This is a genomic window from Corallococcus sp. AS-1-6 (assembly GCF_020037015.1).
GTDB lineage: Bacteria > Myxococcota > Myxococcia > Myxococcales > Myxococcaceae > Corallococcus.
Genome location: NZ_JAIQDE010000031.1, coordinates 1 through 57,067 on the forward strand (window position 1 = coordinate 1; position 57,067 = coordinate 57,067).

Annotated in this window: 50 protein-coding genes (1 of these 50 cut by a window edge); 7 read left to right on the top strand and 43 right to left on the bottom strand. The window is 70.9% G+C overall.

Annotation, left to right across the window (positions count from 1 at the left end):
* Positions 1-637 precede the first annotated feature (637 nt).
* Together gmk and K8612_RS32270 are read right to left on the bottom strand one after the other, a co-directional pair.
* A complete protein-coding gene (gmk, locus tag K8612_RS32265; RefSeq protein ID WP_223743877.1) occupies positions 638-1,261 on the bottom strand; it encodes a guanylate kinase in 624 nt (207 codons plus the stop codon).
* Positions 1,258-2,136, bottom strand: coding sequence for a YicC/YloC family endoribonuclease (locus tag K8612_RS32270; protein ID WP_223765054.1), 879 nt, complete (start codon positions 2,134-2,136; stop codon positions 1,258-1,260). Before K8612_RS32270 ends, gmk begins: the two co-directional genes overlap by 4 nt.
* Before the next feature lie 82 nt (positions 2,137-2,218).
* On the opposite strand from K8612_RS32270, the gene K8612_RS32275 reads away from it, so the two are divergent.
* A complete protein-coding gene (locus K8612_RS32275) occupies positions 2,219-3,328 on the top strand; it encodes a glycosyltransferase family 9 protein (RefSeq protein ID WP_223765055.1) in 1,110 nt (369 codons plus the stop codon).
* Here the strand turns inward: K8612_RS32275 and K8612_RS32280 are convergent.
* The 10 genes from K8612_RS32280 to K8612_RS32325 all read right to left on the bottom strand — a co-directional run bounded on the left by K8612_RS32280 (position 3,318) and on the right by K8612_RS32325 (position 14,371).
* Positions 3,318-3,494 (bottom strand): Trm112 family protein, encoded by a 177-nt coding sequence (locus K8612_RS32280; protein ID WP_223765056.1) that lies wholly within the window; start codon positions 3,492-3,494, stop codon positions 3,318-3,320. The two genes, K8612_RS32275 and K8612_RS32280, sit on opposite strands and share 11 nt — an antisense overlap.
* Before the next feature lie 3 nt (positions 3,495-3,497).
* The gene (locus K8612_RS32285) at positions 3,498-3,986 is read right to left on the bottom strand and encodes an adenylyltransferase/cytidyltransferase family protein (RefSeq protein ID WP_223743873.1); all 489 of its coding nucleotides are present in this window, start codon (positions 3,984-3,986) and stop codon (positions 3,498-3,500) included.
* Positions 3,983-4,996 (bottom strand): bifunctional heptose 7-phosphate kinase/heptose 1-phosphate adenyltransferase, encoded by a 1,014-nt coding sequence (locus tag K8612_RS32290; protein ID WP_223743872.1) that lies wholly within the window; start codon positions 4,994-4,996, stop codon positions 3,983-3,985. The genes K8612_RS32285 and K8612_RS32290 overlap by 4 nt, the downstream gene beginning before the upstream one ends.
* A 31-nt stretch (positions 4,997-5,027) precedes the next feature.
* Positions 5,028-6,110: a tetraacyldisaccharide 4'-kinase gene (gene lpxK, locus K8612_RS32295; RefSeq protein ID WP_223765057.1), complete on the bottom strand. Its 1,083-nt coding sequence runs from the start codon at positions 6,108-6,110 to the stop codon at positions 5,028-5,030.
* Positions 6,107-7,138, bottom strand: coding sequence for a glycosyltransferase (locus K8612_RS32300; protein ID WP_223765058.1), 1,032 nt, complete (start codon positions 7,136-7,138; stop codon positions 6,107-6,109). The genes lpxK and K8612_RS32300 overlap by 4 nt, the downstream gene beginning before the upstream one ends.
* On the bottom strand, positions 7,138-8,139 hold the full coding sequence (locus K8612_RS32305; RefSeq protein ID WP_223765059.1) for a glycosyltransferase family 4 protein: 1,002 nt from the start codon (positions 8,137-8,139) through the stop codon (positions 7,138-7,140). Before K8612_RS32305 ends, K8612_RS32300 begins: the two co-directional genes overlap by 1 nt.
* Positions 8,136-9,404, bottom strand: coding sequence for a 3-deoxy-D-manno-octulosonic acid transferase (locus tag K8612_RS32310; RefSeq protein WP_223765060.1), 1,269 nt, complete (start codon positions 9,402-9,404; stop codon positions 8,136-8,138). The genes K8612_RS32305 and K8612_RS32310 overlap by 4 nt, the downstream gene beginning before the upstream one ends.
* Before the next feature lie 20 nt (positions 9,405-9,424).
* Positions 9,425-10,600, bottom strand: coding sequence for a PHP domain-containing protein (locus K8612_RS32315; protein WP_223765061.1), 1,176 nt, complete (start codon positions 10,598-10,600; stop codon positions 9,425-9,427).
* Positions 10,601-10,697: 97 nt separating this feature from the next.
* The gene (locus K8612_RS32320; RefSeq protein ID WP_223765062.1) at positions 10,698-12,482 is read right to left on the bottom strand and encodes an ABC transporter ATP-binding protein; all 1,785 of its coding nucleotides are present in this window, start codon (positions 12,480-12,482) and stop codon (positions 10,698-10,700) included.
* A 2-nt stretch (positions 12,483-12,484) separates the two neighbouring features.
* Complete coding sequence (locus K8612_RS32325) at positions 12,485-14,371, bottom strand: DUF4388 domain-containing protein (protein WP_223743865.1); 1,887 nt, start codon at positions 14,369-14,371, stop codon at positions 12,485-12,487.
* Positions 14,372-14,434: 63 nt separating this feature from the next.
* Here K8612_RS32325 and lpxB point away from each other — a divergent pair, with 63 nt between their 5' ends.
* The 3 genes from lpxB (at position 14,435) to K8612_RS32340 (ending at position 17,014) form a co-directional block, all read left to right on the top strand.
* Positions 14,435-15,595 carry a lipid-A-disaccharide synthase gene (gene lpxB / locus K8612_RS32330; RefSeq protein WP_223765063.1) on the top strand — a complete coding sequence of 387 codons (1,161 nt, stop codon included), beginning with the start codon at positions 14,435-14,437 and terminating at the stop codon, positions 15,593-15,595.
* 72 nt (positions 15,596-15,667) lie between these two features.
* Positions 15,668-16,372, top strand: a complete 705-nt coding sequence (locus K8612_RS32335) for a polyprenol monophosphomannose synthase (protein ID WP_223765064.1) — start codon at positions 15,668-15,670, stop codon at positions 16,370-16,372.
* Between the two features lie 12 nt (positions 16,373-16,384).
* Positions 16,385-17,014: a MarC family protein gene (locus K8612_RS32340; protein ID WP_223765115.1), complete on the top strand. Its 630-nt coding sequence runs from the start codon at positions 16,385-16,387 to the stop codon at positions 17,012-17,014.
* Here the strand turns inward: K8612_RS32340 and K8612_RS32345 are convergent.
* The 20 genes from K8612_RS32345 to K8612_RS32440 form a co-directional block, all read right to left on the bottom strand.
* Entirely contained in the window at positions 17,007-17,477 is a 471-nt protein-coding gene (locus K8612_RS32345; RefSeq protein WP_223765065.1) for a hypothetical protein, read from the bottom strand. The genes K8612_RS32340 and K8612_RS32345 overlap by 8 nt on opposite strands.
* Before the next feature lie 8 nt (positions 17,478-17,485).
* Complete coding sequence (locus tag K8612_RS32350; RefSeq protein WP_223765066.1) at positions 17,486-18,511, bottom strand: OmpA family protein; 1,026 nt, start codon at positions 18,509-18,511, stop codon at positions 17,486-17,488.
* A gap of 74 nt (positions 18,512-18,585) precedes the next feature.
* Complete coding sequence (locus K8612_RS32355) at positions 18,586-19,389, bottom strand: UDP-2,3-diacylglucosamine diphosphatase LpxI domain-containing protein (RefSeq protein ID WP_223743860.1); 804 nt, start codon at positions 19,387-19,389, stop codon at positions 18,586-18,588.
* A gap of 30 nt (positions 19,390-19,419) precedes the next feature.
* Complete coding sequence (gene lpxA / locus K8612_RS32360; protein ID WP_223743859.1) at positions 19,420-20,196, bottom strand: acyl-ACP--UDP-N-acetylglucosamine O-acyltransferase; 777 nt, start codon at positions 20,194-20,196, stop codon at positions 19,420-19,422.
* A 34-nt stretch (positions 20,197-20,230) separates the two neighbouring features.
* Positions 20,231-20,701, bottom strand: coding sequence for a 3-hydroxyacyl-ACP dehydratase FabZ (gene fabZ, locus K8612_RS32365; RefSeq protein ID WP_206797923.1), 471 nt, complete (start codon positions 20,699-20,701; stop codon positions 20,231-20,233).
* Entirely contained in the window at positions 20,698-21,762 is a 1,065-nt protein-coding gene (gene lpxD, locus K8612_RS32370; RefSeq protein WP_223765067.1) for a UDP-3-O-(3-hydroxymyristoyl)glucosamine N-acyltransferase, read from the bottom strand. Before lpxD ends, fabZ begins: the two co-directional genes overlap by 4 nt.
* Positions 21,763-21,777: 15 nt before the next feature.
* Positions 21,778-22,344 carry an OmpH family outer membrane protein gene (locus K8612_RS32375; protein ID WP_120619223.1) on the bottom strand — a complete coding sequence of 189 codons (567 nt, stop codon included), beginning with the start codon at positions 22,342-22,344 and terminating at the stop codon, positions 21,778-21,780.
* A gap of 119 nt (positions 22,345-22,463) precedes the next feature.
* Positions 22,464-24,935, bottom strand: a complete 2,472-nt coding sequence (gene bamA / locus K8612_RS32380) for an outer membrane protein assembly factor BamA (RefSeq protein WP_223743857.1) — start codon at positions 24,933-24,935, stop codon at positions 22,464-22,466.
* A gap of 76 nt (positions 24,936-25,011) precedes the next feature.
* Entirely contained in the window at positions 25,012-25,686 is a 675-nt protein-coding gene (locus K8612_RS32385) for an ABC transporter ATP-binding protein (protein ID WP_223765068.1), read from the bottom strand.
* A 2-nt stretch (positions 25,687-25,688) separates the two neighbouring features.
* Positions 25,689-28,049, bottom strand: coding sequence for an ABC transporter permease (locus tag K8612_RS32390; RefSeq protein ID WP_223743855.1), 2,361 nt, complete (start codon positions 28,047-28,049; stop codon positions 25,689-25,691).
* Between the two features lie 12 nt (positions 28,050-28,061).
* Positions 28,062-29,621 carry a lysine--tRNA ligase gene (gene lysS, locus K8612_RS32395; protein WP_223765069.1) on the bottom strand — a complete coding sequence of 520 codons (1,560 nt, stop codon included), beginning with the start codon at positions 29,619-29,621 and terminating at the stop codon, positions 28,062-28,064.
* Positions 29,622-29,710: 89 nt separating this feature from the next.
* On the bottom strand, positions 29,711-30,091 hold the full coding sequence (locus tag K8612_RS32400) for an anti-sigma factor (protein ID WP_014395488.1): 381 nt from the start codon (positions 30,089-30,091) through the stop codon (positions 29,711-29,713).
* The gene (locus K8612_RS32405; protein WP_223743881.1) at positions 30,088-30,720 is read right to left on the bottom strand and encodes a sigma-70 family RNA polymerase sigma factor; all 633 of its coding nucleotides are present in this window, start codon (positions 30,718-30,720) and stop codon (positions 30,088-30,090) included. The genes K8612_RS32400 and K8612_RS32405 overlap by 4 nt, the downstream gene beginning before the upstream one ends.
* Positions 30,721-30,888: 168 nt before the next feature.
* A protein-coding gene (gene prfB, locus K8612_RS32410; RefSeq protein ID WP_223765070.1) for a peptide chain release factor 2 occupies positions 30,889-32,011 on the bottom strand; the annotation gives its coding sequence in 2 pieces (ribosomal slippage) (positions 30,889-31,941 and positions 31,943-32,011; 1,122 coding nt in all).
* A 50-nt stretch (positions 32,012-32,061) separates the two neighbouring features.
* Entirely contained in the window at positions 32,062-33,384 is a 1,323-nt protein-coding gene (locus tag K8612_RS32415; RefSeq protein WP_223765071.1) for a DUF4105 domain-containing protein, read from the bottom strand.
* Positions 33,385-33,435: 51 nt separating this feature from the next.
* The gene (gene ybeY / locus K8612_RS32420) at positions 33,436-34,317 is read right to left on the bottom strand and encodes an rRNA maturation RNase YbeY (protein WP_223765072.1); all 882 of its coding nucleotides are present in this window, start codon (positions 34,315-34,317) and stop codon (positions 33,436-33,438) included.
* Positions 34,314-36,827, bottom strand: coding sequence for an HD family phosphohydrolase (locus K8612_RS32425; protein ID WP_223765073.1), 2,514 nt, complete (start codon positions 36,825-36,827; stop codon positions 34,314-34,316). The genes ybeY and K8612_RS32425 overlap by 4 nt, the downstream gene beginning before the upstream one ends.
* Positions 36,828-37,041: 214 nt before the next feature.
* Positions 37,042-38,112: a PhoH family protein gene (locus tag K8612_RS32430; RefSeq protein WP_223765074.1), complete on the bottom strand. Its 1,071-nt coding sequence runs from the start codon at positions 38,110-38,112 to the stop codon at positions 37,042-37,044.
* Positions 38,113-38,208: 96 nt separating this feature from the next.
* On the bottom strand, positions 38,209-39,327 hold the full coding sequence (locus K8612_RS32435; protein ID WP_223765075.1) for a DUF4388 domain-containing protein: 1,119 nt from the start codon (positions 39,325-39,327) through the stop codon (positions 38,209-38,211).
* Between the two features lie 3 nt (positions 39,328-39,330).
* Entirely contained in the window at positions 39,331-41,484 is a 2,154-nt protein-coding gene (locus tag K8612_RS32440; protein ID WP_223765076.1) for a tetratricopeptide repeat protein, read from the bottom strand.
* 106 nt (positions 41,485-41,590) lie between these two features.
* Between K8612_RS32440 and mazG the strand changes: the two genes are divergently transcribed.
* Both mazG and rpsT read left to right on the top strand, forming a co-directional pair.
* Positions 41,591-42,778 carry a nucleoside triphosphate pyrophosphohydrolase gene (mazG, locus tag K8612_RS32445; RefSeq protein ID WP_223765077.1) on the top strand — a complete coding sequence of 396 codons (1,188 nt, stop codon included), beginning with the start codon at positions 41,591-41,593 and terminating at the stop codon, positions 42,776-42,778.
* A gap of 172 nt (positions 42,779-42,950) precedes the next feature.
* Positions 42,951-43,217 (top strand): 30S ribosomal protein S20, encoded by a 267-nt coding sequence (gene rpsT, locus K8612_RS32450; protein WP_223765078.1) that lies wholly within the window; start codon positions 42,951-42,953, stop codon positions 43,215-43,217.
* Positions 43,218-43,263: 46 nt separating this feature from the next.
* Here rpsT and lptE read toward each other — a convergent pair whose 3' ends face one another.
* The 3 genes from lptE to leuS form a co-directional block, all read right to left on the bottom strand.
* On the bottom strand, positions 43,264-43,785 hold the full coding sequence (gene lptE, locus K8612_RS32455) for an LPS assembly lipoprotein LptE (protein WP_223743844.1): 522 nt from the start codon (positions 43,783-43,785) through the stop codon (positions 43,264-43,266).
* Positions 43,786-43,848: 63 nt separating this feature from the next.
* Positions 43,849-44,439, bottom strand: coding sequence for a hypothetical protein (locus K8612_RS32460; protein WP_223765079.1), 591 nt, complete (start codon positions 44,437-44,439; stop codon positions 43,849-43,851).
* Positions 44,440-44,457: 18 nt separating this feature from the next.
* Positions 44,458-46,959, bottom strand: coding sequence for a leucine--tRNA ligase (gene leuS, locus K8612_RS32465; RefSeq protein WP_223765080.1), 2,502 nt, complete (start codon positions 46,957-46,959; stop codon positions 44,458-44,460).
* 217 nt (positions 46,960-47,176) lie between these two features.
* On the opposite strand from leuS, the gene asnS reads away from it, so the two are divergent.
* On the top strand, positions 47,177-48,577 hold the full coding sequence (asnS, locus tag K8612_RS32470; protein ID WP_223743841.1) for an asparagine--tRNA ligase: 1,401 nt from the start codon (positions 47,177-47,179) through the stop codon (positions 48,575-48,577).
* 7 nt (positions 48,578-48,584) lie between these two features.
* Here asnS and K8612_RS32475 read toward each other — a convergent pair whose 3' ends face one another.
* From K8612_RS32475 to K8612_RS32510, 8 genes are all read right to left on the bottom strand, one after another.
* Positions 48,585-49,481 carry an NAD(P)-dependent oxidoreductase gene (locus tag K8612_RS32475; protein WP_373692154.1) on the bottom strand — a complete coding sequence of 299 codons (897 nt, stop codon included), beginning with the start codon at positions 49,479-49,481 and terminating at the stop codon, positions 48,585-48,587.
* 19 nt (positions 49,482-49,500) lie between these two features.
* On the bottom strand, positions 49,501-51,222 hold the full coding sequence (locus K8612_RS32480) for a putative ABC exporter domain-containing protein (protein ID WP_223765082.1): 1,722 nt from the start codon (positions 51,220-51,222) through the stop codon (positions 49,501-49,503).
* On the bottom strand, positions 51,219-51,992 hold the full coding sequence (locus K8612_RS32485; RefSeq protein ID WP_223765083.1) for an ABC transporter ATP-binding protein: 774 nt from the start codon (positions 51,990-51,992) through the stop codon (positions 51,219-51,221). Before K8612_RS32485 ends, K8612_RS32480 begins: the two co-directional genes overlap by 4 nt.
* Positions 51,993-52,019: 27 nt before the next feature.
* Positions 52,020-52,403 carry a response regulator gene (locus tag K8612_RS32490; RefSeq protein WP_206797946.1) on the bottom strand — a complete coding sequence of 128 codons (384 nt, stop codon included), beginning with the start codon at positions 52,401-52,403 and terminating at the stop codon, positions 52,020-52,022.
* Positions 52,404-52,472: 69 nt separating this feature from the next.
* Positions 52,473-53,516 (bottom strand): chemotaxis-specific protein-glutamate methyltransferase CheB, encoded by a 1,044-nt coding sequence (cheB, locus tag K8612_RS32495; protein ID WP_223765084.1) that lies wholly within the window; start codon positions 53,514-53,516, stop codon positions 52,473-52,475.
* Entirely contained in the window at positions 53,516-54,388 is an 873-nt protein-coding gene (locus K8612_RS32500; protein ID WP_223765085.1) for a protein-glutamate O-methyltransferase CheR, read from the bottom strand. Before K8612_RS32500 ends, cheB begins: the two co-directional genes overlap by 1 nt.
* A gap of 13 nt (positions 54,389-54,401) precedes the next feature.
* On the bottom strand, positions 54,402-56,393 hold the full coding sequence (locus tag K8612_RS32505) for a HEAT repeat domain-containing protein (protein ID WP_223765086.1): 1,992 nt from the start codon (positions 56,391-56,393) through the stop codon (positions 54,402-54,404).
* A 292-nt stretch (positions 56,394-56,685) separates the two neighbouring features.
* A protein-coding gene (locus K8612_RS32510; protein ID WP_223743834.1) for a chemotaxis protein CheW crosses the window boundary here: on the bottom strand, positions 56,686-57,067 show its 3' portion. Its footprint extends 146 nt past the window's final position; only the last 382 of its 528 coding nucleotides appear in the window; its start codon lies beyond the right edge, outside the window — the gene reads right to left on this strand; its stop codon occupies positions 56,686-56,688.

Below are 57,067 nucleotides of genomic sequence, written 5' to 3' on the forward strand. Positions count from 1 at the left end.
TTCGAAGTTCGTCGGCGCCGTCCAGTGACTTCCGCCGCTTCTTTTCGAAGGGGAGCGGCTTCTACTTCAGCGCCGCGCTCCCTGTCAACCGCTTGCTGTCAGCTTTTCCCACCGCTTTGCGTCCGTTGTGCTGCCTTCCGGACCGCTGCTTCTTCGGTGGGGCGCGGCTTCTATCTCTTCGCCGCGTTCGCTGTCAACTCGCTCGTTGACCGCCCTATTTCCTTGTCGGTGCTGCATTCTCCACGAAGTTCCTTCCGCACCAGTGCGCGGGCTTCGTAGCGAGGGGCGCGGCTTGTACCACCGCCGCGTTTTGTGTCAACCGCTCGACTGCTGCTTCTGCTTCCCGACCTGCTCCGCCTCCCATGAGGCGGCAACCCGCTCCAACACCGTCAACGCCCGCAATCGGCTGACCTGCTGCGGCGAACATCTAAGAATCGGTTCGGAGAATGTCAACTTCCCGTCACCGCCACCGCATCACGCTGGTGCCACCGGAGTGACGCCTGCGTGTCGCCGCGAGGTGGGCGGCTTATCCATCAGGCGATCGGGCGGCGCAAGAAATTTGATGCAGGCCGCTGGCGCGTTGCGACGTGGTGGAGGGGGAACCCGTGGGGGGCTCCTCCCATTCCCCCGGCGGATCTCAGCTCCCGAACTTGAGCTTGGAAAGGTCCACCCTCCCCCGCCGGCACTTCTCCGCGACCACCACCGAGCGCAGTTCCTGATAGGCGCGCTCGAAGTCGTCGTTCACCACGATGTAGTCGTAGGAGGCGATCCCCCGCTCGATCTCCGAGCGGGCGGCCAGCATCCGGCGGCGGATGGTCTCGTCCGAGTCCGTCTGACGATCCCGCAGCCGCCGCTCCAGCTCCTCCATGGAGGGTGGCAGCACGAAGATGAGGACCGCGTCGGGGTGCTTGCGCTTGATGGCCTGCCCGCCCTGGACGTCGATGTCGAAGATGGCGGTGCCACGGCGCGTGCGGGCTTCGTCCACGACGGACTGGGGGCTGCCATAGAAGTGGCCGTGGACCTCGGCCCACTCCACGAACTCGCCCTTCTCGATCTTCTCCTGGAAGGCGGCGACTCCCACGAAGTGGTAGTCCACCCCCTCCTGCTCCTTGCCCCGGGGGCGCCGGGTGGTGACGCTGGTGGAGAAGATGCCGTCCGGCATCTCCTTCAGCAGCCGGTGCGCGAGGGTGGTCTTTCCCGCTCCGGACGGCGCGGAGAGGACGAGGAGCAGGCCAGGCTGGAGTCCAGTGGGTTCGTTCATTCGACGTTCTGCACTTGTTCGCGGATGCGCTCGACCTCGGCCTTCATCGAGACCACGCGCGCGGAGATCTCCGCGTGCTGGCTCTTGGAGCCTGTCGTGTTCACCTCGCGGTGCATCTCCTGCACGAGGAAGTCCATGCGCCGGCCCACCGGCTCGGGGCTCGCCATCAGGAGCCGGAACTGCTCGAGGTGGGTCGCGAGCCGGGTCACCTCTTCCGCGATGTCCGTGCGCTCGGCGAACAGGGCCACTTCCTGCGCCAGGCGCTGCGGATCCACCGCCACGCCGCGCGCGAGCTCCGCGACACGCTCGGTGAGCCGCTGCTGGTAGTCACTGACCGCGCGAGGCGCGAGCCGGGCGACCTCCTGGCTCCAGCCCTCGATGAGCTTCATCCGGGCGTCCAGGTCCGCGTGGATGGACTCGCCTTCGGTGTTCCGCATCGTCTCCAGGGCCGCGAGCGCCTGCTGGAGCGCGGTCTGCGTGGCCTGGGTGGCGGACTCCACGTCCACGCCCTTCTCCTCCAGGCGGATGACGCCCGGCTGGTTGGACACCTGCGACCAGGCGATCTCCACCGACTGGCCCAGGGCCTCGGCGACCTCGCGGAAGGCGCGCGCGTATTCGCGGGCCAGGGCGACATCCACCGTGGGGACGTTGCCCGAGACGGTGGCGGCCTGCCGGCGCACCAGGATCTCCACCGAGCCTCGCGCGAGGCGGTCCTTCACCTGCTTCACGAGGGCAGGCTCGAGCGCGGACAGCTCGCGCGGCAGCCGGACCTTCACTTCACAGAACTTGTGGTTGAGCGAGCGTGCTTCCACGGAGACCTCTTCGTCCCCCACGCGGGCGCGGCCCGAACCAAATCCGGTCATGCTCTTGAGCATCGGGCCGGGTGCTAGGGGCTTTCGGTCCCAAGGTCAAGCCAGCGTCTTGTGTCCGTTCCAATTCTGGTAGGGTCCGCCGCCGATGGCGTGGCACAAGCGGCTTGAAACGTGGGCGAAGCTGGCACTGACGCTCCTGGCGTCCCTCCTGTTCTGGCGCCCCGGACGCCGCCGTTCTCCCGGGACGCCCCTCCCCCACCCGCGAAAGGTCCTGCTCGTCCGGCCCGACAACCGCGTGGGCGAGGCCCTTCTCACCACACCGCTGATGCGGACCCTCAAGGCGCATCTCCACCCGCCTCCGGAAGTGCATGTGCTGGTGCACGCCAAGGTGGCTCGCGTCCTTCAGGGGCACCCTGACGCGGACGCGGTCCTGGCGTTCGACCGGCGCATGCTCTGGCTGGGGCCGCTGGCGCCTGGCATCCGTGCCCTCCGACGCGCGGGCTATGACGCCGTGGTCGACTGCGCCAACTGGAGTGCTCCTTCGGTGACGAGCGCGCTCGTCTCTCGGATGGTGGGCTCCAGGGCGGTCGTCATTGGCCCCGGTATCTGGCCGGTGTCGCTGCTGCAGTCGGTGTCAGTGCCTGCCCGCTCCGATACGCGGCACGAGGCCATTCAGCGCACCCACCTGCTGACGCCTCTGACGAAGGGCGCTGTCGCCCAGGGGCTTTCGTTCCGGGAGCCGGTGCTGGGCGAGGCGTTCCGCGGCTATCTGGCGATGTTCTCCGCGACGGGTTCGCGGCGCGCGGTCATCAACCCCGGAGGGCGGTTGGGCGAGCGCCGAATTCCGGCCGAGGCGTTCGCCGCGGCGGCCCGGGAGCTGATTTCGCTCGGCTATTCGCCGGTCGTGACCTGGGGGCCGGGAGAGGAGGCCCTGGCTCGGAGCGTGCTCTCCGGCGCTCTGGGGGCGGAGCTGGCTCCGGCGACCAGCATCGATGAGCTGGGTGCGCTCATGCGGACCGCGGGCCTGACCATCTGCAACAACACCGGGCCCATGCACCTGTCGGTCGCCGTGGGCGCTCCCACGCTGGCGTTCTTCCTGCGCATCGACATGGAGCGCTGGGGCCATGCGGTGGCGCCCCACCGGATGGTGGACCTGACGCCCATCGTGGATGGGGCTTCCGGCGTGGGGTTGGAGCAGCGCGTGGCCGCGGAGGTCCGGTCGTTCGTCGCGGAGCGGGCCTCGCTCACGGGTTGAGCGGTCGCTCCTGCTCGGGCACCATCTGGGGGACGCCGTCCTCCACGGGCCAGGCCCGCAGGCACCTGCCGCAGCGGACCTCGGGCGGAGGCCCCTGGTGCTCCTCGAGCGGGCCCTTGCAGTGGAGACACCCCAGGATGGACCGCAGCGCCGGGTCCAGGAGCATGGGCTACTTCGCGCCTTCGCGGCCGAGCCGGCGGGCCAGCTCCGTGGTGCTGTGGTCCTTCGGGTCTCCCGCCACGGCCGTCCTGCCTCCGTAGGCCCGGACCTCGTCACCTTCCGGAATGGAGTCCGGCGTGTAGTCCGTCCCCTTCACGTGCACGTCGGGCTTGAGGGCGCGGATGACGGTCCGCACGTTCGGCTCATCGAAGACGACGACGCGGTCCGTGCAGGCCAGCGCCGCGACCAGCTCCGCGCGCTCCGCTTCCGGGATGTGCGGACGACCCGGCCCCTTGTAGGCGCGGGTGGAGGCGTCCGAGTTCACCGCCACCACCAGCACGTCCGCCAGGGCCTTCGCCCCTTCCAGGTAGCGGACGTGTCCGACGTGCAGCAGGTCGAAGACGCCGTTGGCCAGGGCCACCGTGCGGCCCTGCTCGCGCCAGCGTTCCCGCTCCTCCGCGATGGCGGCCAGGGGACGAAGCTTGTCCAGGGTGTTCATCTTGAGCTCCGCAGCGCTTCGAGGAGTTCTTCGCGGGAGACCGTCGCCGTGCCGGGCTTCTGCACCACCAGCGAGCCCGCGACGTTCGCGAGCCTCGCGGCTTCACCGAAGGAGGCCCCGGCCGCGAGGGACAACGCGAAGCTCGCGATGACCGTGTCGCCCGCTCCCGTCACGTCCACCGCCGACTTCGCTCCGTGCACGGGGATGAGGTCCACGCCGCCCTTCGCGTCGAAGACGGCCATGCCGTGGCGGCCTCGCGTCACCAGCAGCGCCTGGCAGCCCAGCTTGCGGACCGCTTCGTGACCGGCCTCCAGGAGGTCCTCCTTCGTGCGCACCGGGCGGCCCGTGAGCGCTTCCAGCTCCGGCTCGTTGGGCTTGCACACCGTGAGGCCCGCGAAGGCCGCGAGCGCGTAGCGGCTGTCCACGCAGACCGGGAGGCCGTCCGCGGCGAGCTTTCGCAACACGGCGCGGACCTCGTCGCTGACGACGCCCGCGCCGTAGTCCGAGACCACCACCGCGTCCGCGTCCTTCGCCGCGGCCTCCACCTGCCTGGCGATGGCCTTGCGCATCCGGGGCGGGAGGGGGCCTCGCTGTCCCCGGTCGACGCGGAGCATCTGCTGCCTCGTGGTGCTGATGCCTCCCGCGAGGATTCGCGTCTTCGTCTCCGTCTGGATGCTCCGGCTGCTGACCGCGTGCAGCCGGATGTCCGCGGCTTCGAAGAGCTTGCGCAGCTCGCTGCCCATCGAGTCCACGCCCAGGGCGCCCACCGCCGTCACCTGCCCTGACAGCGCGCGGATGTTGGCCGCGACGTTGGCTCCGCCTCCGAGCTTCACCTCCGAGGACTCGTACCGGACGATGAGCACCGGGGCCTCGCGGCTCACCCGGTCCGTCTGGCCGTAGAGGTAGTGGTCGGCGACCAGGTCTCCCACCAGCAACACCCGGCGGCGCGCGAAGGCGAGGGGCAGGCGCGAGGACGATGCTGCCGGACGTGAAGACGGGGCCGCGGGCATGGGCGCGCTTTGTCCCACAGCGGTCCGGCCCTCACAAGTCGCGCGTCTCTCCCCGCAGCCCGAGCGCCCGCTTCAGATGTGCTTCGCCCTCCAGGACCTCCACGCCCAGGCGCACCACCCAGGCCTCGAAGCCGGCGGGCAGGCGCACCGCGTCCTTCTCCGTCGTCACCACGAGCGCCCCGTGCTGGCGGGCCCGGGCTTCGACCTGGCGAAGTTCGTCCGCCGTGAAGCGATGGTGATCCGGGAAGAGGGCCGCGTCCCGGACCTCCGCTCCGAGCGTGGTCACGGTCTTCAGGAAGCCTCCGGGCCGGGCCAGCCCCGCCAATGCGAGGACCGGCTTTCCTTCGAGCGCTTTCGTCGCGTGCTCGGCGCCCGAAGGGTCCCACCATCCCGTGGGCCCATAGCGCGTGCGGACCCTGGGAGCCGTCGAGCCTTCGATCCAGGGGTTGGGCGCAGTGCCTCCCGAGGCGGCTCGCAGCCAGAGGAGCGTGGCGCGGCGCAGGGCCGATGGGGGTTCTCGCAGCGGACCTCTTGGGAGCAGTTGGCCGTTGCCCAGGCCCACGGCTTCGTCCACGACCACCAGGTCTTCGTCTCGGTGCAGGCGGCGGTGCTGGAAGCCGTCGTCCAGGAGGACCGTGTCCAGGCCGAAGTCGTCCCTGGCCCGGAACGCCGCCGCGACGCGGTCCGCTCCCACGAAGAGCCGGGCTCCCGGGCACCGGCGTGCGAGCAGCAAGGGTTCGTCTCCGGCGTCCGTCACCGCGGGCAGGGGATCCGTTCCCGTGAAGGTGAGTGGCTCCTGGGATTCGCGTCCGTAGCCTCGGGTCAGGATGCCGACCTTGCGCCCTTCGCGGATCAGCAACTCCGCGAGGTGGAGGACCGCCGGGGTCTTGCCCGTGCCTCCGACGTTCAGGTTGCCGATGGAGATGACCCGCAGACCTTCGACTCGTTCGGCCCGCTTCAGTTCCGAGTCGTAGAGGGCGCCACGGAGGCGGACCGCTGCGCTGTACGTCCAGGACACCAGCGTGAGCGGTGACAGGAGGGCACGACGGGACCAGGGCTCCGGTGCCGGCGGATAGAAGATCCGCTCCAGGGCCGTGGGGCCGCCAGCCGTCATCGCCGTGGCTCCGCTGCCTTCTGGTAGAGCGCCAGGATGTCCCGGGCGATGTGCTCGTTCGTCGGGCGCCGGGTCCCCGCCGTCGAGCCGGAGAGCGCGGCGGTGACGACGGCCTCCACCGTGGGCACGTCCACCCTCGCGTCCGATAGCTCCGGGAGTGCGCCCTCGTTCACCGCGACCACCCGGACTCCGCAGGCCCTGGCCTGGGCCGCGGCTCTCGCGCTCCAGTCGTTGCCCAGGCCGAGGATCCAGACTTCATCCAGGGCCTGCAGCCACTTCGCGAAGTCCGCTCCCTGCTTGTAGCCCGCGAACGTCACCTGTTCGGTGAGGCCTCGAGCCGCCACTTGTGTCCGCGTCGCTTCGAGCAGGGCCCCATCGCCTACGAGCACGAGGCGGGATCCGGGGCGTTGCTGGCGGAACGCGGCGAAGGCTTCGACTCCCAGTTCGTGACGCCGGCTCTTCTGGAACGTGGAGATCATCCCGACCAGGTGCGTGTCCTCGAGCCCCAGGGTCTGGCGTAGGGCCTTGCGGTCCCGGGGCGGCTCGAACAGCGGGTCCACCAGGGCGGGCAGGACCTGGACGGGGCGATGACGGCCTTCGAGCTTCTCCACCAGGTGGCTCGCCGGCACCGTGTACGCGGCGGCTTCGGGCAGCGAGGAGCGCAGCGACCGGGGCGCGTGGATGGAGCGGATCCGCACCGCGCCTTTTGGCGTTCCCCAGCGCGCCACGAGATGATCATGCGTGAAGTGGGCATGGACCACGTCCACCGTCCTGCGGCGGAGGGCTCGCAGGTCACTCCAGAGCTCCCAGGGCGGAGACTTCACGGACAACGTCAGGCCTCCTTCGTCCAGGAGGCCCAGTTGCTGGAAGCGGGGCACGGCGGGCTCCTCGGCGGCGATGTCCCGGCGCTTGCGGTCCACCGCCACCGTGACCTCGTGGCCCAGGGCTCGCTGCGCCTGGGCCAGCAGCGCGATGTTCTCCGCGGGGCCACTCCAGAAGGGGCTCGCGAACAGGTGCAGGATGCGCATCAGCGCTTCACCAGCGAATGGTAGAGGTCCCGGAGCGCCCGGGCTTCGTGCTCGACGCCACAGCGGCTGCGCGCTTCCTCCGCCGCGTTGCGGCCGACCTGACGGGCCCGCTCCGGTTCGCGGGTCAGCTCGTCCAACAGGTCGCGCAGGCCCTTCACGTCTCCGGGCTCGAAGAAGAAGCCCGTGCGGCCGTGCTCGATGAGGGTGTCCAGGTACGGCAGCTTCGAGGCCACCACGCAGCACCCGGAGGCCATCGCCTCCACGTGCACCAGCGAGTAGCCCTCCGCGTAGGAGGGGTGCACCAGGATGCTCAGGCCCTGATACCAGGGCTCGATGGTGGACTGCTCTCCCGCGAGGCGCACCCGGTCCTCGATGCCCTGGCGCAGCCCGTTCACCCAGGCCAGGTCCGGCCCCTTCGCGAGCCCCACCAGCACCGCCTGCCAGTCCGGCCGCCGCGGCAACAGGGGCCTCAGCGCTTCGATGAAGTCGCCCTGCCCCTTCTCCTGGCGGATGCGGCCGATGACTCCGATGCCGTAGCGGCCTCCCTGCTGGAGCCGGGTCCAGGCCGCGTCCCGGTCCTCCGGTGGGTGGAAGCGCTCAAGGTCGATGCCGTGCGAAATCACCGTGGAGGGGAGCGCGATGACGTCCGAGATCTGCTTCGTGAGCGACACCAGCGCGTCCGCGCCCCTGGCGAGCCAGCGGGTGAAGCGCGTGGGGGCCACCGACGTGTGCCTCGTGAAGACGAGTCGCACCCTTCCGCCCAAGGCCTTCAGGAGCATCCCCGCCAGCAGCTCGTTGTTCCGGTGCGCGTGCCAGACGATGGGCTCCTGGTGCGAGCGGCGGATCAGCTCTCCCCAGGTGATGCGCGGCAGGGCCTCCGTCAGTCCGGAGCCGATGACCCGGGTCTCGTCGCCCTGGGCCAGCGCGGGCACCACGGACTCCACGTGCCGGGTCACTCCCGTGTAGCGCTTGTGGAAGTGGGGATGGACGATGAGGGTCATCGAGGAGCCCTCCTCAGCGTGGCCATGGCCTCCGCGTTGCGCTCACTGGCACCAGAGATGCGGCGCACCGTGGCTTCGGCCCGGGCGCCCAGTTGCCGCCGGCGTTCGGGATGGGCAAGGAGGCCCTCCAGCGCGGCGTGCAGGGCTTCTCCATCCGCCACTTGAATGCCTCCGTTGCCTTGCAGCACCGCGACGCTGTCGCGGAAGTTGTCCATGTGCGGCCCGAACAGCACGGGCCGGCCCTGCCCCGCCGGCTCCAGGATGTTCTGCCCGCCTCGCTTCGTGAACGAGCCTCCCACGAACACCACTGTCGCCAGGCGGTAGGCGCGCGACAGCTCGCCCATGGAGTCCATCACCACCACCGGGGCTCGCTCCGGGTTGCCCTGCGAGCGCAGGCCCACGGTCAGGTTGCGCTCCCTGGCGAGGGTCTGGATGCGCTCCGCCCGGTTCAGGTAGCGCGGCGCGATGACCAGACTCAGCGTGGGCCAGCGCTCCCGTAAACGCTGATACACCTGCAACAGGATTTCCTCTTCGCCCTCGTGCGTGCTCCCCGCGAGCCACACCGGATCCGCCGGGGTCAGGCCCAGGGCGGCTCGCAGGGCTTCGTCCTCGGGGGCGGGCCCCGCGGCGAGGGCGTCGAACTTGGTGTTGCCCGTGGTGAGGACCCGCTCGGCCGGTGCGCCGAGGGACTTCGCTCTTTCGGCTTCCTCGTCCTGCCGCATCAGCAGCAGGTCCATGTCCTTCAGCGGGTTCCCGATGAGCCCGAAGAGCGTCCGGTACTTCCCCACGTTCGCCGGTGAGAAGCGCCCGTTGGTCATCACCACGCGGGCCCCGGACTGCTTCGCGGCGCGGATGAGGTTGGGCCAGACCTCCGTGTACTCGAGGACGAGGAGGTCCGGCTGGAGGGCTCGCACGGCCCTTCGTGTCGCGCCCCAGAGGTCGTAGGGCGCGTACACGACTCCGTCGATCTGCTTCGCCAGGCGGTCCCTGGCCATCGCGTGGCCGCTGTCCGTCATCGTCGAGAGCACGATGCGGCAGCCGGGGAAGCGCTGGCGCAGCGGGCCGAACATGGGCGCCAGGGCGAGCAGGTCTCCCGCGCTGGCTCCGTGCAACCACAGCAGCGGGCCTTCTCCCTTCGGCAGGTCGCCCGGCCCGTAGAAGCCCAGCCGCTGCTTCAGCCCATGGCGCGTCTTGCGGTACACGCAGAGCACCGGGAACAGCAGCGCGAAGAGGACGTAGGTGGCGACGACGTAGAGCAGGCGCATGGGCGACGTCCCGCGCTCTATCAGATGCCCGGCGGTCTCGGCACCACTCGCACCGGGCTGGGGACCAGCCAGGGCCGCCACTCGTGGCCGAAGAAACGTCCGGGCGCGTGGGCCCAGACCTCCACCTGGACTGCGCCGGGGCCGGTCAGCTCGATGTGCTGCCCGTCGGGTTGCAGGCGACCGTCACCCCACACCCGGACCTCCAGCGTGCCCGGGGGGTGTTCCGGCAGACGCACCGTCAGCACCGTGCCCACGGGGGCCTCCCTCGTGTTCGCGTCGAAGCCTTCCAGGGCGAAGCCGCCCGGCGCTCCGAGCGCACGGAAGACGCAGAGGGCCTGACCGCTCGCCAGGGCCTTCGTGACCTGGGACGCGGCTTCGCGCGCGTTCTGGGACAGGGGGCCGGACAGCACGGCAGGCGGGAGTTCCATGTCGAGCGCGTTGAAGATGTCCTCGTACGCGGGCACGCCGTGCGCGTCATGGCCGCACAGGGCGATGCGCTTGCGCTCTCGCGCCAGCTCCAGGAAGCGCTCGGTTGGACGTGGCTCCGGGACCGAGAGCAGCATCACGCCGTGCACCGGGTTCACCAGGGAGGCGCCCACCGCGGGCAGGAGCCGGCTCACCGGGCTTCGCAGCGCCTGCCGGAAGAAGGTGTCCGCGGAGTACAGCTCGAAGCCCGGGACCTGGTGCGCCGTCGCTTCGTCCTTCCAGGGGTTCTTCGTCTGGACCGGATGCGCGAGGACCGCGGTGCCTCCGGCGGCCTCCACCGCCGCTACGGCCGGAGCTGGTGGTCCCCAGGGCTTCACGCCTTCGATGGGCCGCTGCATGCCGAACGCGGTCAGATGGCCCGCGTCGGTTGAAATCTCCACCCCGGGGATGAGCAGGACTCCATCCACCCAGGTCGCGGAGGGTGGCTTGAAGTCGTTGTGGTCGGTGAGCACCACGAAGTCGAGGCCCGCCGCTTTCGCCGCCCTGGCGACCGCAGCGGGCGTCCCGTGCCCGTCCGAGCGCGTGGTGTGCACATGGTACGCGCCGCGGATCCACGGCTTCGCGTCCGGTGCGGGCTCGACCACGGGGTAGTCCGCGAAGCCCGCCGCGAAGGCGAAGAAGCCCGCGACGCCCAGGAGCAGGAACAGCACGCCGAACACGGCGCGGATCGCCAGTGCGAGCGGCCGCCTTGCCGTACTGGCCTTGCTCATACCGCCCTCCACTCCGAGGGCCTCACGTTCAGCGCCACGTGGCGGCGTAGCGGCCGGTCTGGCGCCATGGCACGGGCGATGGGCTGCTTCGCCTTGCTCACGCCGCTCCCCGCTCGACGGGGCCTGACGTCTGCAGGCGCCACATGGCGGCGTAGCGGCCTTCCTTCTGGAGCAGCTCCGCGTGGCTTCCACTCTCCACGATACGGCCCGCCTCCACCACGTGGATGACGTCCGCGTTCGTCACCGTGGACAGCCGGTGCGCGATGACCAGCGCAGTGCGGCCGGGGAGCACCTTCGCCAGCGCGGCCTGGACCTCGCGCTCGTTCTCCGGATCCAGGCTGCTGGTCGCTTCGTCCAGCACCAGCACCGGGGCCCTGGACAGCACCGCCCTCGCGATGCACAGGCGCTGGCGTTGACCTCCGCTCAGGATGACGCCTCGCTCGCCGATGCGCGTGTCGTAGCCCTGCGGCAGGCCCTGGATGAAGCTGTCCGCGTTCGCCACCTTCGCCGCGGCCTCCACTTCCTCCTTCGTCGCTTCCGGCCTCGCGTGCCGCAGGTTCTCCAGCACGGTGCCGTGGAAGAGCAGCGGCTCCTGCGTCACCAGCGCGAACTGACTCCGGACGCTCGCCGCCGTGTACGTGTCCGCGTCCACTCCATCCAGGAGGATGCGCCCCTGCTGGGGACGCTCGAAGCGCAGCAGCAGCGACGTCACCGTGCTCTTGCCGCCTCCACTGCCGCCCACCAGCGCCGCCACCTGCCCCACCTTCAAGTCCAGGGTCAGCCCTTCCAGCGCGCGGCGCTCTCCGTAGAAGAAGCGCACGTCCTCCATGCGCAGCGACTCATGCAGCGCGGGCGCAGGCACCGCGCTGGCGGCGTCCTCCACGGGGTGCTTCAGGTCGAGCAGCGCGAAGAGGCGCTCTCCCGCCGCTCCCGCCTGCACCGCGAACTGCGTCACCCGGCCCAGGTCCTTCACCGGCTGGTACACGAGGATGACCGCCGTCAGCAGCGACAGGAGCGCCTCCGGCTCCATCGCCCGCGTCGCCGCCGCGTACCCCAGCGCTCCCGCGAGCGCCGCCGCCGCGAGCACCTCCATCAACCCCGGCACGCCGCCTCGCGCCCAGGCCGCGCCCACCACCGCTTCCTCGTGCGCCTTCGCGTAGGACTCGAAGCGCGCCAGCTCCGCCTGCTGGCCGTTGAAGGCCTGGATGGTGCGCAGCCCTCCCAACCCTTCGTGCAACTGGCCCGCGAGCTGGCCCAGGTGGGCCTGCCCTTCTCGCGTTCCCTTCAGCACCTTGCGCGTCAGCTTCGAGGCGGGCAGCGCCGCCAGCGGAATCACCGCCAGCATCAGCCCTCCGAGCATCGGGCTCATCGCCAGCGCCACGCCCGCGAGCACCAGCACCTGGATCGTGTCCCGCAGGTACGAGCCCACCGTGTACATGGCGGCCAGCTCCACCGCCATCACGTCCGAGGAGAAGCGGCTGAGCAGATCTCCCGTCCGCTCCTTCGACAACTGCGACGGCGACAGCGCCGTGAGCCTCAGGAACAGGTCGCGCCTCAGGTCCTTCACCACGCGCTGCGCGAACAGGCCCATGAAGTAGAACTGGCCCAGGTACCCCACGCCCTTCACCGCGCCCACGCACAACACGACCACCGGGAAGCCCCAGAGCGCGGCCTCGCGCGGCAGGTCCGCCAGCCATGGCACGCGGTGCGCGCTCGCGAAGCCCTCCTCGCCTCCGGACAACAGGAAGCGCAGCGCCGGGCCCAGCAGGTACGCGTACGCGCCCGTGGCGAGCCCCAACACCGCCATGCACACGAAGGCCAGGACGAGGATCCCCGCGTGCGGCTTCGCGTACCGGAGCAGCCGCCAGAGCGCGCGATGCATGACTACTTCACCACCTTCTGCAACGCCGCCCTCGCGAGCACCGAATACGGGTTCAGCTCCAGCACCTTCATCAGCTTCTTGCGCGCGAGCGGCGCGTCGTCCAGGTCGATTTCGATGATGGCCGCGATGATCTGCGCCCGCTCCAGGTACGGGTCCAACGTCAGCGCCTGCTTGAGCACCTTGCGCGCCGCGAGCGCCCGCTGCATCAGCGGCCCGGGCGAGCCCCGGTACTTCGCCCAGGCGAGGTACGAGTAGTACTCGGGCTCGCTGCCGTTGAGCGACACCGCCTCCTCGAAGCCCTGGATGGCCGCCTTGTAGTCGCCCCGCTTCATCGCGGACTCGCCCCGGCGCAGCGCCAGCTCCGCGTCCACGTTGATGGCGGTCGCGCGGCCCACGACCTCCTGGCGGCTGAAGAAGTACTGGAGATAGGCGCGGCGCTTCTCGTCCACGCTCAGCACCCGGTACGCCGCGGACAGCTTCTCCTGCACCTGCTCCAACAGGTCGCGCAGGTCGGAGAGGTCGAACTCCGCGTAGGTGTCCGGGTGAAAGCGCATCGCCGTCTCGTGGTACGCGCGCTCCACCGCCTCCTTGTCCGCCGCGAGGTCCAGCCCCAGCCCGCCGAAGTAGCTGCGCGTGATGATGCGCACCGCCTCCTCGCGCAGCGCCGCCGCCGTCTCCGCGGGCAGGCTCTTGCGCTTGCGCGGCGCGATGACGTCCGGCACCGCCGCCGCGCTCAGCACGTCCGTCCCCGTGGCCACCGGCGTCGCGGAGAACGTCACCCCGCCCGTGAGCTTGAGGAACCACAGCAGCGTGTACGCCGCGCGCAGCTCCGCGCGCCCGTGCGCCAGCAGGTCCTTGAGCACGATGCGGCCATTCACCTGCATGGCCAGCTTGATGTCCTCCGTGTCCAGCGCCATGGACTGGAGGTCCCGGCCGAAGTCCGCCGAGCGCACCGGGTACTCGTTCAGGTGCGCCTTGAGCGCGTTCGCCACCACCCGCAGGGGCATGCGCCTGCGCGCGGCCTCCAGCAGCGGGGCCAGGGCGGGCTGATCCACGGAGGCCACTTCGGAGGAGAACTCGTCGCCCGCGTAGAACGCGTACCGGCCCTCGCGCATGGCCAGCACGCGCCCGAGCCGGTCCCGGGTGAACTCGCGCAGGAGCGCCAGCAGGTCCTCGCCCACTGCCTCCACGCCCACGTCCGCCAGCGCCGCGCCGATGCGCAGCCCGGAGGCGAGCGACTCCACCACCGGCTGCTCCTGCGCCTCCGTGAGGACCCGACGCTCGCGCAGGAAACGCGGCAGCGCGTCCTCCTTCGCGGAGGAGTCGAAGTTCACCGGCCCGCCGCGCAGGAAGTACACCCGGCGCGACAGCCCCTTGAGGGCCACCACCAGCACGCCGTCACGGCGCAGGCGGTAGAGCGAGTGCAGCAGCGCCGGCAGCGGGAAGGCCTTCAGCTCCCCCGCGGCCACCGCGGGCCGCGACAGCGTGGCGGGCAGGCCCGTGAGCGTGAGGGCCTGGGCCGCCTTCACCAGCGCCTCCAGGCGGGGCACCAGCTCGCCCGGCTTGAGCGGATCCGGGATGTACGCGTTGACCTTCAGGTCCAGCACCGAGCCCACGCCCTTGGCCCGGCCCAGGTGCCCCTTGTCGATGGCCACGATGGGCACCCGCCCGCCCTGGCTGTGCCCGCGGATGAGGTGCACGACGTGCTGCCCCTCCACGCGCGGCAGGTCCACGCCCAGCACCACCACGTCCGGGTTGTCCGCCGAGAAGTGCTCCAACGCCATCACGGCGTCATTCACCGCCCGAACGGTGTACCCGGCCTGCGAGAGCAGGCCCGTCAGGTGCTCCAGGGTCGGGGGGTGGCTCTCGGCGAGCAGAAGCGTCTTCAAGGGGGCCGCAGTCTACAACCTCCCTCCCTCCGCGCATCAGCTACGATGAGGGTCTTGCCTCCCATGACGCAGCCATCCCCTCCCCGCATCCTCGTCGTGGCCGGCGAGGCCTCCGGCGACACCCACGCCTCGGAGCTCGTCGCCGCCCTCCAGGCCCTGCGCCCCGACCTCACCTTCTTCGGCATGGGAGGCGCCCGGCTGGCCGCCCGGGGGGTGGAGCTCATCCACGACGCCCGCGAGGTGTCCGTCATGGGCATCACCGAGGTGCTCTCGCGCATCCCCCGCATCCTGCGGATCATGAAGGACCTGGCCCAGGCCGCCGAGGAGCGCCGCCCGGACTGCGCCATCCTGGTGGACATCCCGGACTTCAACCTGCGGCTGGCCAAGAAGCTCAAGGCCCTGGGCATCCCGGTGGCCTACTACGTGTCCCCGATGATCTGGGCCTGGCGCCGGGGCCGCGTGCGCACCATCCAGCGGCTGGTGGACCGGATGCTCTGCATCCTGCCCTTCGAGGAGGACTTCTACCGGGAGGCAGGGGTGCCCGCACGCTACGTGGGCAGCCCCGTGCTGGAGCAGATGCCCCCGTCCGCCAGCGCCCGCGAGTTCCGCCAGCGCCTGGGCCTGCCCGAGGACGCTCCCACGCTCGCGCTCCTGCCCGGCAGCCGGATGAGTGAGATCCGCCGCATCCTGCCCACCCTCGTCGGCGCGGCGAAGCAGCTCGTCTCCGAGCGGCCGGGGCTCCAGGTGGTGGTGCCGGTGGCGCCCACTATCGCCAAGGAGGAGATCCTCTCCCGCTTCGAGGGCAGCGGCGTGACGCCGGTGCTGGTGGACGGACGCGCCCCGGAGGTGGTGGGCGCGAGCGACGCCGCGGTGGTGGCCTCCGGCACGGCGGTGCTGGAGGCGGGGCTGATGGAGCGGCCGCTCGTCGTCGTGTACCGCGTGTCGCTGGTGACGTACTGGGTGGGCCGGCTGATGCTGAAGGTGGCCTTCGTGTCGCTCATCAACCTGCTGGCGGGCCGGCGCGTGGTGCCGGAGCTGCTCCAGGGGGAGATGACGCCGGAGAACATCGCCTCCGAGGTGCGGCGCGTGTGGCTGCCGGGCGCGCCCCGCGACGCCATGGTCCAGGGCCTGGCCGAGGTGCGCGGCCGCCTGGGCGAGGTGGGGGCCGCCCACCGCGCGGCCCAGACGGTGCTGGAGCTGCTGCCCCCGCGCCCTGTTGCCTGAGCGGGGGAACCGACCGGGTCTGGCGTCGCTTCTGGTGTTCCAGCGCCGGGTTTGGGGTATGTCCGCCCCGTCATGAACCGTGCGCTGGTCTGCATCCCCACCTACAACGAGCGGGACAACATCGGCCCCATCACCCAGGCGGTGCTGGCGGCGGACCCCCGTGTGGACATCCTCGTCGTCGACGACAACTCGCCCGACGGGACGGGGCAGCTCGCGGACGAGCTGGCCGCGAAGGACCCGCGCGTGCGCGTGCTCCACCGCGAGAAGAAGGAGGGCCTGGGCCGCGCGTACCTGGCCGCCTTCCGGTGGGCCCTGGCCCAGGGCTACACGTACATCCTGGAGATGGACGCGGACTTCAGCCACGACCCGCGCTACCTGCCCAGCTTCCTGGACGCCGCGGAGGGCGGCGCGGACCTGGTGCTGGGCTCGCGCTACGTGGACGGCGGCGGCACGGTGAACTGGGGCGTGGGCCGGAAGCTCATCAGCCGCGGCGGGTCGCTCTACGCGCGCAGCATCCTGGGCGTGGACGTGCGCGACCTCACCGGCGGCTTCAAGTGCTTCAACCGCCGCGTGCTGGAGGCCATCCACCTGGATGAGGTGCGCAGCACCGGGTATGCGTTCCAGATCGAGTTGACCTACCGCACCCTGCGCAAGGGCTTCACCGTGCGCGAGGTCCCCATCGTGTTCGAGGACCGGCGCGTGGGGCACTCGAAGATGAACAAGAAGATCTTCGTCGAAGCGCTGGGCATGGTCTGGAAGCTGCGCTTCACGGTCTAGAGCGCCATGTCGATGTCCGCCCTGGTGTCCACCTTCCTCGTGTCGCTGTCCGCCATCTTCTTCGTGGTGGACCCGATTGGCGTCGTGCCGCTGTTCCTGGCGATGACGGCGGGGGACACCAAGCAGCAGATCCGCAGCACCGCCCTGCGCGCCTGTCTGGTGGCGTGCGGGATGATGCTGTTCTTCGCCGTCTTCGGCCGCGTCATCTTCCAGGTGTTCGCGGTGTCGCTGGGCGCCTTCCGCGTGGCCGGCGGCATCCTCCTGCTCATCACCTCCCTGGACATGCTGCGCGCCCGCCCGTCCTCCACGCGCACCAGCCCCACCGAGGAAGAAGAGGGCGTGGTGAAGGAGGACGTGGCCATCGTCCCGCTGGCCATCCCGCTGCTCGCGGGGCCGGGCGCCATCGCCACCGCCATGGTGCTGATGGCGCGCTCCGGGACGTCCTTCGTGTCCGCGCTGCCGGTGGTCGCGGCGGTGGTGCTGACCTTCACGGCGACCTACTTCATCCTCAACGCGTCCAGCCTGGTGCAGCGGGTGCTGCGTCAGTCCGGCGTCGCCATCCTGGAGCGCGTGTCAGGCCTCATCCTGGCCGCCATCGCGGTGCAGTTCATCGCGGACGGGGCGAAGGACCTGCTCAAATAGCGTCCGCGCCCGCCACCCACACGGCGCCGTCCTTGCGCACGGTGCCCTGGGGGCGGCCCTCCATGGTGAGGTGCTCCGGGCTGGAGCGCCGCGCGTCGTACGCGTAGCCGCCCTGGACCTCCTGCAGGTACACCACCACGGCGTCCACCACGTTCTCCTGCACGACCTTGAAGGACTCGTTCGCGCACTGGGTCTCACCGGTGAAGAAGCGCTCCAGCGAGCCCTCCTCCGGGTGGCGCACGTAGACGACCACGGGGGCCCTCTCCTCCTTGCCCTCGGCGACGAACTTCTGGATGGCCTTCGCGGGCTCGGGCTGCCGCATCAGCGCCTGGAGGAGCGTGCACTTCTCGTCCTCGGCCCGCACGCGCTGCTCGAGGGGGACCGTGTGCACGCAGCCCGCCGTCCCCAGCAAGCCCAGGCCCGCCACGGCGAGCGCCCAACGGATGCGAGGAAGTTCCACCATGTGTCACCTCAAGGCTTGCGCCAGCGAGGGGCGAAGGGCGCGCTCGTCAGGGACGGGTCCTCCACCGCGATGATGTATTCGGCGCGGCGGTTGGCCGCCTCCGCCGTCTCGTCCGGCGTGGGCACCGCCGGGGACTGCTCACCAAAGCCCTCGTAGAACACTGGTACCTTCAGGCCCCGTTGGCGGAAGTAGGACGCGATGCTCTTCGCCCGCTTGAGTGACAGCTCGCGGTTGTCCTCCGTGCGCCCCACCGTGTCGGTGTGCCCGAGCACGTACAGGCGCAGCGACGCCCAGCGGCCGTACTTATTCAGCGCATCCGTGATGCTCCTGTAGCTGGCGTCCAGCTTGCCCTTCTCCGCCGGCGGGATGTCCGAGCGGCCGGAGGCGAAGGTCACCTCCTCATGCGGGATGTCCACCTGCCACGGGTAGAGGTCCACGCCGGTGTAGAAGTCGGAGGTGTCGTAGGCCCTCAGGCGGATGTGCATCACCTTGCCCTCCGCCGGCAGCCACTTCACCTCCAGCGGCGTGCCCGCAGGCGCGCCCTTGAAGTCCACGTCGCCCGCGAAGGCCGTCTTGCCGGTGTCCATCTTCACCGTGACTTCCGTCTTCGCGGCCGGGCGGGACAGCGTGAAGCGCAGCTTGCGCCCGGCCACGTCCACGTCCTCGGGGCGCACCTCCATCCTCAGCGGGCCGTTGACCTCCGTGTCGAAGGAGAGCGGCATGCTCCCCGGCTCCGCCCCGCCCGGGAAGCGCACGGTGAGCTCGCCCTCGTAGTGGAACTTCCCTTCCGGCTGCTCCAGGGCGACGCGGCGGGTGATGCCCGGCTTGCCGCCCCCCTTGAGCTCCACCGTCTTGCCGTCGCTGCGCTTGAGCTTCACCTCGAAGCCGTCGATGGGCTCCTCGATGTGGACGAGCAGCGCGGGCACGCCTTCACCCAGCGCCGCCTTGCCCTCCAGCGACACCCGGATGGCCTCCGCGGAGGCGGGGAGCGGCAGGCCCAGCAGGGCCACGAGAGGTAGGAGTCGGACGGACATGCGGCGTCAACCTCGGCGTCGCGGGGGGAGGTGGGGAGGCAACTCCAGCCCGGGGGAAGGGATTCCCGGCGAGCCTACCGCACGCCCACCAGGGTGATGCCCCGCGCGGTGGCCCCCGCGAAGAGGGCGGGTGCGTCCAACAGCACCGTGCGCCCTACCTCCAGCGCCAGCACCCGGGCGCCCACCTCCGCCATGACCTCCAGCGTGCGGGGCCCCACGGCGGGCAGGTCGAAGCGCAGGTCCTGCTCCGGCTTGCAGCGCTTCACCACCACCGCGCCCGGGCCGCCCAGCTTCGCGCCCCGGCGGATGGTCTCGTCGGTGCCCTCCACGGCCTCCAGCGCCAGCACGTGGCCTTCACGCACCACCACCGTCTGGCCCACGTCCGCCTGCCCCAGGAGCACCGCCACCTCGCGGCCCAGGGCGACGTCCTTCTCCTGCGCGGGCTTGAGCGCGGGGCCGGCCAGGTGCCCTTCGGGGCAGAGCACCTCGCCCAGGAAGTCCGTGGGCGCGATGATGGTGATGCCCTGCGCCTCGAAGTCCGCGGCCACCGCGCGCAGCAGCGCGTCGTCCCGGAAGCTGCGCAGGCGGGAGATGATGCGCACCGCGCCCAGGTCCGGCCGGGCCTCCGTGAGCGCGCGCACGTGGCCGATGCCGCCCGCCATGGCCGCACGGGTGACGCCCGCCTGGCGGAACACCTTCTGGATGCGGCCCACCTGCCCCACGCGCACCCAGGCGAAGTGGCCGACCTCCTGCTCCAGCGCCGGGTCCGTCTCTCCCCGGTGCGCGGCCACCACGACCTCCAGGCCGCGCGCCCGGGCGGCCCGCGCGAAGAGGAAGGGAAGCTGGCCGTTGCCGGCGATGAGCCCGATGCGCTCCACCCACTCCCCTCCGTGCCCTCGTGAGAGGGCCTAGCGCGTGACGCCGCGCTTGCTTGTCTCCACGAAGCGAACCAGGTGCTCCACCTCCGGGTGGCCGGAGAGCTCCCCGCGAAGCTGCGCGAGCGCGTCCTGGAGCCCCAGCTTGGAGCGGAAGAGGATGCGGTAGGCCTCCTTCACCCGGCCAATCTGCTCCTCGGTGAAGCCGCCGCGCTCCAGGCCCACGGTGTTGAGGCCCACCAGCGTGGCCCGGTCCCCCTGCACGGTGCAGTACGGGGGCACGTCCATGGTGACCATGGAGCCGCCGGAGATGAAGGCGTAGCGCCCCAGCCGGGTGAACTGGTGCACCGCGACCAGGCCCGAAATCTTCACCGCGTCCTCCACCACCACGTGGCCCGCGAGCGCGGCCCCGTTGGCGAGCAGGACTTCATTGCCCACGATGCAGTCGTGCGCGATGTGGCTGTTGGCGAGCAGCAGGTTGCGGTGGCCCAGGCGCGTGGCGCCGCCGCCGGCCACCGTGCCCAGGTTCACCGTGACGAACTCACGGATTTGGTTCTCGTCGCCAATGACGAGCTCCGTGTCCTCGCCCGCGTACTTGAGGTCCTGGGGCGCCGCGCCCACGGAACAGAACTGGAAGAGGTGGTTGCGCTCCCCCAACGTGGTGCGGCCCTCGATGACGACGTGCGGCCCGATGCGGGTGCCCGCGCCAATGACGACCTGGGGCCCGATGACCGAGAACGGCCCCACCTCCACGGTGTCGTGGAGGCGGGCCCCCGGATGGACGACCGCGGTGGGATGAACCTGCGCCATGTCCTTCTCTCCTCAGCAGCGCGTATGACGCGCCCTACGGCGCCGCGCTCTCGTCGCCCTTGGCGGCCTTGTTCTTGTCCACCACGGTGGCGAGGAACTCCCCTTCCGCCACCCTGGCGCCATCCACCGACGCCACACCCTTCGTCTTCCAGATGGCGCCCTTGTGGCGGATGACTTCAATGTCCAACTGGAGCCGGTCTCCGGGCACCACCGGCTTGCGGAAGCGCGCGTTGTCCACGCCCATCAAGTACGTGACGAGCCGCGTCGGGTCCATGGCTTCCGTCTTATACGCAAGGATGGCCGTGGCCTGGGCGAGCGCCTCCAGGATGAGCACGCCCGGCATCACCGGGTGCCCCGGGAAGTGGCCGTTGAAGAAGGGCTCGTTGATGGTGACGTTCTTGTACGCCGTGAGCTTCTGGCCCGGCACGATTTCCACCACCCGGTCCACCAGGAGGAACGGGTAGCGGTGCGGCAGCAGCGCCTGGATCTCGCCAATGTCCATCATCCGCCCTTCTCCTTCTCCAACAGCTCCACCCTCTTGCGAAGGGCACGCACTTCCTTGAGCAGGTCCGCCAGTTGCCCCGACGCGGCGCTGGCGCGCAGCCAGTCCTTGTGGGGGATGGCGGGGCTGCCACTGACGACCTGCCCGTCCGCAACGTCATGGGCGACGCCCGACTGCGCGCCCACCTTGGCCAGGTCTCCCACGCGGATGTGGCCCACCACGCCCACCTGCCCCGCGAGCACCACGCCGGTGCCCACCTCCGCCGACCCCGACACGCCCGCCTGCGCGCAGATGAGCGACAGCGGGCCCACGCGCACGTTGTGGGCGATCTGCACCAGATTGTCGAGCTTCGTCCCCCGGCCCACCACCGTCTCACCCACCGTCGCGCGGTCGATGCAGGTGCAGGCGCCCACCTCCACGTCGTCCTCGATGCGGACGATGCCCACCTGGGGAATCTTGAAGTGGCGGGGGCCGTCCTCGCCCTCCGCGTCAAAGGCGAAGCCAAAGCCGTCCGCGCCCACCACCGACGAAGCGTGGAGGATGACGCGCGAGCCCACCACGCAGCCCTCGCGCACCGTGGCGTGCGGGTACAGCACGCAGTCTTCACCGACGCGCGCGCCCTCCCCCACATAGGCCCCGGGGTGCAGCACCGTGCGGGCGCCGACGTGGGCGCCCCTCTCCACCACCGCCCCGGCCTTCAGCGTGGCCTCCGGGTGCACCGTGGCCTCCGGGTGCACGTGGGCGGCCGGGTGGATGCCCGCGGCGGGCCGCGCGGCCGGGTGGAACAGGGTGAGGAGCTTCGCGTAGGCCAGGTGCGGGTTGGGCACCCGCACCAGGGCCACGCCGTCGCGAGCGGGGGCATCCATCCCCACCAGCACCGCCGAGGCGTGGGTGGCCTCGAACTGCTTGCGGTAGCGGGGGTTGCCGTAGAACGACACCTCCCCCGGGACCGCTTCCTCCAGGCCGTTCAGGCCATGGACGAGCAGTCCGGGGTCGCCGAGGAGCTCACCCCGGACGTGGGCGGCGATGTCCCCCAGCCGGTGCGCGTTGGGTGCGGAAGGCACGGGGGTGTCCAACGCCTACTTCTTGACCGGGGCGTCCTTGGCCGCCGGCGCGGGCTTCTTGGAGGCGCTGTTGTTGTAGCTGCGCACGACCTCGTTGGAGATGTCGTACTGGGACAGCGCGAAGACGATGCCGGAGTCGCGCTTGTCCAGCACCATGCCCAGGCCGTCCCGCTCCGCGATGGACGCGATGACCTGGTCGATGCGGTTGACGATGGGCTCCATCTCCTGGCGCTCCTTGTTGGCGGCCTCGGCGCGGCTGCGCTCGTACTTCTGCGCCAGCTCCATCACCTTCTTCTGGAGCTCGGTGGCCTTCTGGGTGCGCGTGGCCTCGCTCATGGCGCTGGCCTGCTTGTCCAGGGTGTCCTTCTCCTTGCGCAGCGCCTCCTGCTCCTTGTCGATTTCCTTCTGGCGGTCCTCCAGCCACTTCTGGAGACGGGCCTTGGCGGCCTTGCCGTCGTCCACCTCCAGCAGCACGCGCTGCAGGTCGACGTAGGCCACCTTGAGCTCGGCGGCCGAAGCGGCAACCGGGAGGGCGAGCGACAGGACAGCGGCGGCGGCCGCCAGGGTGCTTCGAAGCGACATGGGTCAAGGCTCCTCGGAAAGGGTGCTGCAGGCTCCGACGTCCGCCCTCCCGGCCTGTTCACTTCCGCCCGGAAGGGGCGGGAGCGCGGTGGCCGGGGGGGCCTTGGGGTCGATGCCTATCAGAAGAAGTTACCGATCGTGAACTCGAACAGGATGGGGTCGTCCGACGGCCGCTTGGTGAGCGGAATGCCCCACTCGAAGCGAAGGGGCCCGATGGGCGAGAACCAGCGGAAGCCGAAGCCCGCCGAGTGGAAGAGGCCCAGCGGCAGCTTGTCCTGCCGGTCCTCGAAGAACTTCTCGTTGGAGCCGAAGGCATTGCCGGCGTCGTAGAAGAGCACGCCGCGCAGGCCGGCCTTCTCGAAGATGGGGAACTCCAGCTCGAAGTTGAAGATGAGCTGCTTGTTGCCGCCCACCCGGAACTCGGTGACGTTGGCGTCCGGGTTGTCCGCGCGCGGCACCAGCAGCGTGGGGCTGATGCTGCGCAGGTAGTAGCCGCGGATCGTGTTGATGCCGCCCACGTAGTAGAGCTCGCTGATGGGCAGCGGCTTGCTGGAGTCGAGCTGCTGCACGTAGCCCAGCGTGGCGTTCGTCTTGAAGACGAAGCCCAGCGGCATGGGGAAGTACAGGCGCGAGTAGGCGGTGTAGCGGTTGAAGAGGAACGTGCCGCCCAGGAACGAGGGCGCCGTCTCCACCGAGCCGTAGTGGATGAAGCCGCGCGACGGGAAGAGGCGGTTGTCACGCCGGTCGAAGGACACGGACAGGCGCAGCGCGCTGGTGACGCCGGACTGGAACTGGTTGGCGAGCAGCACCGCGCCAATGCCCTGCCCCGCCTGCACGTCCACGTACTCGCGCGAGTAGCCGACGGTGGCGAGCACGTCGTCCACCAACTGGCGGCCCAGGGAGATGGTGCCGCCCGTGGAGTTGCGGATGAAGCCTTCGTAGTCCGCCTGCACGCGGAAGAACTCCGCGGACAGGAGGTAGTTCGTGTCCAGGAAGTACGGGTCGTAGAACGACAACTGGACGAGCGAGCGCAGGCCGGAGATCTGCGCGGACGCGGACACGCTCTGGCCCCAGCCGAGGAAGTTGTTCTGCGACACCTGGGCCGTGAAGATGAAGTTCTCCACGTTGGAGAAGCCCAGGCCCACCTGGAAGGTGCCCGTGGCCTTCTCCTTCACCTCCACCTGCAACACGATGGCGTTGTCGGAGCTGCCCGGGTGCTGGGTGATTTCGACGGTCTCGAAGAAGCCCAGCGCGGTGACGCGCTCGCGGCTGCGCTTCACGCCGGTGCCGTTGTAGAGCTCGCCCTCGTAGACGCGCAGCTCGCGGCGGATGACCTTGTCGCGCGTCTTCGTGTTGCCGACGACGTCGATGCGCTCGATGTTGACGAGCGGGCCCTTCTGGATGTCGAAGGTGAGGTCCACCGTCCGGTCTTCCGCGTTCACGGAGGTGACGGGGTTGATGTTGGCGTACGCGTACCCCTTGTCGAAGTACACGTCGGAGATGGCGGAGATGTCCGTGGAGAGCTGGCCGCGGTTGAAGCGCTGCTTGGGGCGCGACTTCATCAGCTTCAGCAGCTCCTCCGGCGGGCGCTCCAGGTCTCCCGCGAAGTCGATCTTCCCGATGTCGTACGACTCACCCTCGGTGATGTGCAGGGTGATGTAGATGTCGCGCTTGTCCGCGGACAACTGCACGGTGGGCTTGTCGATGCGGACGTTGATGAAGCCGCGGTCGTAGTAGGCGATCTGGATGACGGCGAGGTCGCGCTGGAAGGCCTCCTCGCGGTAGGTGCCCTCGCCGGTGAAGAAGGACAGGAAGCCGCCCTCCTTCGTGATCATGGTCGCCTTGAGCTCCTCCGGGGACACCTTCTCCGCGCCCTGGAGGACGATCTGCTTCACCATCACCTTCGAGTGCTCGTTGATGACGTAGACGACGTTGACCGCGGCGCCGTTCTCCACCGGATCCAGCCGGTACGTCACCTCCGCCAGGAAGTAGCCCTTCTCGACGTACTTCTCCTGGATCTTCTTCTGCGTGGCGCGCACGGCCTCGATGTCGAGGATGGCGCCGGCCTTGAGCTCCAGTTGCTCCTTCAGGTCGTCCGCGCTGAGCTCTTCATTGCCCTGCAGTTGCACGGCGCGGATGACGGGGCGCTCCACCACGCGCACCACGTAGGCGATGCCGTTGGCCATGCGCTGCGCGAGCAACTGCACGTCCGTGAAGTAGCCCAGGGCCCAGATGGCGCGCAGGTCCTCCGCGGAGCGCGTGAGCGGGTCACCGACGCGGGTGCGCAGGGCGCGGCGGACGGCCTCCGACTCCACGCGGCGGTTGCCCTCGATGCGGATCTCCACCACCCGGTCCGAGGGGGAGACGTTGGTGTCCTCGTCATCCGGTGAGGAGGCCAGCGGCACGTCCGCGCCCGTGGGCGTGCCCCCATCCGGAGGCGACACGGGCGTGGCGGCGGGAGTGGACGGCGGGACGACGGTGGGCGAGCCCGCGTCCACGTCCACCTGGGCGTAGGCAGAAACGGGCCCGAGCGCCCAGAGGGCGACCGCCAGCAGCGGGAGCAATGACTTGCGCAGAACGGTGAGCCTCAAGTGCAGTCCGGCCAGGAAAAGGCGGGGCAATGTACGGGATGGGGGGAGGGCCCCTCAATCCAAAAGCGAGTGGCCATCAGGCCTCCGACACCTGCCCGCCGGCCAGTCTCAGACGGCGGGGCATGGAGCGAGCAAGCGTCTCGTTGTGCGTGACGACGACGGCGGTGATGCCCAGGTCCCGGTTGACGTCCCGGAGCAACTGGTGGATGCCCTCGCCTGTCGTGGGGTCCAGGTTGCCCGTGGGCTCGTCCGCGAGCAGCACCGCGGGCTTGAGCACCAGGGCGCGCGCCAGGGCCACGCGCTGGGCCTCGCCGCCGGACAGCTCGCCGGGGCGGTGGTCCACGCGGCTGCCCAGGCCCACGCGCTCCAGGAGCTCTCGGGCGTAGGCATACGCGGGGCCGCGGTCCCGGCGCTGGATGAGCGCGGGCATGGCCACGTTCTCCAGCGCGGTGAACTCCGGCAGCAGGTAGTGGCTCTGGAAGACGAAGCCGATGGTGCGGTTGCGGAACTCGGCGATCTCCGCGTCGTTCATGGCGAAGACGGACTTCCCGTCGAAGAGGACTTCACCGGCGGCGGGGGCATCCAGCGTGCCCAGCACGTGCAGGAAGGTGCTCTTGCCCGCGCCGGACGCGCCAATCATGGAGACGAGCTCGCCGGCGTTGATGTCCAGCGACACGTCGCGCAGCACGTCGATGCGCTTGCCGTGCAGGAAGTAGCTCTTGAAGACGTTGCGGATGGACAACAGCGCCATGGCTACTCCGCCTTCAGACCTTCCACCGGTTCCACGCTGCTCGCCTTGAGGGCCGGGTAGATGGACGCCAGGTAGGTGACGAGCACCGCGATGACCACCGCCAGCGCCGTCTGCACCGGTTCGATGCGCACCGGCAGCGCGGGGATGTAATAGACCTCCGGATCCAGCTTGATGCCGACCTTCTCGATGAAGAGGCACCACGCCAGACCGGAGAACAGGCCCAGCACGCCGCCGGCCACGCCAATCTGGAGCCCTTCGGCGAGGAAGATCTTCACGATGCCGCCGTCCGGGACGCCCAGCGCCTTGAGGACGGAGATCTCCTTGCGCTTCTCCAGCACCAGCATGATGACCGTGGCGACGATGAGGCCCGCGGCGACGATGATGATGATGGACAGGATGATGCCCATCACCAGCTTCTCCAGGCGCAGCGCGGAGAAGAGGTTCTTGTTCATCTCGCCCCAGTCGCGCGCGCGGTAGGGGTAGCCGCCCAGCACGCGCACCACCTGGTTGGCGATGCGGCGCGCGTCGTCGATGTCCGCCACCTTCAATTCGATGCCGGTGGCGCCCTTCACGGCGAAGAAGTCCTGCGCTTCCTGGAGCAGGATGTAGACGAACTTGGAGTCGTACTCGTACATGCCCGAGTAGAAGACGCCCGCCACCCGGAACGCGCGGCTCTTGGGGATGGGCCCGGACGGCCCCAGCTCCGTGCCCAGCGGGGACACGACGTTCACCCGGTCCCCCACCACCACGCGCAAGGACGCCGCCAGCTCCCGGCCGATGATGATGCCCGGCAGCACCGTGGGCTTCGCGGGCTTGGAGGGCTTGCCGATGATGGGGTCCTCCTCCTCCGCGTCCTCGCGGCCCTCCGCCGCGCTGCTGGGGAGGATCTTCGCGGGCTGCTCCAGGTGGCCCAGGTCGCCGCCGGGCAGGATGTTCTGGGGCAGGTCCGTCACCGAGCCGACCGTCTTCGGGTCGATGCCCTTGATGATGACGCCGTCGACGTTGCCCTCCGAGGCGATCATCACCTGGTTGATGATGAAGGGCGTCTGGCCCACCACGCCGGGCACGCGCTTCACCTGCTCCATGACCTTCGCGTAGTCCGGCAGGTCGCCCGCGTAGCGGGACACCACCGCGTGCGCGTTGGTGCCCAGAATCTTCTGCTGGAGGTCGGCCTCGAAGCCGCTCATCACGCTGAGCACGATGATGAGCGCCATCACGCCCACGCCCACGCCGCCCACGGACAGCGCGGTCATCATCATGGTGGGCGACTGCTCGTGCAGCTTCATCCGGTGCTGCGCGGACGCGGCGGCGAGCGGATCCGCCAGGCCCAGGTTCTTCACGCGCGTGCGCTCCACGGCGGCCTCCGCCCCGCGGATGATGAAGTAGACGATGAGCGGCGGGATGATGCCGAACATCAGCACCGCGAGCGCGCCCAACAGCAGCGACGGGCGGAACACCGCCACGTGCCGGCGCGCGACGAAGAGCTCGAAGCCCAGCCGCAGGTCCACCCGGCCGCTGCCCGCCGCGATGAAGCCCGTGTTGATGCCCAGCACGAGCGCCAGCACCAGCGCGGCGAAGACGAGCCAGTACGCCAGCTCCGGCCGGCCGATGAGCCCCGCGACGTACGTCACCTCGCGCAGCCGGTAGCCCAGGGCGAGCTGGAGCGACGGCACGCGCTCCATCAGCGACAGGAGGATGGGCACCGGCAGGCCCAGGTAGAACACGCCGATGGTGGCTTCCGGGAACGACAGCCGCTGCGCCCGGGACGCGCCCACGAAGCCGGACGCGAACGCCACGCCCATGCTCACGATGAACGCGATGGCGAAGGCGATGGTGGGCGGCAGGGACAGCCCCCCGCCCGCCTCGCGCGCCGCGCCGCCCAGGTCGGACGGCACGCCGCTGGAGAGCACGGTCTGGAGCAGCAGCAGCGCAAGCTCCGCCAGGAGGATGCCGCCGCCGTAGGCGCCCAGCGTGCTCCAGTAGAAGTCCCGGTAGCGCGCCAGGCGCGGGTACAGCGGGGCACCGGCGGCGGGGCTGGGCCCCTCACCGGAGGCCGGCGCGCGGCGGATGCCGGCGGCGATGAGCCCCCAGCCGGCCAGCCAGACGAGCGTCCCCGCCACCAGCGCCTTGGGGCCGGCCACGGCCGCGGCCTTCTGGGCGCCCAGGGCGAGCGCCCCGGCGTCGAAGGACTGGACGAGCCCGCCCCACCCCACGAAGGAGAGGCCCAGGGCGCCGGCCACCTCGGCCCACGCCTCGGACTCGGAGATGGCCACCCCCAGGAGGATGGCTCCCACGAGGGCCACGAGGGCGCCTGCCCACAGGAGGGGCCAGCGATAGTCGGTCTGCCGTTCGGCGGGGTGCACGAGGCCTCGTGGCTACTTCGCCAGCGGCTTGAGGAGGGGGAAGAGAATCACGTCACGAATGCTGGCGGCGTCCGTGAACAACATGGCGACGCGATCAATCCCGATGCCCTCACCGGCCGTGGGCGGCATGCCGTGTTCCAGGGCGCGGATGTAGTCCTCGTCGTAGTCCATGGTCTCCTGCTGGCCCCGCTGCTTCGCGTCCAACTGGGCCTGGAAGCGGCCCTTCTGGTCCAGGGGGTCGTTCAGCTCGGAGAAGGCGTTGGCGATCTCCCGGCCCGCGACGAAGAGCTCGAACCGGTCCGTGACTTCCGGGTTCTGGTCGTTGCGGCGGGCGAGCGGGGAGACGGCGGTGGGATACTGGGTGATGAAGGTGGGATGGATGAGCGTGTGCTCGACGTGGGCCTCGAAGAGGGCGCCCACCAGCTCACCGTGGTTCATGGCGTCCACGGCGCGGCGCTCCGCCTCCGAGTGGACCGTCTTGAGCAGCTCGTGACGCAGGCGGTCCACGTCCACCATGTCCTTGTCGGACAGGGTGGGGACGGCCTCGCGGATGGCCTCCGGCATGGGGATGCGCTTCCAGCCCTTGCCGAAGTCCACCGTGTGCTCGCCGTACTTCACCTTGGAGTCGCCGGTGACGTGGCGGGAGGCCTCCGAGAGCATCTCCTCCGTGAGGTCCATCAGGTCCTCGTACGTGGCGTACGCCTGATAGAACTCCAGCATCGTGAACTCCGGGTTGTGCCGGGTGCTGATGCCCTCGTTGCGGAAGTTGCGGTTGATTTCGTAGACGCGATCCATGCCGCCCACCACGAGCCGCTTCAGATAGAGCTCGGGCGCGATGCGCATGTAGAGGTCGATGTCGTACGTGTTGTGGTGCGTGATGAACGGCCGCGCCGCCGCGCCCGTCACCAGCGGGTGCATCATCGGGGTCTCCACCTCGACGAAGTCCCGCCCGTCGAGGAAGCTCCGGATGAACTTCACCAGCTTGCTGCGCTTGAGGAAGACCTGCTTCACGTCCGGGTTGGAGACGAGGTCCAGGTAGCGCTGGCGGTAGCGGACCTCCACGTCCGTGAGGCCGTGCCACTTCTCCGGCAGGGGGCGCAGGGACTTGGTGAGGGGCACGAACCTGGTGGCGGACAGGGACAGCTCGCCCGTCTTGCTGCGGAAGACGGGGCCCTGCACCGCGACGAAGTCGCCCAGGTCGCACTGCTTGAAGACCTCATAGAGGTCCCCGAGCGCGTCCTTCTTCACGTGCGCCTGGATCTCCCCGGAGCGGTCGCGCAGCTTGATGAAGGCGGCCTTGCCGAACGAGCGCATGGCCACGATGCGGCCGGCGACGTCGTAGACGGGCGCGTCCTTCTCCAGGTCCTCCATGGAGTGGTGGGCGTGCGTGGCCAGGATGTCCGCGGCCCGGTGCTTGGGGGCGTAGCCGTTGCCGTAGGGGTTGAAGCCGGCCTCGCGCCACTTCTCGGCCTTGTCCAACCGCTGCTGGTAGATCTCCTGCTCCTTGGAGCTGGAGTCCGCCGCTTCGCCGCTCTTCTCACCTGGGGGGGTCTTGTTCTCGGGGTCGGCCATGACGCGCTCGTATGAAAGGCGCGGCACCGTAGCCAAGCCTCCCCCGGTACGCAACGCATCCCAGGGGGTGGCGGCCCCGGAAACGACCGTCAGGAAGACATCAAGAGAAATGCGCCCACCGCCGCGGCCAGGAGCAGCGGGATGAGGATCTCCACCGGGAAGCGGTGCTGGGCATGCGCCAGGTGCAGGCCCTTGAGGCCGAAGCGGCGCTGGCGGCGCACGCGGGCGGCCACGAGCGACGCGAGCGCGGGCGGGGCCTTCTCCCGCTCCACCGTGCGCACGCGCTCCACCGTGCGGGCGTACCGGTCCCACCCCTGGCGGCACTCCTCACAGCCGTCCAGGTGGCTGCGCACCGCCTGCTCCTGGGGGGCCGCCAGTTGTTCATCGGCGAGCGCCAGGAAGAGCGCCCTCGCCTCGCGGTGATCCAATCGCGGTTCCACGTCCGTTGACCTCCACCCGCCGCCGCTCATGGTTCGAAGCGCCCCAGCAGGTCCGCCAGCTTCTCGCGTGCCCGGTGGAGCCGGCTCTTCACGGTTCCCTCGGGCAGCTCGGTGATGTCGACAATCTCGTCGTAGCTCAGGCCCTCGATGTCTCGCAGCGCCACCAGCATGCGCGCATCGGGGTCCAGTTGGGAAATGGCCCGCTGCACCCGGGCCCGCTCACGCGCCGCGTCCAGGGCGGCGTCCGGCTGCGGCGGCGCACCGCCCCCTTCCGAGATGGCGGCGGCGCTCACCTCGTCGAACACGTCCGAGCGGCCCCGCCCCCGGCGCTGGAGGTACTTCAGCCGGTTGAGGCAGTGGTTCTTGGAGATGCGGAACAGCCACGTGGACAGGCGCGCGTCCTCGCGGAAGCGGCGGACGTTCTGGTGCACGCTGACGAAGATCTCCTGCACCAGGTCGTGGGCCTCCTCGCGGTCGCCCAGCATGCGGAAGCAGAAGTCGTAGAGGCGGTCCTGGTGCTGGTGCACCAGCGATTCAAAGGCCTCCGGGTCGCCGCGCCGCAGCCGGACGAGCAGCGCCTGCTCCTCGCGGCGCGGGTCGGCCAGGGCCTCGGCGGCCAGGGCCTGCTGTCCGACGTCGAGCACTCCGCCCGGTGACACCCGCGCCTCCCGTGTCCGGCCCACGCCATCCTACCGCACCACCCTGCCCCGCCCCCCCTGACACCGGCCCCGGAAAAAGGTTCCCGGGCATGAAAAACCCCTCCCGGCCTCAAGGCCCGGGAGGGGTGTGGGATGCGTCCGGACGTCCGGCTGGGGGCTTGCGTGCCCCTAGTCCGCGGAGGCGTTGCGGTTGGGGTTCTTCACGCCCAGAAGCTGCGCGGTGACGAACTCGTCCAGGTCGCCGTCCAGGACCTTGTCCACGTTGCCCGTCTCCACGCCGGTGCGCAGGTCCTTGACCATGCGGTACGGCGCCAGCACGTAGCTGCGGATCTGCGAGCCGAAGGAGATGTCCTTCTTCGCCGCCTCCGCCGCGTCGCGCTCGGCCTCGCGCTTCTTCATCTCCAGCTCGTACAGGCGGCCGCGAAGGATCTTGAAGGCCATGTCCTTGTTGGCCGACTGCGAGCGCTCCGTCTGGCAGGTGATGATGATGCCCGTGGGCAGGTGGCGGAGCTGCGCCGTGGACGACGTCTTGTTCACCTTCTGTCCACCCGCGCCGCCGCCGCGGATGAACTTCAGCTCGATGTCCTTCTCCGGCAGGTCGATTTGAATGCTGTCGTCCACCTCCGGGTACACGTCCACGGAGGCGAACGCCGTCTGGCGGCGGGCGTTGGCGTCGAAGGGGCTGATGCGCACGAGCCGGTGCACGCCCACCTCCGCCTTGAGGTAGCCGTAGGCGTTCTCACCCTCGATGCGCAGGGAGACGTTCTTGAAGCCCGCCTCTTCGCCCGGCACCTCGTCGCTGAGCTCGACCTTCCAGCCCTTGGTCTCACCGTAGCGCGTGTACATGCGCAGGAGCATGGCTGCCCAGTCCATGGAGTCCGTGCCGCCCGCGCCCGCGTTGATGTCCATGAAGCAGTTGCTGCGGTCCTGCGGCCCGGAGAGCATCCGCGCCAGCTCCAGCTTCGCGACCTCTCCCTCCAGCGCCGCGAGCGTGCCTTCCGCTTCCTGGGCGCTGGCCTCGTCGTTCATCTCCGCCGCCAGCTCCAGCAGCGTCTGCGCGTCGTCCAGCCCGCGCAGCGTCTTGTCGAAGGCGCCCACGCTGGCCTCCAGCGTGGACTTCTCCTTCAGCAGGCCCTGGGCCTTGGTGTTGTCGTTCCAGAAGTCGGGCTGCGTGGAGTCGCGTTCAATCAGTGCGATGCGGGACCGCTTGCGGTCGAGGTCAAAGATGCCCCCGGAGCGCGTTGAGGCGCTCCTTCAGGGTCTGGATCTTCTCCATCGAATCGTTCGCCATGGTGTTCGTCGTCTCCTTCGTATCGAAACAGTTGGGAATGCCGGGGTGTTTCAGGAGGCCTTGAGCGAGGTCACCTGTGCATCCTGACGGGGCGGCGTGCGCGCCGTTCCTGGCACGAGCGCCCGGAGCCGGTCCAGCCAGAACGCGCCGGCCATGCCCAGGGAGATGGGCAGGATGAGCGCGATGGCGCGCCAGTTGTCCTGGTCGAACCAGGGAAGGACCTTGAGGACCAGCCCCAGCGCGCCCGTCACCGCGAGCAGGCCCCACACCCACTTGAGCCGCGAGCGGGCCTTCGCGCTGTTCCAGGTGAGGCGCAGGCCGTACGGCACGGCCAGGAGCGTCAGCGGGTTCGCGAGGAAGAGGTTCTCGTTGTGGTGCGTGACGACGTGGTTCGTGCCCACCCACATGACGACGAGCGCCAGCCCGGGGATGCCCAGCACCAGCCCCACCACCACGTTCTCCAGGCCCAGGAGGATGCGCGCCGCGCGGCTGCCCTTCTTCTCCCACGCGGCCAGTCCCAGCGCGGCGCCGCCCAGGAGCACGCCCAGCGCGAGGATGTACGGGCCGAACGCGGGGGGCTGCGCGGGGGGCCGAGCGCGCGTGGGCGACGCGTAGAAGTCCCACTGCTTCTCCACCAGCGACACCGGCCGGCCGTCCGGGCCCGGCACCTTCAGCTCCGCCACCTGCTGCTCCAGTTCGTCCGGGAGGAAGGCCTCTTCGCGGCGGGTGATGGGCTTGTCGATGGAGTCGTTCATCATGAAGTCGAGCAGGAAGCTCACGGGCGGGCTCACCGCCGTGTAGCGCCGCGTGTGCTCGCGCAGCGTCATGCGGGCCGGAGCCTTCTCCGCTTCCGCCAGCCGGCCGCCCACGGCCACGTCGATCATGTCGCGCAGCCGCGTCACGCAGTTGTCGCTGTAGTGCTCGTAGAGGTAGTCGCGGTTCTCCGGCAGCACGTTGTCCGCCAGCTTCTTCGCCACCGTCACGCGCTGCTCAGGCGTGAGGTTGAGCTCCTGCACGCGCACGTCGCGATCCAGCGACTTGTAGAAGCGGAAGGTGCCGTTGACGCTCGACTCACCCACCCAGAACTCCAGGCGGCCCTTGGCGAAGTGGACCACCGTCTGGTCGTCGAACGAGTACATCCCGTAGTTGTAGAGCCGCTGCATGTGGCGGGCGCGGTCCTCCACCACCAGCGAGCCGTGGCCCCACCACGAGAAGACGTCGTCGCCGGGGCTGAAGGTCACCAGCCAGATGGACAGGTCCTCGCCCCGGCTCTCGCCCGTGCCCCACGGCGGCACCGACGCGGCGCGCGCGACAGGCGCGGTCAGCAGGAGACCCAACAGGCTTGCGACGATGAGAGACGACAGGCGGGGCATCGTTCCATCCAACACGAGGCACGGGGGGCCGCAAGCCCCCCGGCGGGGATTTCAGATGAGCTTCGCGCGGCGGGCGCGCGAGTCGATGGTCAGCGAGTCCGCCACCATGCCCCGCTCGCCCAGCAACTGCTCCTCCAGGGCCGCCATGCGCTTCGCGTCCCGGGGCTTCTCATGGTCATGCCCCAGGAGGTGCAGGAGGCCATGCGCCAGGTAGCGGCCCATCTCCGACTCCAGCGTGCGGCCGTACTCCTTCGCCTGCCGCTTCGCCGTGTCCAGGGAGATGACCACGTCGCCCAGCGGGCGGGGGCCCGGGGTGCCCTTGGGCAGGTCGCCCGCGGGGAAGGACAGCACGTCCGTGGCCTTGTCCTTCTGCCGCCAGGTGCGGTTGAGCCGGCGGATGGCCCGGTCCCCCACGAGCGACAGCGACAGCTCGCAGCCGGTGAGGCCCAGGCGCTTCAGGTAGTCGCGGGCCCAGGTGGTGAGCAGGCGCTCGTAGTCCGCGCCCTGCCCGTGCGCCACCTGCACCGTCACGTGGTTGTCCGCCGCCTTCGGCTTGGGCGCCGGCTTCTCCATGTGCGCCAGCTCCACGCGGAACGCCGGGGCGCAGATGGACCAGTAGTCACACGCGCCCTGCGAGTCGTTGCGGTACACCACGCGCTTGCCGCGCGGCACCAGGCCCACCTCGCCCGCGCCAATCCGTTCGCGCTTGCCGTCCACCACCAGGGTGAGCTCGCCCGTGAGGACGAGCACCACCTCGTCGAACTCCGGCGTCTGCGCGGGTTCGCTCCAGCCCGGCGGCGCCCGCATGCGCGCCACGGAGGCGGACTCCGTCTGCGTGCTGGCCACGCCGACGAACTCCTCGATGCGCTTGCCGTCGTCGCGCGGAATCACCTTGCCCTTGCGCAGCTTCACGCCCTCCACCTTGCGGCTCATGACATGCCCGCCGTTCGCACCTTCGGGTCCTTCGCGTCGGATTTCGCGGGCGCGGGCGCCATCATCAGCGGCGCGCCTCCGGCCTTGCCCCCGCCCATGGCGCCCGCCGGGTAGACAGGGCGCGTGTGGTAGATGCCCTCCAGCGTGTGCAGGAAGGACTGGGCGATGAGGTTCAGGTCCTTGAGCGTCAGGTCGCACTCGTCGAGCTGGCCCTCGGAGAAGATGATGTTGATGATCTTCTGCACCTGCGCCTGGAGCTTCGCGCTGGTGGGGTCCGGCATGGAGCGCGTGGAGGCCTCCACCGCGTCGGCGATCATCACCAGCGCCGCCTCGCGGAACTGCGGCTTGGGGCCCGGGTAGCGGTAGATGCTCTCGTCGATGGGGGGCGCGCCTTCCTTGCCCTCCTGCTCCTTCAGGGCCTTGTGGAAGAAGAAGCCCACCGTGCGCGTGCCGTGGTGCTGGGGGATGGCGTCCGCCACCAGCTTGGGCAGGCGGTACTGCCGGGCCATCTCCAGGCCTTCCGTCACGTGGCGCTTGATGATGACCGCGCTCATCGCGGGCGCCAGGCCGTCATGCCGGTTCTCCCCCTTCTGGTTCTCCCCGAAGTAGAGCGGGTTCCGGCCCTTCCCGATGTCGTGGTAGTACGCGCACGAGCGCGCCAGCAGCGGGTTCGCGCCAATCGTCTCCGCCGCGTTCTCCACCAGCGTGCCGATGATGATGGAGTGGTGGTACGTGCCGGGCGCCTGGACGATGAGTTCCTTGAGCGCCGGGTGGTTCAGGTTCGCCAGCTCCAAAAGCTTGATGTCCGACGCGTAGCCGAACGTGGCCTCGATGAGCGGCGTGAGCGCCATCACCATCACCGGGACCGCGAGCGCGGTGCCGAAGAACGCGCACACCGCGGTGATGACCGTGTCCCCGGCCAGGCCCTTGCCCTCCACGAGGAACAGGAAGAGCACCGCGATGAGGTTGGCCACGCCGGTGACGAGGCCCGCCCGGAAGATGCCCACGCGGTCCTTCGCCTTGACGATGCGGTCCGCCGCCACCAGCGAGCCCACCAGCGTGTAGATGCCGAACGCCAGCGAGTTGCCCAGCATCACGCCCGTGAGGCACGCGAACACCATGGCGAAGAAGAGCGCCAGCTCCTGCGTCAGGATGAAGCGCACCAGCATGGCGCCCGCCGCCACCGGGAAGGCGTAATAGAACGCTTCGATGGGCAGCGCCGTGTAGCGGTCCTGCACCGCGTCCGCGATGGACACCCAGACCTGGAGCAGGCCCAGCAGGCCCACCAGCAGCAGGCCCAGGAGCACGCCGTCCTTGCGCGTGGGGCGGAAGCGGCGGAAGGCGGCGCGGCAGAAGCCGTAGAAGGCCACCACCAGCAGGGCCACCAGGCCCGTGCCGCCCACCTGGAGCTGGACCAGGTCCAGGCGGTCCGTCTGCGCGCGCATCCCGCGCAGCATGACGAGGTGCGTTTCGTTGACGAGCTCGCCGTCGCCGATGACGCGCTGGCCCTTCTTGATGGAGATGACGGCGTCCTTCACCGCGTCGCCCGCGAGCCGGCGGCGCAGGTCCGTCTCCGCGATGTTGATGGTCAGGCTGGGGCGCACGAGCCGCTTGGCGATTCTCAGCACCGCGCGGCGCTGCACGGCCGGGGCCTCCGGCATCACGTTGCCGGGCACGGAGGCGAACCGGTCCAGCTCCTGGTGGGCCTCCCGCATGTCCACCACCTGGGCGGCGCCCGCGGGCAGCGTCTCCTCGTTCTTGTGCTGCACGTCGCGCACGGTGAGGCCCTGGGGCGCCTCGCGCACCAGCTCCTCCCGCGAGCCGGCCACGTACACCGGGCCGCCGTCCGCGCGGTAGGCGCGGTCCAGCAGCACCAGGGTGGCGGTCTCCGCCTCCTCCGAGAAGCCGTTGGCGGTGAGCGCCTGGAAGTCCTCCGACTCCAGCCCCGCGTCCCGCTGGCCGAAGAGCTGCTCCTGGAACCGGGCCTGCATCTCCTCGCGGTCGCGGCGCTGGCGCTCCAGGGCCTCCGGGGTGAGCGGCGTGGCGCGGCGGCGTTTGGCCTGGCCCTCCTCCGGCGGGGTCTCCTCGGCGCGGGCCTCCTTCTCCTCCTCCAGGTGCGCGCGCGCGGAGGCGAAGGCCGCGCGCACGGACGCGCGCAGGTTGCCCACCACCGCCGGGTTGAGGTCGTACACCGGACGCACGGCGCTGCGGGCCTCGCGGCGGCGCTGCTCCGTCATCGACTGGTGGACGATGTCGTAGTCGCGCGCGGCCTTGAAGCCGGCGGGCGAGTTGGCCCGGAAGGGCTTGCCCAGGTTCTCCGCGGTGAGCGCAGGGATCTGCTGGCTGTAGAGGCCCGGGGAGATGACGAAGCCCGCCCCCACCGAGACGACGAGCAGCAGCAGGGCCTGCACGACGCGCCGGCCCCACTCCCCACGCCGCCCGAGCCCCAGGCGCACCGCGAGCGCGTCCAGCGGACTGGGCCCGGGGGTTGGTGATTCAGGATCGGCCATGGGGGAACTCCTCACCCTGCGAAGACGTCAGGCTCCCTACAAGGAAGCAGGGACGGGGAAAATTCGTGAGGGTGGGACAGCCGCCGCCCGGACGCCAGTTCGCTCTGCGAAATTTGCGAGTAAGCCAACAGGCAGCAGTGTAAGCCCATAAGCGACTCCCCCCCCGTCCCGGCGCGAGGCTGGGAGCGGGGGTGGCGGGCGCGGCGTCAGGCGGTCAGGACTCCGCGCCTTCCGCCGGAGGGGCGGCGGCTTCGGGGGCCTCGCGGGCGGCCTGGGCCTCCTTCTGGGCGGCCTCGGAGCGCTCGTAGGCGCGGATGACCTCCTGCACCAGCGGGTGGCGCACGACGTCCACGTCGGAGAACTCCGAGAAGTGGATGCCTTCGATGTTCCGCAGCACGGAGCGCGCGTGGTTCAGGCCGGACAGCTTGCCCGTGGGCAGGTCCACCTGGGTCACGTCGCCGGTGATGACCGCCTTGCTGTTGTAGCCCAGGCGGGTGAGGAACATCTTCATCTGCTCCACGGTGGTGTTCTGCGCCTCGTCGAGGATGACGAAGGCGTCGTTGAGGGTGCGGCCGCGCATGAACGCGAGCGGCGCCACCTCCACCACTCCCTGCTCCACCAGGTGCTGGGCGCGCTCCACGGCCATCATGTCGTGCAGCGCGTCGTAGAGCGGGCGCAGGTACGGGTTCACCTTCTCCGCCAGGTCGCCGGGGAGGAAGCCGAGCTTCTCACCGGCCTCCACGGCGGGGCGCGCCAGGATGATGCGCTTGACCTTGCGCTCCTGGAGGAAGGCGACCGCCATGGCCATGGCGAGGTACGTCTTGCCGGTGCCGGCGGGGCCCACGCCGAAGACGATGTCGTGGGCGCGGATGGCGTCCACGTAGCGCTTCTGCGCGATGCTCTTGGGGGCGATCTGCCGGTTGCCGGAGCTCTTGAGGACGGTGCCGAGCATGACCTCCTGCAGCGACTCCGTGCCGCGGCCCAGGACCTTGATGGCCTGCTCCACGTCCTCGCGGTAGACGGGCCGTCCGGCGCGGATCATCTCCTCCAGGTTCTCCACGAGGCGGACCGCGAAGGCGACCGCGTCCGCGGGCCCCGAGAGAAGCAGCTCCGTACCGCGCTGCCCCACCCGGACCCCCAGGCGCCGCTCCATCAGCTTGAGGTTTTCGTTCTGGTTTCCGCACAGGGCCTGGGTCGTCTCGTTGTCACGGACGTCCACCTTGGCGGAGGTGGGGGTGGTTTCAGCGCGAGCTGCGGGCACTTCCAGCGTGGCGGGATTTCGCAATGCGCGTCGTTCCTCGTTCAGTGATCGCTCGCCCTCAATTTAACGTCGCCCCTCCCCCCTCGCCCGCCGTCTCTCGAAGGCGAGCCTGCCCACGGGCTAGCGCACGGGCGGTAGGAGGATGAACTGCCGGGCGGCCGTGCGGCGGTAATAGTACTCCTCCCGCCACGGGTAGCGCAGTTCCTCCGGAGTCAACAATCCGGCATCGACCAAAGCATCCAACCGCTCCGGGAGGTCGCCCTTCTCCAACTGGAACACCTCCAGCGCGGCCTCGATGCGGACGCGCTGCGCGTGGGCAATCTGACGCTGGGCGGCGGGGTCTCCCAGCCGGGAGGCGCCGGGCTCGCGCCCCGCGCCCCCGACCCAGCGGGACGCGATGAAGGCCAGCCCCGCGATGACCGCCATGGTCACCGCGATGCGGCCCACGGGCCCCGCCACCCGGGCGAGGAAGCGGGTGTCCTCCGGCACGGGCGCGCGGCCTTCCGGGTCGATGGCGCGCACGTAGTCGCCCTTGACCAGGTTGTAGAGCGCCTTGCAGGTCTCGAACTCGCCCAGGCCGCAGAGGTCCACCATGCGGCGCAGGTCGCGCCCCACGGCGATCTCCTCGTAGACGTGGCGCTCCGACGGCCCGATGACGCCCAGCTCCCCGCCCTCGTCGGCGTTGGCGCGGGGCGGCGGGAGCGCCTTGACGCGCTCGAAGGTCATGTCGTCGCGGTGGATGCGCTTCCGGATGACGGGCCACTCGTCCACCATCCGGAAGCCCTCCATCAGCACCGTCTCCGCGCGCAGCGGGGTGATGCCTTCGGGGCCGGGCTCCACGGGCTCCTGGATGAACTCGTAGGTGCCCGCCTTCCAGGTGAAGAGGCGGTAGAGCGTCTCCGTCACCTGGAGCTGGGCCATCTGCTGGAAGCGCTCCGCGGTGAGGGCGTGGCTCTGCACCAGCACGTCGCCCAGGCGCTTGAGGGTGCGCTTCTGGACCTCCAGCGCCGCCTCCAGTTGGGTCTCCGTGATGATCTCGGCGCGCACCAGCATGGCGCCGATGAGTTCCTTGCGCTTCCGGGTGAGGCTCTCGGCCTTGATGATGTGGCCGTCCTGGAAGCCGACGCGCACCTCCTGGTCCTTGTTGCGCAGGTGGAGCGTGCCGGTCTTCTGCTGCTGGCCAATCAACTGCAGGATGTCGCCGATGCCGAAGTCCTTGAGGGTTCCCTTGAGGGACATGGCTCAGGCCTCCCCCCGCTGGTGGCGGCGCAGGCCGCGCAGGGTCAGCAGGTAGACGAAGAAGAGGACCGTGCCCGCGGGCACGAGCTTGAGGTACAGCGGCACGTCCCCGTACGGCGTGCGGACGAGGCCCCGGTGGAGCACCAGCGCGGCCACCGCGAAGCTGAACAGGAAGGCATAGAGGGCGCCCCGCACCGGCAGGCCCGTGCCCACGTGGCCCGCGCCGGCCACCAGGCTGCCCAGCACGTACGTCACCCGCTTCGTCCAGGCCTGGTGGCGGTCCACCTCGCCCTGCTTGCGCGAGCGGAACTCCTTGGGCACCTGGCTCTTGCGCGCGTAGACGTGGACGCACTGGCCGCACATCGCGCTGCCCACGGACAGGTCCTTGTCGCAGCGCAGGCAGATGGCGCTTCCGCACCGCTCGCAGCCGCGAGACGCCTTCATGCGCCAGGAGGCTTCCCCGAGGACGGCGACGAGCGCCGCGAATACCGCGGTCAGCCCCCAGCCCACCGGGCCCACCGGCAGGAGGGGCGACAGCCACCGGCCCACCTGCCCCTCCACGCGGGCGCCCTCCTGGGTGCCGTCCGCCAGGTCCAGCCAGTCGCGCTCCGGCACCGTCGGGGCCAGCAGCAGGAGGTTGAGCAGGGGGCGGTCCTCCGGCGGCGGGTCCCGGCGCAGGAGCGCGTTGTCCAGGGCCTGCGCCTGGGCGATGGCGGAGGTGGAGCGGTCCAGCTCCTTGCCCACCTGATCATCCGGGAGAAGGCGGGCCCGGCGCCGGTACACCTGCCCCAGGTTGTAGTGCGGCGCGGCCATGGATGGATCCGCCTTGGACGCCTGCGTATAGAGCAGCACCGCGCCGTCCACGTCGCCCAGGCCCAACAGCGCGTTGCCAAAGCGCGTGAGCATCCGCGCGTCGCCGGACTTGAGGGCGGAGGCCGCCTTGAAGTCCGCCCGCGCCTCCTCCAGCAGGCCCCGGCGCGCTTCGTACCAGGCGAGCGCGCCCAGCTCCTGGAAGCGGGCGGTGCGCGCCTCCGCGCGGGCGCGAACGCGGGCCGCCGCGCCCTCCGCGGACAGGCCTCCGCGCTCCAGGAGGTAGACGTCCTCCGCGGGCGTGCCGGCGAAGACGGTGAAGCGCGTCAGGGTCCCCGCGGCGAGCGGCATCAGGCCCAGGCCCATGAGCAGCACCGCGGCCACCCAGCGCTCGGCGCGGCCCACGTACAGCGCCACCGAGGCGAAGAGCAGGAGCAGCACCGGCACCAGGCCCGCGCCCAGCACCGCGGGCAGCGCCAGGAGCATCAGGCCCAGCAGCCCGGACTGCCAGCGCGTCACCGCCCGGGGGAACAGGTGGTGGAAGTCATGCAGCGCGTAGCGGATCCGCCGCAGGAAGAGCACCGCGACCACCGCCACCGCCGTGGCCGCCCACGCCGCGAGCACCAGCGCGCCCAGGTCCGCGAGCGCGGGCCGGCGGTAGCGGGCGTCACCGAGCAGCGTCGCGAGGGCGGACTTCCACTCCCCCGCCGCGCGCGGCACGTTCAACGGATCCCCCACCACGTAGGCCTCCGCCCGGGCGAAGCGCGCGGCGGGCAGCCCGGGCGATAGGGCCACGGCCACGTCCAGGAGCGCGAGCGCGCCGGTCAGGTCCCCGGCGCGGCGGCGGACCCCGGCCTCGCGCACGAAGCCCATGCTCAGGGGCTCCAGGTCGGAGGCGAGCACCTCCTCGCGCAGCGTGAGCAGCTCCTTCTGGGCGGCGGCCGCCGCGGCCAGGTCGTTGCGGGAGCGCGCCGCCTTCCACTTCTCCCAGGCGGCCAGCAGCTCCGCGTCCGTCACCTTCGGCGCCATCACCGGGGTGACGGCGGGACGGACCGGGACGACGACGGGCGGGGGCGCGGGTTCGGCGGGGGCGGCGGGCTTCAGGGGCGGCGGGGCGATGACGCGGCGCCGGTTGTCGGGGCGGGGCTCGGGATCCGGTTCGTCGGCCTCCTCGGGGCCGGGGTCCTCCACCGGATCATCCTCCGTGGCCTGGAAGGTGCTGGGGTCCGGCTCCGGCTCGATGACCTTCTCCTCGATGCGCAGGAGCGGCTCCTGCATCAACGCAGGGGCGCGCGCGGGAACAAGCAGCACGAGGCTGCAACACAGGCCGAGGAACGAGCGGAGCATCCGGACGTCCGATGATAGGCGACAGGCGGGACGATCCGAAATCATGTGGTGCCCACCGCCCGTGCTACAGGAGCCCCCGGCGGGGGGATTGCTCGGGAGTGAATGAATGGCGGCGCCTGGAACGGAGCTGGAACGACTGGTGGAGATCATGCGGCGCCTTCGGGCCGAGGGCGGCTGCCCGTGGGACCGCGAGCAGGACCTGCGCTCGCTGCGCCCCTATCTGACCGAGGAGGCGTTCGAGGTCCTGGACGAGATGGACCGCGTCGCCGACGGCGGCCCGTGGCGCCCGCTGTGCGAGGAGCTGGGGGATCTGCTCTTCCAGATTGTCTTCCACGCGCAGTTGGCGGCGGAGCTGGGCGAGTTCACGATGGCGGACGTCTGCGCGGCGATCAGCGACAAGATCACCAGCCGGCACCCGCACGTGTTCGGGGATCAGCAGGTGAAGGGCGCCGAGCAGGTGCTGGCCAACTGGGCGCAACTGAAGGCGGAGGAGCGCAAGAAGAAGACCGGGCGCGCGGGCTCCGTGCTGGACGGCGTGCCCACCGCGGCCCCGTCCCTGCTGCGCGCGGAGCGCCTGACGGAGAAGGCCAGCCGCATCGGCTTCGACTGGCCGGACCTGGCCGGGGTGCGCGGCAAGCTGGACGAGGAGCTGCGCGAGCTGGACGAGGCCATCGCGTCGGGCGACCGGGACGCCATCGAGCACGAGCTGGGGGACGTCCTGTTCTCGCTCGCGAACCTCGCGCGCTTCGTGAAGACGCCCGCGGAGGACGCGCTGCGCATGGCCACGCGCCGCTTCGTCACCCGCTTCCAGTACATCGAGGCGAAGCTGAACGAGGAGAACGTCCCCTTCGGCGGCGCCACGCTCGCGCACATGGAGCGCCACTGGCAGGCCGCGAAGGCCGTGGAGAAGGCGCTGCCCCCGCCCAGCCACCCGCCGCGCGCGTCCGTGGCCACCCTGCGCCTGGCGGTGCCGGACGTGGCGGCCCAGAAGGCCTTCTGGGATGAGCTGGCCTCCTGGCTGGGCTGGGCCCCCACCCGGACGACGGATGGCACGGCGGCCTACACGGGCGCGGGCCTGGGGCTCGTCTTCATGCCGGGCAACGACCAGGCGCAGGCCGCGTCCCCGGTGGCCATCACCCTGGAGGCCCCCTCGTCCGCGGGGGTCGCCCGGCTCCTGGAGCTGTTCCGGGCCCACCACCCGGGGCGCCTGGTGGCGCGCGCCACCCCCGAGGCGGGCTTCCAGTTCGTGGATCCGGCCGGGTTGCGGTGGGAATACGCCGCCCCGTCGGCTTGATTCTTCCGGCGACAGGCGCCGGTGGGGCCCCGGGAGGCATTCCGGGGGCCTCCCGGGGGTTCCGGAACTGGAAATCCTGATCGCGATCGCACGCGTGCCTTGACGCAACCGGGGCGTCGCAGTAAGGACGGCCCCTCTTTTTCCTTGCCTTGCCTTCCGCTGGAGCATTGCCTTGGCGAACACCAAGTCCGCAGAGAAGCGTTACCGCCAGTCCCTGAAGCGCCGCGCCCGGAACGTGAACGTCCGGACGACCGTGAAGGACGCCGTCAAGTCCGCCCGCGAGGCCATTGCCTCCAAGGACGGTTCGAAGACGACGGACGCGCTGAAGGCGGCTTCCAAGACCCTCAACAAGGCGGCCAGCAAGGGCGTCCTGCACAAGCGCACCGCCGCGCGCCGCATCTCCCGTCTGGCCAAGGCCGCCGCGAAGGCGACGGCCTAGTCGTCCCGTAGCACCACCGCGCGTCGAGGACCGGGCTCCCCGGTCCTCACCAGGTGCTGGCCAGCCGATCGTAGCCGTCGCGCATGAGCAACTCCGCCAGGCGCGCCAGCGCGGCCTGACGGTTGGCCTCGGCTTCCAGGACGTTCCCGCGTCCCTGGAGGTAGTCCTCGGTCCCCGACACCACCGTCTCCCCGAGCAGTTGCCCCTCCTTGACGAGGCGCAGCCGCACGGTGGTGGAGATGCGGTAGTTGTTGGGGATGATGGTCGGGGACGTCCAGATGTTGAGCACCGCCCCCTCCACCGTGGACGTGCAGCCTGGAGCGCTGGCCAGCCGGCCCGCTTCGATGAGGTTCTGCCGCAGGTAGCGCGTGAAGAGGTTCTCCAGCGCGGGCTCCGGCGTCTCGTTGGCGAAGATGGGCGCGCACACCTGCCCCGCTCCCTCCGGCAGCGCGGAGCCCCACGGGCTGAAGCGGTAGCCGCACCCGGCGCCCAGCATCGCCGTAGCCACCACGCCCCACCGGAACGCCTTCACCGCACCCGTTTGAATCGCGTTCCTGGAGGGCCGCATGGGCGCGCACCCTACCCGGCCGCGATCCTCCGTCAAGCGACGGAGTGGGAGGCGGCACCGCCCTCAGGCGTCGAAGCCGGCCACCGGCACGCGCCGCACGCGACCTGCTTCCGCCAGCGCGGCGCGGGCCACCTGGAGCCGCGCCTCCCGGGCCGAGCCTCTTGGCGCCATGCCCAGGGGCCACCGCATCCGTGAGCCGTCATCCAGCTCCACGGTGAGGCCGTGGTGACGGTAGAGCCCCGTAAGCATCACGCCGAGCACGCCCGCGGCCAGCGCCATGATCCGCACCGCCTGCGTCGGCGCCCAGAGGAGGCCCAGCGCCGTGAAGGCGAGCAGGCCCAGCGCCTCCAGGTATGGGCGCGTGCTCCACTCCAGCCGCTTCACCCGCGCCCAGGGCACGTCGAGCGCCGGGCCTCCACCCGGGCGCCCCTGGAATGACAGCCGCGCGTCGTTCACGGCCAGGGCGCGCCGGTTGCCCAGGTCCAGCGCCAGCGGGGTGACGCCCGGCCACGGCGCGGGCGTCTCCGAACCCTCGGGAGACCGGGGCGGCAGGGGCGCCTCCGGCAGCTCCGCGTTGCAGAAGGCGCAGCGGCGCCGGGCCGCCGTCTGGGGGCGCCCGCAGGCGGAGCACATGACGAGCACTTCCGCGGGCACCGCCCCTCCCTCCCGCCGTCAGCCGACGACGAAGTTCACCAGCCGCTTGGGCACGAAGACGAACTTGCGCAGCGTCTTGCCTTCGAGCGCGGCCTTCACCTTGTCGTCCGCCTCCGCCGCCGCGCGCACGTCCGCCTCGGCCGCGTCCGCCGCCACGCGCACCTCCGCGCGCAGCTTGCCGTTCACCTGCACGGCGTACGGAATCACGTCGTCCACCACCAGCGCCGGGTCGAACTCCGGCCAGGACTCCGTGACGGTGGACGCCTTCGCGCCGTAGGCCTCCGCCAGCTCGTCCGCGATGTGCGGCGCGATGGGGGTGAGGATGCGCGCGAGCAGCCGCACCGCCTCGCCCATGGCCGCCTTCTCCGCGGGCGTCTCCGGCGTGCCCACCGCGTAGAGCGCGTTCACGCACTCCATGACGCCCGCGACGGCGGTGTTGAAGGACAGGCGCTCGATGGCCTCCGTCACGCGCTTGACGCACTTGTGCGCCGCGCGGCGCGTCTCCAGCGCCTTGCCCTCGTAGGGGCCCGAGTGCGTGGCCTCCGCCGAGGAGGCCTGGTGCGTGGCGGCCAGCGTCCACACGCGCTTGAGGAAGCGGAACACGCCCTCCACCTGCTCGTGGGACCAGTCGAAGTCGCGCTCCGGCGGGCCCGCGAAGAGCACGTAGGTGCGCGCCGTGTCCGCGCCGTACTTCGCCACGATGGTGTTGGGCGCCACGCCGTTGCCGTAGCGCTTGCCCATCTTCCGGCCGTCCGCGCCGTTGACGATGCCCTGGGTGATGAGCCGCGTGACGGGCTCGTCCACCGGCGACAGCCCGAGGAGCTTCATCACCCGGGTCCAGAAGCGGAAGTAGAGCAGGTGCATCACGCCGTGCTCGGGGCCGCCCACGTAGATGTCCACGGGGAGCCAGCGCTGGCCCTCCTTCGGGTCGAAGGGCGCCACGTCATACTTCGGCGACAGGTAGCGCGCGAAGTACCAGCAGGAGTCGACGAAGGTGTCCATCGTCTCCGTCTCCCGGCGCGCGGGGCCACCGCACCTGGGGCAGGTCGCGTTGACGAACCCCGGCACCTTCGCGAGCGGCGGCTCCCCCTTGCCGGTGAGCACCGCCTGCGTGTCGATGTCCGGCAGCCGCACCGGGAGCTGCTCCACCGGGACGGGGATGCCCTTGCGCTCGGGGTCGCACTTCTCGCAGTAGACGATGGGGATGGGCGTGCCCCAGTAGCGCTGGCGGCTGAAGCCCCAGTCCTTCTGGCGGTACGTCACCGTGGCCTTGCCCTGCCCCTGCGCCTCCAGCTTCGCGGCGAGCTTCACGCGCGCCTCGGCGGAGGGCATGCCGGTGAAGTCACCGGAGTCCACGAGGACGCCGTCCTCCGTGTACGCCGCGTCGAGCGTCTCACCGGCGCCCAGCTTGTCGCCGGACGCGGGCTGGATGACCACGCGCACGGGCAGCGAGTACTTGCGCGCGAAGGCGAAGTCGCGCGCGTCGTGCGCCGGCACGCTCATCACCGCGCCGGTGCCGTAGTCGCTCACCACGAAGTTGGCGATCCAGATGGGCACCGGCTGGCCCGTCACCGGGTTGAGCGCGTAGCCGCCGGTGAAGACGCCCTCCTTCTCCGCGTCCTCGCCCAGCCGCTCCGTCTTGTTCTGCGCGGCCATCTTCTTCGCGAACGCGTCCACGTCCGCGCGGCGGTCCGCCGTCGTCACCTGGGCCACGAGCTTGTGGTCCGGCGCGAGCACCACGTAGGTGCAGCCGAAGAGCGTGTCCACGCGCGTGGTGAAGACGCGCAGTCCAGCGTCATGCCCCTGCACGCGGAAGTCCACCTCCGCGCCATCCGAGCGGCCAATCCAGTTGCGCTGGGCGGAGGTGATGCGGTCCGGCCACTCCTTGAGCGTGTCGAGCGCGTCGAGCAGGTCCTGCGAGTACCGGGTGATGCGGAACGCCCACTCGGGCATCTCCTTGTCCTGCACCTCGGAGTCGCAGCGCTCGCAGCGGCCGTCCTTCACCTGCTCGTTGGCGATGACGGTGTGGCAGCCCGTACACCAGTTCACCTTGCTGAAGCGGCGATAGACGAGCCCGCGCTCGAGCATCTGGAGGAAGAACCACTGGTTCCAGCGGTAGTACTCCGGCTGGCTGGTGTTGACCTCGCGCGTCCAGTCGTAGCTGTAGCCGAGCGTCTTGATCTCCGCCTTGAACGACTCGATGTTCTCGCGGGTGCGGATGGCCGGGTGGACGCCGTCCTTGATGGCCGCGTTCTCCGCCGGCAGGCCGAAGGCGTCCCAGCCCATGGGGTGCAGCACGTCGAAGCCGCGCATCTGGTAGTAGCGCGCGTAGACGTCCCCGATGAGGTAGTTGCGCACGTGCCCCATGTGCATCTGGCCACTGGGGTACGGCAGCATCTCCAGGACGTACTTCTTCGGGGCATCCGGGCGCCTGCCTGCCCGGAAGAGGCCCTCCTGCTCCCAGCGGGTCTGCCACTTTCCTTCAATCGACTGCGGCTCGTAACGCTCGTTCATCGCCATGGCTTCTCGGTCTCTTAGCGGGAGGTAGGACACGCGGGCAACAAGTCTTGGCGCGTCGAAAGCCTGGACGGCTGGCGGCCCCGGGGCCCTGACCGGGAAACCTGGATGGGCGGGGACCGGGCCGGCCCCGGGCCGGGGTGGGGCCTCGCTCGGTGCTTGCCCTCGGGGCCGGGCGCGACTAACTCGCCTTCCCGGTCTGGAGCAGAGGGAGAGCACCATGCAGGTCGTGAGTGTGAAGAAGGCCCTGTCGGGGGCCGTCGAAGCGGGCTCGAAGGTGGAGGTGCGCGGCTGGGTGCGGACGCGCCGCGACTCCAAGGCGGGCATCAGCTTCGTGAACGTGAGCGACGGGTCGGTCTTCGACCCCATCCAGGTCGTCGCGCCCAATTCGCTGCCCAATTACGAGAAGGAGGTCCTGCACCTCACCGCGGGCGCCTCCGTCATCTGCCGGGGCACGCTGGTGCAGTCGCAGGGCAAGGGGCAGGCCTTCGAAATCCAGGCGGACGAGGTGCAGGTGCTGGGCCTGGTGGACGACCCGGACACCTACCCCATCCAGCCGAAGCAGCACTCGCTGGAGTTCCTGCGCGAGGTGGCGCACCTGCGCGTGCGCACCAACACCTTCGGGGCCATCACCCGCGTGCGCAACGCGGCGGCGCAGGCGGTGCACCGCTTCTTCCACGGTGAAGGCTTCTGCTGGGTGAACACGCCCATCATCACCGCGAGCGACGCGGAGGGCGCGGGGCAGATGTTCCGCGTGTCCACGCTGGACGCGAACAACCCGCCGCGCGGGCAGGACGGCAAGATTGACTGGGGCAAGGACTTCTTCGGCAAGGAGGCCTACCTCACCGTGTCCGGGCAGTTGAACGTGGAGGCGTACTGCCTGGCCATGTCCAAGGTCTACACGTTCGGCCCCACGTTCCGCGCGGAGAACAGCAACACCACGCGGCACCTGGCCGAGTTCTGGATGATTGAGCCGGAGATCGCCTTCGCGGACCTCAACGAGGACGCGGCGCTGGCGGAGCGGTTCCTCAAATACGTGTTCAAGGCCGTGCTGGAGGAGTGCGCGCCGGACATGAAGTTCTTCGAGGAGCGCCAGCAGAAGGGCGTCACGGAGCGGATGGAGAAGTTCATCGGCTCCAGCTTCGAGCGCATCGACTACACGGAGGCCGTCTCCATCCTCCAGAAGGCGAAGAAGAAGTTCGAGTACACGCCGGAGTGGGGCAAGGACCTCCAGACGGAGCACGAGCGCTACCTCACCGAGGAGCACGTGGGCCGGCCCGTGGTGGTGATGAACTACCCGGAGGCCATCAAGGCCTTCTACATGCGCATCAACGACGACGGGAAGACCGTGGCCGCGATGGACGTGCTCGCGCCGGGCATCGGGGAGATCATCGGCGGCAGCCAGCGCGAGGAGCGCCTGGACGTGCTGGACGCGCGCATGAGGAAGTTCGGCCTCGATCCCGCGCACTACCAGTGGTACCGCGACCTGCGCCGCTACGGCACGGTGCCGCACGCGGGCTTCGGCCTGGGGTTCGAGCGGCTCATCGTCTACATGTGCGGCCTGCAGAACATCCGGGACGCCATCCCCTACCCGCGCGTCCCGGGCTCCGCGACGTTCTAGTCCGGGCTCAGGGCTTCTTCGTGATGCCGGCGCGCTCCTGCGCGAGCGCGCCGAGCGCGGACCAGTCCTCATCGCCGCGCCCCTGGGCGACGCCGGTGAGGAAGTGGTCTCGAAGGAGGCTCGCCAGCGGGAGGGGCACCTCGGCGGCCCTTCCCGCCTCGAGCGCCAGTGACACGTCCTTGAGGCCCAGGCGCAGCGCGAAGCCCGCGGGCGTGTACTGCCCCTTCGCGATGGCGCCCGCGTAGTTCTCGAAGATGGGGGCCTTGGCGAAGACGGACTTGAAGACGTCCAGGAACGCGGCGCGCTCCACGCCGCACTTCTCCGCGAGCGCGAAGGACTCCGACAGGGCCTCCATCATCGACGCGATGAGGAAGTTGCCGGACAGCTTCACCGTGTTCGCGGCGGAGGGCCGCTCCCCCAGCTCCGTGAGGCCGCGCCCCAGGGCCGTGAGCACCGGTCGCACCCGATCCACCTGCGCCTTCGGCCCCGCGGCGACGACCCAGAGCTGCTTGCCCGCGGCGGCCTCGGGCCGGCCGAAGACAGGGGCGGAGACGTAGCCCTGCCCCGCGTCCGTGTGCGCCTTCGTCAGGCGCTCCGACAGCGCGACGGAGATGGTGCTGGAGGAGACGTGGATGGCGTTCCTCGACAGGGCGCTGACGACTCCGTCCTTCCCCAGCACGGCCTCCTCCGCGGCGTGGTCGTCCGCGAGCATGGACACGACGACCTCCGCGTCGCGGGCGGCCTCCGCGGGCGTCTTCGCCACGCGCGCGCCCTGCTCCTTCAGCGGCTCCGCCTTGGAGGCGGTGCGGTTCCAGACGACGAGCTCATGGCCCGCGCCGGCCAGGTTCTTCGCCATCGGCGTGCCCATGTTCCCCAACCCGATGAAGCCGACCTTCATGGAGATGCTCCCTTCGTGCTCGCGTTCACGCTTCGTTGGACTGTTCTTCCGACACGTCCAGCCGCTCGAAGGCGCGGCCCAGGACGGCGACGCCCAGCGCCACCTCCGCGCAGAGTGCCCCCGCCGCCGCCAGCCCCGCGAGCGGAACCGCCCAGCGCCCCATGACAGTGAACAGCGGATAGCCCACGAGGAGGGCCACCACCGCGGCAGGCAACAGTCCCAGGAACGTCACCACCAGCGTGCCCACCAGCGTGAGCAGCCGCTGGCCCAGCGCCTCCACGCCGCGCGCCCGCTCGGAGTCCGCCGGAATCCACGCGGGCAGCAGCACCACCGCCGCGTTCTGCACGAACAGCCCCGCAAGCCCCAGCGCCGGCAGCACCGGCAGCAGCCCCAGCACCACCGGCGTGGACCAGGGCGCGAGCGTCACGTCGTCCGCGCCCACGCCCAGCACCAGCGCCAACAGCAACATCACCCACTGCGCCACGCCCAATGTCAGCGCGGACGCCGCCAGCTCCGCGCCCACCACCTGCCGCCCCGTGAGCGGCAGCGCGCGCAGGAGCTCCAGCTTCGGCAGGTCCATGCGCAGGTCGGTGCGGAACGCGCTCGGGCCAATCACGGCCATGGCCAGCGCGACCATCAGGGCCATGGGGCCCAGGAACTCACGGCTGTTGGAGAACAGCCGCGTGTCCCCCATCACCAGCGCGAACACGGCGCCCAGGACGCCAAAGGACAGCAACATCACCAGCCCGCTGCCCATGCGCCTGCGCGCGATGAGGTTCTTCCACAGGAGCGCGACCTCCGGACGCCCCCGGGCCTGCAGCACGAAGGGCACCCGGCCGACCCGGATGGAGCCCGAGCGCGCGGCCCGCTGCTCCCGCCGCCGCGTCCGCGCCTCCGCCCCGGCCACCGCGGAGTCCTCGAAGGGCACCTCCACCGCGAGCACCCAGGCGTAGTGCGCGACCAGCAGCGCCAGCGACGCGGGCAGGAAGCGCAGGAAGCCCTCCCAGCTCCGCGCCATCGCGGGGGCCACCAGCGCCCGGCCGGGCCACAGCACCGCCCGGAGCCCGGGGGCGTCGAGCACGTCGCGCAGCCACTCGCGCACCGCGAAGGGCCGGGAGAGGTTCTCCGGCAGCGGGTAATCGCGCAGCGTGGACAGCAGCGTGCCCATCCCCGCCACCAGCACCCCCGCCACCACCGCCCACCTCACCGCGCTGCCCCAGCGGCCTTGAGACACGAGCCACGCGCGCACGAAGGACGCCGCCGTGCCGTGCAGGTAGAGCGTCCCCATGGCCAGCGCCGCGCCCAGGAAGAAGAGCACCGGGCGGGGGCTGGTGAAGCGCCCCACGAAGAGGGTCGCCGCCAGCGCCGCGAGCACCGCGCTCAAGAGGCCGCGCAGCAGCTTGTAGTGCAGGAGCGCCTTGCGCGTGACGGGCGCGGCGAAGAAGGTCTGCACCTCCGTCTGCGTGAAGGTCAGCGCCGGCCGGTCCGCCCCCAGCACCCACGCCGTCACCAGCGTGCCCAGCACGGAGACCTCCAGCGAGAGCTCCGCGAACAGCCGCGCGTTGGGGGACACCGCGCGGCCCGTGCCCTGGACGAAGACGCTGCGCCCCACCAGCGAGTACAGGTACGCGAGCCCCACCAGCGCCCCCAGGAGGTAGCGCGGACGCTTCAGCCGTTGCACCTGGCGCACCACCCGGTTGCGCCACGTCCTCACCCAGAGGAACACCACCGCGCTCGGGAAGCTCACGCCGGCTCGTGCCCCCGCGCTCGCGCCTCCTCCGACGCCGCGCTGGTGATGCGCACGAACAGCTCCTCCAGCGACGCGCCGTCCCCGGCGCCGCCCGCCATCTGCTCGCGGATCTCCGGCAGCGAGCCCAGCGCCACCGCGCGCCCTCCGGCGATGACGAGCAGCCGGTGGCACAGCTCCTCCACCAGCGGGAGCAGGTGCGACGACAGCACCAGCGCCGTGCCCTCCTCCGCGCGGCGGCGCAGCGAGGCCTTCATGCGGCGGATGCCCAGCGGATCCAACCCCGTCAGCGGCTCATCCAGCAGGATGAGCCGGGGCTGGTGCAGGAAGCCGCACGCGATGGACAGCTTCTGCTTCATGCCCCGCGACAGCTCGCCCGGCAGCGACTTCTCCCGGCCCGTGAGCTCCATCTCCTCCAGGAGCGCGCGGCCCCGCGCCTCCCAGTCCTCCACGCCGTAGAGGCGCGCGGTGAAGTTCAGGTGCTCCCAGACGGTGAGGTACTCGAAGAAGCGCGGCTCGTCCGGGAGGAACGCCAGCTCGCGCTTCGCCTCCACCGGTGCCTGCGCCACGTCGAAGCCCGCCACCCGCACGCGCCCCGCGGAGGGCGGGAGGATGCCGGCCAGGCACCGCAGCGTGGACGTCTTGCCCGCGCCGTTGGGCCCCACGAGTCCCAGCACCTCGCCCGGGGCCACCTGGAAGGACAGGCCGCGCACCGCCCGCACCGCGCCGTACGTCTTCTCCAGCCCCTCGACGTCCAGCGCCGGTTCCATGCGTGCCCTTGGGATTGCTGTCGGAGCTCAGCCGAGCTTCAGCAGTTCCTTCACCGTGTCCAGCACCACGCGGGCCTGCACGGGCTTCACCAGGTAGGCCGTGGCCCCCAGCGCCATGGCCCGCTCCCGGTCCGCCGCCGCGCCCTCCGTCGTCACCACGACGATGGGCACCGCCCGGTGCTCCTCCGTCTGGCGGATGTGGTGGATGAGCTTCAGCCCGTCCATCAACGGCATGTTGATGTCCGTCATCACCAGGTCGAAGCGGCCCTGCGTGGAGAGCTTCTTCAGCCCCTCCACGCCGTCCTGGGCCTCGATGCAGACCACGTCCGCCAGGCGCTGGAGCGCGTACATGATGCTGCGGCGCATCGCCTGCGAGTCATCCACCACCAGTGCGCGGATCTGCTGCGACATGGACACCAGCCTAGCACCCGCGCGCCGTCCGGCCCGGGATTGTGCGGCGGCTGTCATGCAGCCAGCGATTCACTGCCCGCCGGGCTGCCGCCGGCGGCGCACCAGCGCGGCCAGCTCCGTCCCGATGTCGTCCAGCGCCAGCACCCGGCTCACCGCCCCGGTGGCGATGGCCTCCTTGGGCATGCCGTACACCACCGCCGTGTCCTCGGACTCGGCCCACGTCTCGCCGCCCTCGCGGCGGACCGCGCGCACGCCTTGCGCCCCGTCCGCCCCCATCCCCGTCAGCACCACCGCCACCGCGCGCGGGCCCAGCACCTCCGCCGCGCTCTCGAAGAGGCGGTCCACCGACGGTGCGTACTTGTCCGCGGGCACCGGTGACGGCGTGCGCAGTTCCAGGCGCCCGGTCCGGTCCGACAGCAGCAGGTGCCGCCCTCCCGGCGCGATGTAGACGTGGCCCGGCTTCACCACGTCGCCCTCGCACGCCTCCGTCACCGTGAACGGGCCGATGCGGTCCAGGCGCTCCGCGAAGGCCTTGGTGAACTGCGAGGGCATGTGCTGGCCCACCAGCACGCTGACGGTCGGCTCGGTGGCCAGTCCCTCCAAGAGCCGCTGCACCGCGGGGGGCCCGCCCGTGGACGCGCCCACGGCGATGACCTGCGGCACCTCCCCGGACAGCACGGCGCCGCGCGGCGCGGCCCCGTGGCGTCCCCCGGACTTCGCGTGGCGCGCCGCGAGCACCTTGTCGAGCAGCTCCCGGCGCAGGTGCTCCAGCGCCGCGGGCGTTGCCTGGACCGGCTTGGCGATGAAGTCGACCGCGCCCAGTTCCAGCGCCTTGTCGACGTCCGAGCGGTGCGAATAGCTGGAGATGACGATGACGGGCGTGGGCGCCGCGCGCATGAGCAGGCGCAGGAAGGTGTGGCCGCCCAGCCGGGGCATCTCCAGGTCCACCGTCACCACGTCGGGCTTCAGGTCCAGGACCTTCTTGAGCCCCTCCTCGCCGTCCTGGGCCCAGTCCAGCACCATCACCTCCGCGGAGGACTCCAGGAGCGTGGTGAGCGTGCGGCGGTTGGTGGCCGAGTCGTCGATGATGAGCACCGTGAGCGGGCGTCCCATCAGCGGCCCTCCCCGCCCGGGAGCTCGGGCCGGCGGTAGACGAGGTCGCCCTTCAGGTGCACCAGTTCGAAGTCCGCGCCCAGGCTGAGCAGGTTCTCCGCGTGGCCCAGGAGCAGGTAGCCCCCGGGGCAGAGCCGGTCGCGGATGACGCCGAGCACGCGGCGGCGCGCGGCCAGGTCGAAGTAGATCATCACGTTGCGGCAGAAGACGACATCCGAGCGCGGCACCAACTGGCTGCCCGCCACGTCCGAGAGGTTGTGGTGACCGAAGCTCACCCACGCCTTCACGTCGTCGCGCACGCGGACGCGGTTCACCCCCGCGGGCACGAAGTAGCGCTCCAGCAGGTCCGGCGGCGTCGCGCGCAGGGCGCTGGGGCCGTACTCGGCGCGGCGGGCCAGGGCCAGCACGCGGCGCGACAGGTCCGTGCCCAGGACCTCCACGTCCCAGTCGTCGAAGCGGCCGCTCTCCTTGAGGAGCATGGCCAGCGTGTACGCCTCCTCGCCGGAGGAGCACCCCGCGGACCACAGCCGCAGCCTCCGCGTGTGCGCGTTGCGCTTCTCCAGGATGGGGAGCAGCTCCTCGCGGAAGGCCTTGAGCTGCGCGGGTTCGCGGAAGAAGTACGTCTCGTGCGTGGTGAGCGACTCCACCGCCGCTTCCAGCTCCGCGCTGCGCTGGGCGTCGTAGCGCAGGTAGCGGTGATAGGAGCCGAAGTCCTGGATGCCCAGCGCCTCCAGCCGGGGCCACAGCCGGCGCTCCATCACGAACTTCATGTTCTCGTGGATGAGGATTCCGCAGTGCGCGTAGACGTGGTCGCGCAGCAGCCGGAACTCCTCCAGCGTCATCTCCGGGCGGCCCTCGTCGAAGCGTGGCATCCGAGTCCTCCCCTCAACGCCCCGACAACCGGTCGACCGCTTCCGCCAGCGCCACCCGGGCCAGCGCGTCCTGCTCCACCGACATCGCCTGCTGGAGCGCGGGCAGGCACTCCGGCCGCCCCAACCCGCCCAGCACGCGCGCCGCGGCCGCCCGCACGTCCCAGCGGGGGTGGCCCAACAGCGACACCGCGAGCGCCGCCCCGTCCGCCGAGGCCTCCGCCGCCCCCAGCGCCGCCAGCGCCGCCTTCACCACCTCCGCGTCGTGATGGCTGAGCGCGTCCCACAGCACGCCCGCGCCCACCGTCCCCAGCTTCGTCAGCGCGCGCACCGCCAGCATCGCGAGCGCGCCATCGCCGTGGCGCACCAGGGCCTCCAGGTCTTGCGAGCGCTCCTTCGCGCCGGCCGCGCCCACGGCCTCCACCGCGGCCACGCGCACGCCGCGGTCCTCGTCCTTCAGCGCGAGCCCCAGGAACGCCGCGGCCTCCCTGCCCCCCTGCTGTCCCAGGGAGCGCACCGCGGCGATGCGCACCCGGGGGGACTCGTCCGCCAGCGCGCCGCGCGCCAGCTCCAGGCCGCCCTCGCCGTCCGCCCGGCCCGCCGCCTCCACCGCCGCCGCGCGCCAGGCAGCGTCTTCATCACGGGCGATCCGCCGCAGCACGGGCAGCACCCGCGCGCCGCCCAGCCGGCCCAGCACCGCCACCGCCGCGGGGGTCGTGCGCTGCTCCACCGCCGCCTCCAGCGCGGCCAGCGCGGCCAGCGGGTGCGCCACGGTCAACTGCTCCAGCGCTCGCGCCGCCATGCCCGACAGCGCGGGGTCGGCGAGCAGCTCCACCAGCGGCGCCACGGCGTCCGGCGAGCGCGTGCGCCCCAGCGCGCGCACCACCACCGCGCGCAGGTCGTCCTCCGCCCACTCCAGGAGCGCGCACAGCTCCGGCACCGACGTCGAGTCCACCAGCAGCACCAGCGCCTCGGCCGCCACCGTGCGCGCGGGCAACGACAGCGTGCCCATGCTGCCGAGCAGTTGGCGCCGGCCCTCCGGCCCCAGTTGGCCCAGCGTGACGAGCACCTCGCGCAGCAGCCGGTCCTCGCGCGCCACCTCCGCCACCGCCACCGCGAGCGAAGCCTCGCCCAGCGCTCCGGCCGCCACCAGCGCGCCGGCCCGCACCTGGACGTCGTCGCCGTCCAGCGCCTGTGCCACGTGCGCCGTCACGTCCGGGATGCCGCTCAGCACCTCGCGCGCCACCGCATCCAGCTCGCCGCGCTCGTAAGGGCCCAGCGCCGACGCCTGCGTCCCCAGCGCGACGAGCGCCGCCTCGCGCACCGAGCGCACCGGCGACGCCACGGCCCGGCAGATGCGCTCCGTGGCCACGCCCGGGGCGTACAGGCCCAGCAGGCGCAGGGCGCTGCGCTGCACGCCCGGCTCCTCCACCAGCGCCATCACCCGCTCCAGCGGGGGTGCGCGCTTCAGTGACGCGAGCCCCTCCAGCGCGGCCAGCCGCACCAGGGGCGTGGGCGTGTCCAGCAGGCCTTCCAGCGCCCTCGCGGCGGCGTCCCCGCCCATCCGGCCCAGCGCCTCCGCGGCCGCCACGCGCACGTTGAGGTCGTCATCGGAGAGCGCGCGCAGGAGCGCGTCCTCCACCTCCGGGCGGCCCAGTTGGCCCAGGATGTCCGCCGCCAGCTTGCGTTGATCCGGGTCCTCGTGCTCCAGCAGCCGCACCAGCGGCGGTATCGCCACCGGCCCCATGCCGGCCAGCGCCTCGGCCGCCGCGTTGCGCGCGCCCGTCTCGCCGCGCTCGCCCAGGACGGAGATGAGCCGCGCGGTGACGCCCGGCGCATCCGGCACGTGGCGCAGTCCCGCCGCCGCCGCGTGGCGCACGCGCCAGCTCTCGTCGTGCAGGCCGGTGGTGAAGGTCTCCAGGGCGCCGGGAGCGCGTGGATCCACCGCCTGCAGCGCCCGGTAACGCGCCTCCTCCTGCCCCGCGGGGGACCGCACCGTGTCGCTCATCGCCGTCCTCCTTCGGGGCTCGTGTTCCTCGGGATGCCCGCATCCTGCTCGAACCCGCTGGAGGAGTCGCGTCCCACGAGGCCCGTCAGGTGTCCCGCCGCGCCGCTCCCGCGCCGGAGGGCAGCCCGGCGCCAGGGCGTAACGTTCACCTTCGCACCCTTCGCTTCCCAGCGGGAACAAGGAGCGAGGCCGCCGCTCATCCCACCTGCGCCTCCAGGTCCCAGCCCTCCTGGCCGAAGTCCCCGGGGGAATGGACGCCCGGCACCGTTCCCGGCGGGAAGCCGGGCAGCGCTCAGCCCGGGGACGGCGGGCGGGAGTCGCGCTCCAGCTCCGCGCGCAGGAGCGCCTTCAAATCCAGCAGCAGCCGCAGCCGCTCCGGCGGTCCGCACACGCCCACCACGAACGGCGTGCGGCCCCCGGCCATGAGCGCGGGCGCGGGCTTGATGTCAGCGCGGCGCACGCGCAGCACCTCCGCCACGCGGTCCACCCGCGCCACCACGCGCCGCGTCCCCAGCCGGCACACGAGCAGCCGCGTGCGCCGCGTCTCCTGCGAGGGCTCCCCCAGCAGGCGCCGCCGCAGGTCCACCACGGGCAGCATCGCGCCGCGCAGGTGCAGCACGCCCTCCACGAAGGCGGGCGCGTGCGGGATGGGAATCACGCGCTGGGGCGGGAGG

Coding starts and splice junctions, on each gene's coding strand:
- K8612_RS32335 (WP_223765064.1), top strand. CDS start 15,668: ATGAACCGTGCGCTGGTCTGCATCCCCACCTACAACGAGCGGGACAAC.
- asnS (WP_223743841.1), top strand. CDS start 47,177: ATGCAGGTCGTGAGTGTGAAGAAGGCCCTGTCGGGGGCCGTCGAAGCG.
- K8612_RS32315 (WP_223765061.1), bottom strand. CDS start 10,600: ATGAGCAAGGCCAGTACGGCAAGGCGGCCGCTCGCACTGGCGATCCGC.
- K8612_RS32400 (WP_014395488.1), bottom strand. CDS start 30,091: ATGAGCGGCGGCGGGTGGAGGTCAACGGACGTGGAACCGCGATTGGAT.
- lysS (WP_223765069.1), bottom strand. CDS start 29,621: ATGGCCGACCCCGAGAACAAGACCCCCCCAGGTGAGAAGAGCGGCGAA.
- K8612_RS32490 (WP_206797946.1), bottom strand. CDS start 52,403: ATGTCGCAGCAGATCCGCGCACTGGTGGTGGATGACTCGCAGGCGATG.
- K8612_RS32415 (WP_223765071.1), bottom strand. CDS start 33,384: ATGCCCCGCCTGTCGTCTCTCATCGTCGCAAGCCTGTTGGGTCTCCTG.
- K8612_RS32310 (WP_223765060.1), bottom strand. CDS start 9,404: ATGCGCCTGCTCTACGTCGTCGCCACCTACGTCCTCTTCGCGCTGCTG.
- K8612_RS32340 (WP_223765115.1), top strand. CDS start 16,385: ATGTCCGCCCTGGTGTCCACCTTCCTCGTGTCGCTGTCCGCCATCTTC.
- K8612_RS32320 (WP_223765062.1), bottom strand. CDS start 12,482: ATGCATCGCGCGCTCTGGCGGCTGCTCCGGTACGCGAAGCCGCACGCG.
- fabZ (WP_206797923.1), bottom strand. CDS start 20,701: ATGATGGACATTGGCGAGATCCAGGCGCTGCTGCCGCACCGCTACCCG.
- K8612_RS32345 (WP_223765065.1), bottom strand. CDS start 17,477: ATGGTGGAACTTCCTCGCATCCGTTGGGCGCTCGCCGTGGCGGGCCTG.
- K8612_RS32285 (WP_223743873.1), bottom strand. CDS start 3,986: ATGAACACCCTGGACAAGCTTCGTCCCCTGGCCGCCATCGCGGAGGAG.
- K8612_RS32270 (WP_223765054.1), bottom strand. CDS start 2,136: ATGCTCAAGAGCATGACCGGATTTGGTTCGGGCCGCGCCCGCGTGGGG.
- K8612_RS32440 (WP_223765076.1), bottom strand. CDS start 41,484: ATGCTCCGCTCGTTCCTCGGCCTGTGTTGCAGCCTCGTGCTGCTTGTT.
- K8612_RS32290 (WP_223743872.1), bottom strand. CDS start 4,996: ATGCCCGCGGCCCCGTCTTCACGTCCGGCAGCATCGTCCTCGCGCCTG.
- lpxB (WP_223765063.1), top strand. CDS start 14,435: ATGACGCAGCCATCCCCTCCCCGCATCCTCGTCGTGGCCGGCGAGGCC.
- K8612_RS32425 (WP_223765073.1), bottom strand. CDS start 36,827: ATGGCCGATCCTGAATCACCAACCCCCGGGCCCAGTCCGCTGGACGCG.
- K8612_RS32505 (WP_223765086.1), bottom strand. CDS start 56,393: ATGAGCGACACGGTGCGGTCCCCCGCGGGGCAGGAGGAGGCGCGTTAC.
- leuS (WP_223765080.1), bottom strand. CDS start 46,959: ATGGCGATGAACGAGCGTTACGAGCCGCAGTCGATTGAAGGAAAGTGG.
- mazG (WP_223765077.1), top strand. CDS start 41,591: ATGGCGGCGCCTGGAACGGAGCTGGAACGACTGGTGGAGATCATGCGG.
- K8612_RS32385 (WP_223765068.1), bottom strand. CDS start 25,686: ATGGCGCTGTTGTCCATCCGCAACGTCTTCAAGAGCTACTTCCTGCAC.
- K8612_RS32300 (WP_223765058.1), bottom strand. CDS start 7,138: ATGCGCATCCTGCACCTGTTCGCGAGCCCCTTCTGGAGTGGCCCCGCG.
- cheB (WP_223765084.1), bottom strand. CDS start 53,516: ATGGGACGCCCGCTCACGGTGCTCATCATCGACGACTCGGCCACCAAC.
- K8612_RS32500 (WP_223765085.1), bottom strand. CDS start 54,388: ATGCCACGCTTCGACGAGGGCCGCCCGGAGATGACGCTGGAGGAGTTC.
- K8612_RS32350 (WP_223765066.1), bottom strand. CDS start 18,511: ATGTCCGTCCGACTCCTACCTCTCGTGGCCCTGCTGGGCCTGCCGCTC.
- lpxA (WP_223743859.1), bottom strand. CDS start 20,196: ATGGCGCAGGTTCATCCCACCGCGGTCGTCCATCCGGGGGCCCGCCTC.
- K8612_RS32280 (WP_223765056.1), bottom strand. CDS start 3,494: ATGCTCCTGGACCCGGCGCTGCGGTCCATCCTGGGGTGTCTCCACTGC.
- ybeY (WP_223765072.1), bottom strand. CDS start 34,317: ATGAGCCGCAAGGTGGAGGGCGTGAAGCTGCGCAAGGGCAAGGTGATT.
- lptE (WP_223743844.1), bottom strand. CDS start 43,785: ATGCGGCCCTCCAGGAACGCGATTCAAACGGGTGCGGTGAAGGCGTTC.
- lpxK (WP_223765057.1), bottom strand. CDS start 6,110: ATGACGGCTGGCGGCCCCACGGCCCTGGAGCGGATCTTCTATCCGCCG.
- gmk (WP_223743877.1), bottom strand. CDS start 1,261: ATGAACGAACCCACTGGACTCCAGCCTGGCCTGCTCCTCGTCCTCTCC.
- K8612_RS32485 (WP_223765083.1), bottom strand. CDS start 51,992: ATGGAACCGGCGCTGGACGTCGAGGGGCTGGAGAAGACGTACGGCGCG.
- K8612_RS32435 (WP_223765075.1), bottom strand. CDS start 39,327: ATGTCCCTCAAGGGAACCCTCAAGGACTTCGGCATCGGCGACATCCTG.
- K8612_RS32305 (WP_223765059.1), bottom strand. CDS start 8,139: ATGACCCTCATCGTCCATCCCCACTTCCACAAGCGCTACACGGGAGTG.
- K8612_RS32275 (WP_223765055.1), top strand. CDS start 2,219: ATGGCGTGGCACAAGCGGCTTGAAACGTGGGCGAAGCTGGCACTGACG.
- K8612_RS32375 (WP_120619223.1), bottom strand. CDS start 22,344: ATGTCGCTTCGAAGCACCCTGGCGGCCGCCGCCGCTGTCCTGTCGCTC.